General features: G+C 63.2%; 51 protein-coding genes, 1 tRNA gene and 2 pseudogenes (2 of these 54 running past the window's edge). 17 read left to right on the top strand and 37 right to left on the bottom strand.

All coding sequences use genetic code 11. The annotated features are described in order from the left end of the window. Both K2U94_RS06380 and K2U94_RS06375 read right to left on the bottom strand, forming a co-directional pair. A protein-coding gene (locus K2U94_RS06380; protein ID WP_243066405.1) for an SDR family NAD(P)-dependent oxidoreductase crosses the window boundary here: on the bottom strand, positions 1-571 show its 5' portion. 224 nt of this gene lie to the left of the window's left edge; only the first 571 of its 795 coding nucleotides appear in the window; its start codon is at positions 569-571; the stop codon falls past the left edge of the window. Positions 572-586: 15 nt separating this feature from the next. Further along, positions 587-1420: an alpha/beta fold hydrolase gene (locus K2U94_RS06375; protein WP_243066404.1), complete on the bottom strand. Its 834-nt coding sequence runs from the start codon at positions 1418-1420 to the stop codon at positions 587-589. Positions 1421-1537: 117 nt separating this feature from the next. On the opposite strand from K2U94_RS06375, the gene hpaI reads away from it, so the two are divergent. Further along, complete coding sequence (gene hpaI, locus K2U94_RS06370) at positions 1538-2341, top strand: 4-hydroxy-2-oxoheptanedioate aldolase (protein WP_243066403.1); 804 nt, start codon at positions 1538-1540, stop codon at positions 2339-2341. A 48-nt stretch (positions 2342-2389) separates the two neighbouring features. On the opposite strand, the gene K2U94_RS20630 is transcribed toward hpaI, so the two are convergent. From K2U94_RS20630 to K2U94_RS06350, 4 genes are all read right to left on the bottom strand, one after another. After that, positions 2390-3295, bottom strand: a complete 906-nt coding sequence (locus K2U94_RS20630) for a helix-turn-helix domain-containing protein (protein ID WP_243066402.1) — start codon at positions 3293-3295, stop codon at positions 2390-2392. A gap of 127 nt (positions 3296-3422) precedes the next feature. Next, the gene (locus K2U94_RS06360; protein ID WP_336606152.1) at positions 3423-4475 is read right to left on the bottom strand and encodes an alpha/beta fold hydrolase; all 1053 of its coding nucleotides are present in this window, start codon (positions 4473-4475) and stop codon (positions 3423-3425) included. 183 nt (positions 4476-4658) lie between these two features. Next, positions 4659-5723, bottom strand: coding sequence for an AraC family transcriptional regulator (locus tag K2U94_RS06355; protein WP_243066401.1), 1065 nt, complete (start codon positions 5721-5723; stop codon positions 4659-4661). A gap of 148 nt (positions 5724-5871) precedes the next feature. Next, positions 5872-6702 (bottom strand): transporter, encoded by an 831-nt coding sequence (locus K2U94_RS06350; RefSeq protein ID WP_243066400.1) that lies wholly within the window; start codon positions 6700-6702, stop codon positions 5872-5874. Between the two features lies 1 nt (position 6703). On the opposite strand from K2U94_RS06350, the gene K2U94_RS20515 reads away from it, so the two are divergent. From K2U94_RS20515 to K2U94_RS06340, 3 genes and pseudogenes are all read left to right on the top strand, one after another. Beyond that, on the top strand, positions 6704-6826 hold the full coding sequence (locus K2U94_RS20515; RefSeq protein WP_272884847.1) for a hypothetical protein: 123 nt from the start codon (positions 6704-6706) through the stop codon (positions 6824-6826). A 285-nt stretch (positions 6827-7111) separates the two neighbouring features. Next, positions 7112-8740, top strand: a pseudogene (locus tag K2U94_RS06345) (flavin-containing monooxygenase). A 112-nt stretch (positions 8741-8852) separates the two neighbouring features. Beyond that, entirely contained in the window at positions 8853-9344 is a 492-nt protein-coding gene (locus K2U94_RS06340) for a protoglobin domain-containing protein (protein ID WP_243066399.1), read from the top strand. On the opposite strand, the gene K2U94_RS06335 is transcribed toward K2U94_RS06340, so the two are convergent. From K2U94_RS06335 to K2U94_RS06305, 7 genes are all read right to left on the bottom strand, one after another. Further along, on the bottom strand, positions 9341-11107 hold the full coding sequence (locus K2U94_RS06335; protein ID WP_243066398.1) for a sigma 54-interacting transcriptional regulator: 1767 nt from the start codon (positions 11105-11107) through the stop codon (positions 9341-9343). The genes K2U94_RS06340 and K2U94_RS06335 overlap by 4 nt on opposite strands. A gap of 316 nt (positions 11108-11423) precedes the next feature. After that, entirely contained in the window at positions 11424-12419 is a 996-nt protein-coding gene (locus K2U94_RS06330) for a 2Fe-2S iron-sulfur cluster-binding protein (protein ID WP_243066397.1), read from the bottom strand. A 13-nt stretch (positions 12420-12432) separates the two neighbouring features. After that, positions 12433-13419 carry an aromatic/alkene monooxygenase hydroxylase subunit beta gene (locus K2U94_RS06325; protein WP_243066396.1) on the bottom strand — a complete coding sequence of 329 codons (987 nt, stop codon included), beginning with the start codon at positions 13417-13419 and terminating at the stop codon, positions 12433-12435. A gap of 105 nt (positions 13420-13524) precedes the next feature. Next, a complete protein-coding gene (locus K2U94_RS06320; protein ID WP_243066395.1) occupies positions 13525-13839 on the bottom strand; it encodes an MmoB/DmpM family protein in 315 nt (104 codons plus the stop codon). A gap of 16 nt (positions 13840-13855) precedes the next feature. Further along, positions 13856-14191: a monooxygenase system ferredoxin subunit gene (locus K2U94_RS06315; protein WP_243066394.1), complete on the bottom strand. Its 336-nt coding sequence runs from the start codon at positions 14189-14191 to the stop codon at positions 13856-13858. A gap of 18 nt (positions 14192-14209) precedes the next feature. Then, positions 14210-14470 carry a toluene-4-monooxygenase system B family protein gene (locus K2U94_RS06310; protein ID WP_243066393.1) on the bottom strand — a complete coding sequence of 87 codons (261 nt, stop codon included), beginning with the start codon at positions 14468-14470 and terminating at the stop codon, positions 14210-14212. A gap of 42 nt (positions 14471-14512) precedes the next feature. After that, positions 14513-16012 carry a ferritin family protein gene (locus K2U94_RS06305; RefSeq protein WP_243066392.1) on the bottom strand — a complete coding sequence of 500 codons (1500 nt, stop codon included), beginning with the start codon at positions 16010-16012 and terminating at the stop codon, positions 14513-14515. Between the two features lie 418 nt (positions 16013-16430). Here K2U94_RS06305 and K2U94_RS06300 point away from each other — a divergent pair, with 418 nt between their 5' ends. Beyond that, the gene (locus K2U94_RS06300) at positions 16431-17315 is read left to right on the top strand and encodes an alpha/beta hydrolase (protein WP_243066391.1); all 885 of its coding nucleotides are present in this window, start codon (positions 16431-16433) and stop codon (positions 17313-17315) included. 212 nt (positions 17316-17527) lie between these two features. On the opposite strand, the gene K2U94_RS06295 is transcribed toward K2U94_RS06300, so the two are convergent. From K2U94_RS06295 to K2U94_RS06230, 14 genes are all read right to left on the bottom strand, one after another. Further along, complete coding sequence (locus tag K2U94_RS06295; RefSeq protein WP_243066390.1) at positions 17528-17932, bottom strand: hypothetical protein; 405 nt, start codon at positions 17930-17932, stop codon at positions 17528-17530. Position 17933: 1 nt separating this feature from the next. Further along, positions 17934-18998, bottom strand: coding sequence for an NADH:ubiquinone reductase (Na(+)-transporting) subunit F (locus K2U94_RS06290; protein WP_243066389.1), 1065 nt, complete (start codon positions 18996-18998; stop codon positions 17934-17936). An 18-nt stretch (positions 18999-19016) separates the two neighbouring features. After that, positions 19017-19382 (bottom strand): phenol hydroxylase subunit P4, encoded by a 366-nt coding sequence (locus tag K2U94_RS06285; protein WP_243066388.1) that lies wholly within the window; start codon positions 19380-19382, stop codon positions 19017-19019. Between the two features lie 62 nt (positions 19383-19444). After that, positions 19445-20962 (bottom strand): aromatic/alkene/methane monooxygenase hydroxylase/oxygenase subunit alpha, encoded by a 1518-nt coding sequence (locus K2U94_RS06280; protein ID WP_243066387.1) that lies wholly within the window; start codon positions 20960-20962, stop codon positions 19445-19447. Between the two features lie 14 nt (positions 20963-20976). After that, the gene (locus K2U94_RS06275) at positions 20977-21249 is read right to left on the bottom strand and encodes an MmoB/DmpM family protein (RefSeq protein ID WP_243066386.1); all 273 of its coding nucleotides are present in this window, start codon (positions 21247-21249) and stop codon (positions 20977-20979) included. 14 nt (positions 21250-21263) lie between these two features. Next, positions 21264-22256 (bottom strand): aromatic/alkene monooxygenase hydroxylase subunit beta, encoded by a 993-nt coding sequence (locus K2U94_RS06270; protein ID WP_243066385.1) that lies wholly within the window; start codon positions 22254-22256, stop codon positions 21264-21266. Positions 22257-22280: 24 nt separating this feature from the next. Continuing rightward, positions 22281-22586 carry a phenol hydroxylase subunit gene (locus K2U94_RS06265; RefSeq protein WP_243066384.1) on the bottom strand — a complete coding sequence of 102 codons (306 nt, stop codon included), beginning with the start codon at positions 22584-22586 and terminating at the stop codon, positions 22281-22283. Between the two features lie 109 nt (positions 22587-22695). Continuing rightward, the gene (locus K2U94_RS06260; RefSeq protein ID WP_243066383.1) at positions 22696-23133 is read right to left on the bottom strand and encodes a tautomerase family protein; all 438 of its coding nucleotides are present in this window, start codon (positions 23131-23133) and stop codon (positions 22696-22698) included. Between the two features lie 23 nt (positions 23134-23156). After that, the gene (locus K2U94_RS06255; protein WP_243066382.1) at positions 23157-23918 is read right to left on the bottom strand and encodes an SDR family NAD(P)-dependent oxidoreductase; all 762 of its coding nucleotides are present in this window, start codon (positions 23916-23918) and stop codon (positions 23157-23159) included. A 1-nt stretch (position 23919) separates the two neighbouring features. Then, complete coding sequence (gene dmpH, locus K2U94_RS06250) at positions 23920-24708, bottom strand: 2-oxo-3-hexenedioate decarboxylase (RefSeq protein WP_243066381.1); 789 nt, start codon at positions 24706-24708, stop codon at positions 23920-23922. Between the two features lie 9 nt (positions 24709-24717). Next, complete coding sequence (gene dmpE, locus K2U94_RS06245) at positions 24718-25509, bottom strand: 2-oxopent-4-enoate hydratase (RefSeq protein WP_243066380.1); 792 nt, start codon at positions 25507-25509, stop codon at positions 24718-24720. Next, entirely contained in the window at positions 25490-26947 is a 1458-nt protein-coding gene (locus K2U94_RS06240; RefSeq protein WP_243066379.1) for a 2-hydroxymuconic semialdehyde dehydrogenase, read from the bottom strand. The genes dmpE and K2U94_RS06240 overlap by 20 nt, the downstream gene beginning before the upstream one ends. Before the next feature lie 111 nt (positions 26948-27058). After that, positions 27059-27988, bottom strand: coding sequence for a catechol 2,3-dioxygenase (locus K2U94_RS06235; protein ID WP_243066378.1), 930 nt, complete (start codon positions 27986-27988; stop codon positions 27059-27061). A 10-nt stretch (positions 27989-27998) separates the two neighbouring features. Continuing rightward, a complete protein-coding gene (locus K2U94_RS06230) occupies positions 27999-28382 on the bottom strand; it encodes a 2Fe-2S iron-sulfur cluster binding domain-containing protein (RefSeq protein ID WP_243066377.1) in 384 nt (127 codons plus the stop codon). Positions 28383-28569: 187 nt separating this feature from the next. On the opposite strand from K2U94_RS06230, the gene K2U94_RS06225 reads away from it, so the two are divergent. Beyond that, on the top strand, positions 28570-29469 hold the full coding sequence (locus K2U94_RS06225) for a LysR family transcriptional regulator (RefSeq protein WP_243066376.1): 900 nt from the start codon (positions 28570-28572) through the stop codon (positions 29467-29469). Between the two features lie 42 nt (positions 29470-29511). On the opposite strand, the gene dmpG is transcribed toward K2U94_RS06225, so the two are convergent. The 5 genes from dmpG to K2U94_RS06200 all read right to left on the bottom strand — a co-directional run bounded on the left by dmpG (position 29512) and on the right by K2U94_RS06200 (position 34950). Next, positions 29512-30567 (bottom strand): 4-hydroxy-2-oxovalerate aldolase, encoded by a 1056-nt coding sequence (gene dmpG / locus K2U94_RS06220; protein WP_243068814.1) that lies wholly within the window; start codon positions 30565-30567, stop codon positions 29512-29514. After that, a complete protein-coding gene (locus K2U94_RS06215; protein WP_243066375.1) occupies positions 30567-31481 on the bottom strand; it encodes an acetaldehyde dehydrogenase (acetylating) in 915 nt (304 codons plus the stop codon). The genes dmpG and K2U94_RS06215 overlap by 1 nt, the downstream gene beginning before the upstream one ends. 208 nt (positions 31482-31689) lie before the next feature. Beyond that, positions 31690-32562 carry a transporter family protein gene (locus K2U94_RS06210; protein ID WP_243066374.1) on the bottom strand — a complete coding sequence of 291 codons (873 nt, stop codon included), beginning with the start codon at positions 32560-32562 and terminating at the stop codon, positions 31690-31692. A gap of 262 nt (positions 32563-32824) precedes the next feature. Then, entirely contained in the window at positions 32825-33901 is a 1077-nt protein-coding gene (locus tag K2U94_RS06205) for an aromatic ring-hydroxylating oxygenase subunit alpha (protein WP_243066373.1), read from the bottom strand. Between the two features lie 68 nt (positions 33902-33969). Then, entirely contained in the window at positions 33970-34950 is a 981-nt protein-coding gene (locus tag K2U94_RS06200; RefSeq protein ID WP_243066372.1) for a PDR/VanB family oxidoreductase, read from the bottom strand. Positions 34951-35477: 527 nt separating this feature from the next. Between K2U94_RS06200 and K2U94_RS06195 the strand changes: the two genes are divergently transcribed. Then, positions 35478-37220: a sigma-54-dependent Fis family transcriptional regulator gene (locus K2U94_RS06195; protein WP_243066371.1), complete on the top strand. Its 1743-nt coding sequence runs from the start codon at positions 35478-35480 to the stop codon at positions 37218-37220. A gap of 281 nt (positions 37221-37501) precedes the next feature. On the opposite strand, the gene K2U94_RS06190 is transcribed toward K2U94_RS06195, so the two are convergent. Beyond that, a tRNA-Thr gene (locus tag K2U94_RS06190) sits at positions 37502-37576 on the bottom strand. Positions 37577-37733: 157 nt separating this feature from the next. Here K2U94_RS06190 and K2U94_RS06185 point away from each other — a divergent pair. Both K2U94_RS06185 and murA read left to right on the top strand, forming a co-directional pair. Next, positions 37734-37937: a hypothetical protein gene (locus K2U94_RS06185; protein WP_243066370.1), complete on the top strand. Its 204-nt coding sequence runs from the start codon at positions 37734-37736 to the stop codon at positions 37935-37937. A gap of 44 nt (positions 37938-37981) precedes the next feature. Further along, entirely contained in the window at positions 37982-39277 is a 1296-nt protein-coding gene (gene murA / locus K2U94_RS06180; RefSeq protein ID WP_243066369.1) for a UDP-N-acetylglucosamine 1-carboxyvinyltransferase, read from the top strand. Between the two features lie 96 nt (positions 39278-39373). Here the strand turns inward: murA and K2U94_RS06175 are convergent, their stop codons facing one another. Beyond that, complete coding sequence (locus K2U94_RS06175) at positions 39374-43870, bottom strand: SEL1-like repeat protein (RefSeq protein ID WP_243066368.1); 4497 nt, start codon at positions 43868-43870, stop codon at positions 39374-39376. Positions 43871-44130: 260 nt separating this feature from the next. Here K2U94_RS06175 and K2U94_RS06170 point away from each other — a divergent pair, with 260 nt between their 5' ends. From K2U94_RS06170 to rfbA, 6 genes are all read left to right on the top strand, one after another. Continuing rightward, positions 44131-44550 carry a MerR family transcriptional regulator gene (locus K2U94_RS06170; RefSeq protein ID WP_243066367.1) on the top strand — a complete coding sequence of 140 codons (420 nt, stop codon included), beginning with the start codon at positions 44131-44133 and terminating at the stop codon, positions 44548-44550. Positions 44551-44999: 449 nt separating this feature from the next. Beyond that, positions 45000-45644, top strand: a complete 645-nt coding sequence (locus tag K2U94_RS06165; protein WP_243066366.1) for a 2-hydroxychromene-2-carboxylate isomerase — start codon at positions 45000-45002, stop codon at positions 45642-45644. A 78-nt stretch (positions 45645-45722) separates the two neighbouring features. Continuing rightward, positions 45723-46790 carry a dTDP-glucose 4,6-dehydratase gene (rfbB, locus tag K2U94_RS06160; RefSeq protein ID WP_243066365.1) on the top strand — a complete coding sequence of 356 codons (1068 nt, stop codon included), beginning with the start codon at positions 45723-45725 and terminating at the stop codon, positions 46788-46790. A gap of 26 nt (positions 46791-46816) precedes the next feature. Continuing rightward, on the top strand, positions 46817-47380 hold the full coding sequence (rfbC, locus tag K2U94_RS06155) for a dTDP-4-dehydrorhamnose 3,5-epimerase (protein ID WP_243066364.1): 564 nt from the start codon (positions 46817-46819) through the stop codon (positions 47378-47380). Between the two features lie 8 nt (positions 47381-47388). Continuing rightward, positions 47389-48279 (top strand): dTDP-4-dehydrorhamnose reductase, encoded by an 891-nt coding sequence (gene rfbD, locus K2U94_RS06150; protein WP_243066363.1) that lies wholly within the window; start codon positions 47389-47391, stop codon positions 48277-48279. A 14-nt stretch (positions 48280-48293) separates the two neighbouring features. Beyond that, positions 48294-49163, top strand: coding sequence for a glucose-1-phosphate thymidylyltransferase RfbA (gene rfbA, locus K2U94_RS06145; RefSeq protein WP_243066362.1), 870 nt, complete (start codon positions 48294-48296; stop codon positions 49161-49163). Between the two features lie 19 nt (positions 49164-49182). Here the strand turns inward: rfbA and K2U94_RS06140 are convergent, their stop codons facing one another. From K2U94_RS06140 to K2U94_RS06130, 3 genes are read right to left on the bottom strand one after another with little or no spacing between them, the layout of a single operon-like run. Then, the gene (locus K2U94_RS06140) at positions 49183-51096 is read right to left on the bottom strand and encodes a tetratricopeptide repeat protein (RefSeq protein WP_243066361.1); all 1914 of its coding nucleotides are present in this window, start codon (positions 51094-51096) and stop codon (positions 49183-49185) included. Beyond that, positions 51093-52535 (bottom strand): HlyD family type I secretion periplasmic adaptor subunit, encoded by a 1443-nt coding sequence (locus K2U94_RS06135; protein ID WP_243066360.1) that lies wholly within the window; start codon positions 52533-52535, stop codon positions 51093-51095. The genes K2U94_RS06140 and K2U94_RS06135 overlap by 4 nt, the downstream gene beginning before the upstream one ends. After that, complete coding sequence (locus K2U94_RS06130) at positions 52432-54669, bottom strand: peptidase domain-containing ABC transporter (protein WP_243066359.1); 2238 nt, start codon at positions 54667-54669, stop codon at positions 52432-52434. Before K2U94_RS06130 ends, K2U94_RS06135 begins: the two co-directional genes overlap by 104 nt. 511 nt (positions 54670-55180) lie before the next feature. Between K2U94_RS06130 and rpsU the strand changes: the two are divergent. Further along, positions 55181-55399: pseudogene (gene rpsU / locus K2U94_RS06125) on the top strand (30S ribosomal protein S21); the annotation flags it as partial. Positions 55400-55692: 293 nt separating this feature from the next. Continuing rightward, positions 55693-56211, top strand: partial view of a tetratricopeptide repeat protein gene (locus tag K2U94_RS06120; protein WP_243066358.1) — the 5' portion only. It continues 336 nt past the right edge of the window; 519 of the gene's 855 nt are visible here — the first part of the coding sequence; the start codon lies at positions 55693-55695; its stop codon lies beyond the right edge, outside the window.

Below are 56211 nucleotides of genomic sequence, written 5' to 3'. Positions count from 1 at the left end.
CCTCGGACCGCGTCGGCCCCGGCAGAACGGAATTGACGGTGACGCCCGTCCCGGCGGTCAGTTCCGCGACGCCGCGCGACACCGCGAGCTGCGCGGTCTTGGTCATGCCGTAATGGACCATTTCCGCCGGCGTGTTGAGCCCGGATTCGCTCGAGATGAAAACGATGCGGCCCCAGTTCTTTTCCAGCATTTTCGGCAGATAGCGCCGCGACATGCGCACACCGCTGAGCACATTGGCCTCGAAGAAGCGCAGCCAGTCGGAATCGGGAATTTCGAGAAAGGGCTTGGGCTCGAAAATGCCGAGATTGTTGACCAGAATATCGGCGTCTTCGACCTGCGAGCCGAGGGATTCGACGCCTTCGGCTGTCACCAGATCGGCGGCGACGCCGCTCGCCTCGGCGCCGGGAACGTCCGCGCGCAACTTCTTCAACGCCTCTTCGACCCGGGCGGCGGCGCGGCCGTTGACGATCACGCGCGCGCCGGCCTGCGCCAGCCCTTTGGCGATGGCGTAGCCGATGCCGGACGTCGAGCCGGTGACGATGGCGGTCTTGCCGTGCAGATCAATCTTCATGTCGTTTCTCCTAGCTCAGGCCCTGGCTTCGGCAAAGAAATTGTCGAGCAGCTGCGCGAAGCGCGCCGCATGTTCGATCTGAACCCAATGGCCGCAACAGCTGAACACGTGAAGTTGCGAACGATCGATCCATTCCAGCAAGGTCAAGGAATTGGACAGCGGAATCACCTTGTCGTCGCGACCGTGGATGATCAGCGTTTCGTGCGGCACGGCGCGAATATCCGCCTCGCGGCTCGTCATCGCGTCGACCCAGCGCTGGCGCGGCGCGGGAAACATGGCCGAAAAGCTTTCCTGGAAGCCGGGCCTGATGCTGGCGCGGTAGCGCAGCTCCGCCAATTCGTCGTTCACCAGTTCCCGGCTATAGGCGAAAATGTCGAGCAGCTTTTTCATATTGTCGAGCGAGGGCTCATAGCCCCAGACCGCGTCAAGGCCGGCGCTGATCGGGAACGGCACGCCGACGCTGCCCATCAGCACCAGTCGCGCGACGCGATCTGGATGCTGGATCGCCAAGGCCAACGCAATGGCGCCGCCGAAGGAATTGCCGACGATATGCGCCTTTTCCAGGCCCAGGGCGTCGAGCAGTCCGATTGTCTGCTTGACCCAGGTCGCGATGTCATAAGTGATTCCGGCCGGCCTTTCGCTGAAGCCGAAGCCGACCATGTCGGGCGCGATCACCCGATAATTTTTGGCGAGTTCCGGCAAGGCGAGGCGCCAGTTCGCCCAGGCGCTCACGCCCGGGCCGGAGCCGTGGATAAACAGCACCGGGAAACCGGCGCCGAGATCGTGATAATTGGTGGTTATGCCTGCCGCTTTGATCGAAGAGGCGATCTCGGGATTGGCGCTATTCATGGCGTTCGCTCCGTTTTTTTTTCCCAAGCCTAGCCCATAATTTTATCGACACAACATAAAATATCGATATTTTTGCAAGCCTGACTTTGCCGTAAAATCAGCCCTTGGAATCGTCCGATGACAGAGGAAATCCTCGCCAATCCATTCAAATCCGCCCTGCAAAAAGGCGCGACCCAGATCGGCCTGTGGCTGGCCATGGCCGATCCCTATTCGGCCGAGATCTGCGCCGGTTCGGGCTTCGACTGGCTGCTGCTCGACGGCGAACATTCGCCGCTCGACCTGCGGACCATGCTGGCGCAATTGCAATCACTCGCACCCTATCCCACCCATGCGGTCGTGCGTCCGCCGACCGGCGATCCGGTGCTGATCAAGCAGATGCTGGACATCGGCGCGCAGAGCTTGCTGATTCCTATGGTGGAGACGCCGAAACAGGCGGAGATGCTGGTGCGCGCCACGCGCTATCCGCCTCGGGGCTTTCGCGGCGTCGGCGCGGGCATTGCGCGCGCCGCGCGCTGGGGGCGGCTCGAACATTATCTCGATCGCGCCAATGACGAGGTCTGCCTGCTGTTGCAGGTCGAGACACGCACGGGTCTGGAAAATCTCGAAGCCATCGCCGCCATCGAAGGCGTGGACGGCGTCTTTCTCGGCGCCGCCGACCTCTCCGCGTCGCTTGGCCATATCGGTCAGCCCCAGCATCCGGAAGTCGTCGCCGCGATGGAGAAGGCGATCCGGACGATCCTCGCGCATGGCAAGGCGCCCGGCCTGCTGGCGACCGACGAAGCCGTCGCCGCCGCCTATCTCAAACAGGGCGCGCGTTTCGTCGCCGTGGGCGTGGACGCGCTCCTGCTGGTGAAGGCGACGCAGGATCTCGCCCGCCGGTTCAAGGGCGGCCCGGCGACGGGCGGCGCGTCGCCCTACTGAGCTTCGAGACCATGCGCTTGCAGGGCCGCGCCTCGCTCGAGCGGATCTTCAGCCGGCGCTCATTCCGCCGCCGCCGAATTCCTTGCGGAAGGCGGCGGGCGTCCGGTCGCGGCTGCGCAGGAACAGACGGGTCAAATGCGCCTGATCGGCAAAGCCGCAGCTCGCCGAAATTTCCTTGATCGGCAATGAGGTGAGAGTCAGCAGCCTTTGCGCGCGCTCGAGCCGGCGCTCGATCACATAGGCATGGGGCGCCTTGCCCATCGCGCGCTTGAATTGCCGGGCGAAATTGCACGGCGTCAGATTCGCGAGATCGGCCAGGGACTTCAGATCGATCGCCTCGTCGAGATGGGCGTCGATGAATTCGTCGATCCGACGCCGTTGCAGAAGGTTGAGGCGACCGCCGGGACAGCCGCGCTCGGGCTTGATCGAAGCGAATTTGCGCAGCAGATGCACGATCATGCAGCGCGCCATGGTCTCGACATAGAGCGGGCCGCCGAGACCCTGCGCCTGCGCTTCGGCGGCGATCGCCTGAAGCGCGAAAGTGATGGCCGGGTCTTCGAGAAGCAGCACATCGGCGAGCGTCACTTCGGCGATCGGGCGCTCCATGACCTCGCTCGCCACCTCAACCACGAGCTCCTGCGAAAAATAGACGTGGGTGACGTCGATGGTCTCGCTCCAGAACCAGTGCGACTGCTCGGCGCGGGTGAGCAGCGAAACGGCGCCCGGAGCGCATGTGGCGTGGGACCATTGGCCGTCGAAACGCCGCTGCATCGGCGTGGCGCCGAGGCGATAGCCGACGATCATGAAATCGCGCATGGCCGGCACGATCACGTCCTGGCCAAGATAGTGATAGGTGCGGAGATAGACGTTTTTCCAGCCCAGACCATCGCTGGCGCAAAGCACGTCTCCGGGAACCCAATCGGGCAAGTCTTCCGGCGGCACGAGCGTACCCACGGTCATATCCTCCCTGCGCCCTGGTCGTTTTCGACTTTTCAGGCTTATGGCGATGCGGCGGCTTTTGCGCCGTCGCACCGGAACGAGGCTCGCATATGCGAGCCGAATGTCAAATTCGCGCGATCGCTCAGGCCGGCGTCGAGAGCAGTTCCGCCAGATGGGCGTCGACCTGACGCACATATTCCGCGTCCGTGCCGAACAGCCCGAGATGGCCGTCGATCGTCTTCAGCACCCGCAGTTCGGCGCCCGGAATGAGGTCCGCCTCGCGGGCGCAATCCGCCGGCGGAAAGAACATGTCGGACAGGATCGGCATGACGAAGGTCTTGGCCTTGATCCGCTTCAGGGCGGCGGCGAGATCGCCGCCGGTGTGGCGCGACACGTCGGCGCGCTGCCATTTCCACGCCAGGCACAGCAGGTCGTTCGGGTCCATCGGGCCGAAATAGCCGTTCATGAAGCCATCGACGAAAGCGTCGATCGTATCGAAACCGAGTGCCTTGGGGCGCTGCTGAACGTAGAATTCCGTACTCCAGCCCATGACGGCCCATAATTTGGCCTGGTTGCGCAGGCCGGCCGCGACGTCCGACGACGCGGAATAATCGCCGCCATTGAATTTGGGGTCGGACAGCATGGTGTCGCGGACAGCGTCGGCGAACAGGAAATCATGGTCGGTCGTCCTGGCTGTGCCCGCGATCGGCGCGGCGCGGCGCACCATATCGGGGAAAGCCACCGCCCATTCATAGGTCTGCTGCGCCCCCATCGAGCCGCCGGTGACCAGAACGAGACTGGAGATGCCGAATTTCTCGGTCAGCAGCCTGTGCTGGGCGCGGACGTCGTCGGCGATCCGCACCTTGGGGAAATTGGCCATGCTTTGAGGGCCATCGGTATTGTGCGGAGAGGTCGACAGGCCGTTGCCGATCTGGTTGACGATGATGATGAAATATTTGTCCGGGTCGAGCGCGCGGCCCTGGCCGACATAGACGTCGCTCATGATTTTCGACGTCCCGGAATACCAGGTGGTAATCAGGATCGCATTGTCCTTGGCGGCGTTGAGCGTCCCATAGGTCGCGACAGCCAGTTTGCAGTTCTTGATCGTTTCGCCCTCTTCCAGGGCGAAATCGCCGATGTCGTAAAGCTCGTAGGGGCCGTGGACATCCTGGCTGTAATAGGAATTGACGATCACTCTTTCCTCCCGGTCTTCGTGCGCGGCGCGCTTGATCGCGCCTTTTCCCCGGCGGTCCCCAAAGCCCTGTTTACGCGGGGCTGGCGGATCGCGAGCCGCAAGCAAGAAGTCAGCATTCCCGGAAAAGGGCCGCCGCCTCGCCGCGGCGGAAAATGTCCCAATTCGGCATAAGTTTGCGGAAGCTTAGCGCTGGCGCGCCCGGCCGAGCGTTTTCGAGGGCAATTCGCCGAACCGCCGCTGGTAGGCGCGGGCGAACATGCCGAAATTGACATAGCCCCAGGACGAGGCGATCGAGGCGACCGTATCGCCCGGGCCGGCGGCGAGCAAAGCGTTGCGCACGCCCTGGAGTCTCTGCTCGCGCAGGAAGGCGCCGGGCGTAGTGTCGCGGAAGCGCCGGAAGGCGTCTGACAAGGCCCGCACGCTCACCCCCGCCTCCCTGGCGATTTCGGCGATGGTCGGCGCCCTGGCGGCTTCGGCGCGGATGAAATTCTCGGCCCATTTGACATGGCGCGGCGCGGCGCCGCAGGGCTCGCGCGTCAGCAGGACATTGGCGTGGCCAGCCCAATTGCGAAGAAGTTCGACGCAGATCGCTTCTTCCAGATGCGCGCCGATCCGCCCGCTTTCGACCTTTTCCGGCGCCTCCGACATCAGCCGCGCCGCATATTCCAGCAGTGCGATCCAGCTCGAAGAGGCGCCGCCGAACTTCACCTTCTCCCGCCAAAGGCGGTCGTCAGGCGCGGCGTCGAACCAGCTCAGCGCGATTTCCGCCACCACGTCATGGGGAATGGTGAGATTGATCTGCAAATGGCCGCCGTCGCCTTCGAGCCAATAGTCGGTGCGGCTGCAATCGGCGACGAAACTCTCGCCGCACGCCGTGATCTCGCTATCGGTCGCGCCGACCGAATGTTTCAAATGGCCGCGCAAAGTCGTCAGGACGAGAATCTTGCCTTGGGCGGGATCGAATTTGTCGAGATAGATCGGCACGCCATAGCTGAACCGCGTCACCACGATCCGGTTGATATTGGCGGCGTACATGACCGATTTCGGGCGCACGTTTTTCCCGATCGGCGTGCAGCTATAAGGCATATAGAAGCGATTGGCGAAGTCCTGGACTTCCTCCCAATCGTCGGAACTCGTCTTGCAATGCTTCGTGATCGCCCTTCCCTGGGCGTCAAGAAGCAAAGCGCGGTTCAACGCCAGCATCAACCATCTCCCCATGGCGCAGCCGCTGACGTTCTTCGGCGTCATGATTGGCTTGCCTGCCTGGTCGCCCGGACGTTGTTGTTTCGTGGCCGGACCAGGCCGCCAAACGAATTTGATATGCGTCGCGGGCGCGGATGACAAGCCGCGCCCGCGACCGCCCGAGGCGGTCATCGCCTCGCCGACGCGCCGCAAATCAATATTTTGCGGCGATCTGCTGCTTGGGCGCAGTGGCGACCCAGATCGGAACGATGATATTCGCCCACAGCCGCGTATCCTTGCCGCCGTAATTGCACTCGGTGAGATCGGTGGTCAGCTTCAGCTGAAGATCGACCGGCCCGAAATTATAGCCGACCAGCCCGCCCATCGCGAACTGGCTCTGGCGGGCATAGCCGGCATAGGGGCTCGACAGATCGGTCGAGCCGAAACCGACGGCGCCGATCTCCCATTTGCCGAAAGTCCTGGTCGCGGTCAGGTCGTAGTTGAACCAGGACGGCGCATAGGAGCCGACCGTCGTCCCGTTCCGGCCCGTGCCGTAGATGAAGGTCGCGGAGAGATTCCAGCCCTCGTTGAGATAGGAAAAGGCCACGGCCTGCATGAAGGACGCGAAATCATAGGCGACGCCGATCTCCTGCAGCGGGCCGTTGACCGGCAGATGCACGCCCTCGTGGACGCCGAAAAAGAAATGGCCGCCAAGGTCCCATTTCAGGCTCATCTCGACGAGCGGATTGGCCCAGCCGGCCTTGTTCAAGCCGAAGGGACCGTCGACGGCGACCTGGGCGACCGGCGTCGCGGCGTCGAAGCCGAGCCGGCCGCCGAAAATGGTCCAGGGCGTGGACCACACGATCCAGGCCGGGGTGAGGACGCCGACATCGGTGGCGGGATGGGTGGCGCGCGCGCCCCAATTGGGCAGCGTCATGTCATAGACCCCTTCCGGCAGAGGGGCGCCAATCGCCAGGCCCGTGGTCGTTCCCGGTTGCAGTTCCGAACCTGCCCGGGCCGGCATGGCCGCGAGGGCTGATAGCAATGTGGACGCCAAGGCGGCCGTGGACGCTCGTCTGATCTTCACTTTTTCCTCCCCTGCCGCCGGCGACGCGTCGTTCGATTATCCCTCCGAGGATGTCGCGTCGTTCAAGGCGGGGCATAAGTGAATCATCGCCGGCGGCCGCCCGCCGCCCGCGAACGGCGGACAATGTCCCGGATCGGCAGATTTTGCGCGCGAAGGCAAAAGCTTGCGGGAGCCCTCGCTCAGACCGCCGCCGCAGGATCGTTCAAAGAATTGTCCGCGCCGTTCAATACCGCCGCCGGCGCTCCGCCTAATTTTCCCGACGCGGGTCCAATCAATCAAAGCGAAGCCGCCGCGCGCCCCGCCAAAAGATTGAACCAAGAGATCGAAAAATGACGCGCCGCGGCGTTCAGCTGGAGGAATTGAAATTATGAATGAAGCGGTTCGGAATATCGACGGGGCGACAAAGCTCGACGCGGCGATCATCGGCGCCGGCGTCGCCGGGCTCTACCAGATCTATCAATTGCGCAACATGGGGATGAAAGTCCGCGCCTTTGAGGCGGCGTCCGACGTCGGCGGCACCTGGTACTGGAACCGCTATCCTGGCGCGCGCTTCGATTCCGAAGCCTATATCTATCAATATCTTTTCTCGGAAGATCTCTACAAGGGCTGGAGCTGGAGCGAACGGTTCCCCGGCCAGCCGGAAATCGAACGCTGGATGCACTAGGTCACTGACAGCCTCGATCTGCGCAAGGACATCCAGTTCGACGCGCGTATCGTCAGCGCCCATTACAATGAAGACACGCGCCGCTGGATCATCCGCACCGAGGATGGCGAAACCATCGACGCCCAGTTCCTGATCACCTGTTGCGGCATGCTCTCGGCGCCGCTGAGCGAGCTGTTCCCGGGGCAGAGCAGTTTCAAGGGCCGCATCTTCCACACCGCTCGCTGGCCGCATGAGCCGATCGAACTGGAAGGCAAGAAGGTCGGCGTGATCGGCATCGGCGCCACCGGCATCCAGGTCATCCAGACCATCGCGTCCAAGGTGGGGGAGCTGACCGTCTTTGTGCGCACGCCGCAATATGTGCTGCCGATGAAGAATCCGAAATTCGGCGAGGCGGACGTCAAGGCCTACAAGGAGCGCTTCGACGAATTGAAGAACACCCTGCCCCACACTTTCACCGGCTTCGAATATGACTTCATGTACAAATGGGCCGACCTGACGCCGGCGCGGCGCCGGGACGTCATGGAGGAAATCTACCAGAACGGCTCGCTGAAACTCTGGCTCGCCTCTTTCGCCGAAATGTTCTTCGATCCCGAGGTGAGCGAGGAAATCTCGGAATTCGTGCGCGACAAGATGCGGGCGCGGCTCAAGGATCCCAAGCTGTGCGACCTGCTGATCCCCAAGGATTACGGCTTCGGAACCCATCGCGTGCCGCTGGAGACCAATTACCTCGAAGTCTATCACCGGCCGAATGTCAAAGCCGTCAGCGTGAAGGACAATCCGATCGTCGAGATCGTCCCGGAGGGCCTTAAGCTGGCGGACGGGACGGTGCACGAGCTGGATATGATCGTTATGGCCACCGGCTTCGACGCGGGCTCCGGCGCGCTCACCCGCATCGACATTCGCGGTCGCGGCGGACACACGCTGAAAGAGGATTGGGGCAAGGACATCCGCACCGCTTACGGCATGCAGGTCCACGGCTATCCCAACCTGTTCATGACCGGCGCGCCGCTCGCGCCTTCGGCCGCGCTCTGCAACATGACCACCTGCCTGCAGCAGCAGACCGAATGGATCGCCGACTGCATTCGCTACATGCGCGACAAGGGCGTGGCGGTGATCGAGCCGACGGCGGAGGTCGAAGAGCGCTGGGTGCGGCACCATGACGAAACGGCCAACGCCAATCTCATCTCCAAGACCAATTCCTGGTATGTCGGCTCCAACGTGCCGGGCAAGCCGCGCCGCGTCTTGTCCTATACCGGCGGCGTGGGAACCTATCGCCAGAAATGCAACGAGGTCGCCGAGAGCGGCTATGAAGGCTTCGCGATGACCGCGTGAAGTCGCTCGGAGGGGGCCCCGACGCCCTCCGAACGTTCCTCCCGGTCGCCAATTGGGTCGGGCGCGCAAAGCGCGCCCGACCCTTCGGCCTGCTGCGCGGAAACGCCGGACAATGAACGACCTGAAACGTCACATGGATCTGCTGGCGCGCGATCGCTCGGTCGAAGAGCGCCTCCTGACCTTCTGGCCGGTCGTCGAGCCCCGCCTGCCGACGATCGTCGCCCAACTCCAGAAATTCACGAGAAATATGGCGGCCGGAAACGGCGACGGCCAATGCGATTTCGAGCGGCTGAAGAGAGTCCAGTCGCGGCATTTCGCACGCCTGCTGTCCTGGCGCATCGACGACGATTATGTCGATGGCGTCCTCGCCATGCATTTCGGCTTCCAGAAAGCAGCGCTCGACACTCCGGCGATCACCGCGGTCTACAATGAACTGGCGCGGGCGCTGACGACCTATCTTGTCGAGACCTACCGCTGGACGCCCGGGACTCTGGCCTCGATCCAGAAGGCGGTGACGGCCGCCCTGTTCTTCGATCTTTCGATGCTGCTTTCGTTATGTCCCGCCGAGCGCTCAATCGCGTCGGCGCCGCGAGCAATCCTCTAGGCCTCGATCTTGTGCTTGCGCAGCCGATAGGCGAGCGTCGGCCGGCTGATGCTCAACAGGCGCGCGGCGAGCGAAAGATTGCCTTTCGCCTCGGCCAGAGCGAGCCGCAACATCCGCGCTTCGGTGTCGGCCAAAGCGGGCAGGCCGCCTTCCGGCGCCTCTCCGGGAAGGTGCGCCTCGGCCGCAGGCAGCAGCCCGCCATTGCGGCGCATGACGAAGGTGTTGGAGTGGAAATCCTCGCCATTGGTGAAGAGGTGGGAAATGTCGAGGGCGCCGCCGTCATCGGCGAGGATCACCGCCCGCTCGATGATATTCTCCATTTCGCGGACATTGCCGGGCCAGGAATAATTGATCATCGCATCGACCGCGCGCTCGCGGAAGCCGGTGACGGTCTTGCCGTGCTTCTTCGCGGTGCGCTGCATGAACCAGTTCATCAGCAGCGGAATGTCGTCGCGCCGGTCGCGCAAAGGCGGGACGCGAATCGGGAAGACGTTCAGCCGGTAATAGAGATCCTCGCGGAAGGTCCCCTCTTTCACCGCCTCGCACAGATTGACATTGGTCGCGGCGACGATTCGGACATCGACCTTGCGCACGCGCGTGTCGCCGACGCGTTCGATCTCGCCTTCCTGGAGGGCGCGCAGCAATTTGCCCTGCGCGGTGTAGCTCAGCGTCCCGATTTCGTCGAGGAAGAGCGTGCCGCCATCGGCGCGCTCAAGCCGTCCGGGGCGCGAGGCGACAGCGCCGGTATAGCCGCCTTTCTCGACGCCGAACAATTCAGATTCGACCAGTTGTTCGGGGATCGCGGCGCAATTGACCGCGATGAAGGGCGCCTTGGCTCTTTTGCTGAGGCGGTGCAAATTCTGCGAGAAAATCTCCTTGCCGACGCCGCTCTCGCCGAGGAAAAGCACCGTCGCATCGGTCGGCGCGACCTTTTTCACGAGATGGCAGACGGTGTTGAACCCGCCCGAAATGCCGACCATCCCGAATGTGTTCTCCTGGCTGGCGGCGGCGCGTGCCGCGACCCGGGCATGGGGCGCGGGACAATTCGGCGGCGCCGGCGTCCATTTGACGAAATCGCCGATCTGGAGGAAGCGCAGGTCTTCGCGGGCGTCATCGCCCCATTCCTCGACCGGGCGGCCGACCACGCGGCAACGGTCGTGGCCCATGGCCTTGCATTCGATCTCGCGCCACAGAATGGGACGTCCCATGAACCGGCTGGTGTAGCCGCAGGCATAGCCCACCAGCATCCAGCACGAGGGCTCCTCGCCTATGCCGTAACGGGCGACATGGGCCTCCGCCTCGGCGCAATCGATGAGGGCGAAATCGCCGAAATAATGACCGCTGCCGACGTCGATTTCGAGCGCCAACGGCTCGCAATGGACGATGCCTTCGAGCGAAACAAGTTGCGGCCCGGCGAGAAAATGGTTGTAGGAGCCGCAAGACGAACGCAGCTTTTTCGCCATCTCGGCGTCGCACGCGCCGGCCTGATAGCCGATGCGGGTAACGATGCCGCGCGCGGTTTCCGCGCCGAGGCTTTCGATCAGTTCCTGGCGCAAGGCGCCGAGCGAACTCACATGCATCAGCATCATGCGCTGGTCGTCAAGCCAGATGCGGCCCTGTTGCGGCGCGAAGCGCAGACGATTGGCGAGGTCGCGAATTTCCGGCACCCGGAATTCGCAGATTTCCGCGCCGCTTCCGGTCCCGACCAGACGCGGCGTCGTTTTCGCCGCCACGCGTTTGACAGGCGAAGGAATGGTTTGCACCCGACATCCTCCCCATGAGCGCATTCGCGGCGGCCGTTTGCGGCTTTGTCAAACCCGTCCCGCCCGCGCGCCGCCACCCGGCGGCGCCCGTCAGTCACGGATTGCGCCTCGATGCAAGAATTCTTGTTTCGCTTCCCCGCCGGCGGATTTTTTTTCTCGCGCAGCATTTTTTTTTCTTTTTAGCATCCGCACGGAACGCTGGCAAGAGAATGTCGATATTATACTATATTGCCGATTTTGATGCGTGTAATGCCTGCAAAACGACCAAAACCGGCGCGCGTCGCCGCACGCCGGCTGCTCCAGCAGTGATTGGAGCTCAGAGGAATTTGTCGTAGTGAATCTGCGCGTGAGGGACCTTCCAGCGCATGACCAGAAGGTCTTGCATGGCGTCGATCATCGGCGGCGGACCAGCGAAATAGAAATCGTATTTTTCCGGGGCCGCGCCGACTGTTTCAACCGCCTGATGCACGAAGCCGCGCGCCCCGTTCCAGCCGCTGTCAGCCGGCTCGGACGACAAAACCGGCGCGTAGGAGAGCGCGGCCAGTTCCTCGGCCTTGAATAGCGCCGGGCCGCAGAGGTCGCCGCGCGTTCGCGCGCCTTCGAACAGGAGGGCTTTCTTGCCGCCATGTTTGAGAGCGGCGCGCGCGACGGAGACGACCGGCCCAATGCCGGAGCCGCCGCCGACGCAGATGATTTCACGATCATTGTCGGGCCGGAAAAATGCGCCGCCATAGGGCGCGTCGAGCATGAGGGCGTCGCCCTCGCGCAGGGCGTCGAACATGGCGTTGCTGCCCGCTCCGCCTGAGACCCTGCGAATGACGAAGCGCCATTCGCCCTGCGCATTGGGAAGATTCGACATGGAAAAAGCGCGCGGACCTTCGACGCCGGGCGGGTGGAAAATGGCGTATTGCCCTGGCAGGAAGTCGGCGGGCGCTTCCGTCTCGAACAGAAATTCCGCCATGCCGGGCGCAATCTCCCGGCGCCGCGCTAACCGCGCCTCATGACGACGCGTCGCGACGGGCGGACGATATTCATCGGCGCAGCGCACCCGGATCACGCAATCCGACAAAGCCTGGGATTGGCAGGCGAGACGCCGGCCGCGTTTGCGTTCGCGCTCGGACAGTCCTGGCGCCTCAGGCCAGAGCGTCCGCATATCGCCGGAGGTCAGTTCGAACCGGCAGCTTCCGCAGCCGCCGACTCCGCATTCGTAGGGAAAGCCTGCGCCGGCGCGCAAGGCGCCGCGCAGGAGGGAGTCTTCGTCGGCGGCGACATCAAATGTGTCGCCGCCTTCGATCGCGATTTTATATTTCATCGGCCGTGGACCGTCACAGGCCATAGCTGCGCCGCAGCTCCGCGCAGGCCTCTTTGGCGGCCTGGGCCGCGCCGGGCGAGTCGGGCAGTTGCGCGCAATAAGCGTCGATCGCGGCGTCGCCGAGCGGCGCCCATTTCGCGACCCAATTGGCAAGAACCTCGGCATTGCCTTCGGTCTGCAAGGCCATCTTGACCAGTGCGCCGGTCCAGCGCCGGTGGCGGTCGGCGTCAACCAGCTGGGCGTCGGTGAGAAGGCCGAGCAGCGTGTCGCCATTGTGCCGGCCCGCCTGGCCGAGCGCGCGCAGCACCGCCTCCTCGACGGCCGGGCGAGCGATGAGATTGAGCGCAACGAAACTTTCGCCCCAGTCATAGGCGACGAGCGCCTTCTCGATCAGCTCGCGAAAACCCTGCCAGGCCGGATCGTTTTCCCAAATGGCGCGCTCGTTCGCGCCGAAGCCGAGGTCGTCAAAACTCTTCGCCAGCTCCCTGGTGCGATAGGCCGTGTGCGTGAGCCAGCGCAAGGTGTCGGCGGTCTGGTAGGTCGCGCAATTAGAAATGGTCGACGCCGGAGCCATCTGGCACAGATAGGCGGAGCCCATCTGCAAGGCATGGAACAGATAGCGGCCCGGCGCATAGAGCCGCGCCAGTTGCGACGCCCAGCCATGGTCGAGCATGGCGTCGTGGCCGCGCGCGGAAAACTGGTCGAACAGGCCGAAGACGTAATTTTCCTGGCCGTCCTGCAGCATGTTGTAGGTGCGATAGATGATCTCGTCCGGATCGCGGAAGGCGTTCCAGTCGGCGTGTTTCAAAGGGCTGGCGTTGCGGTTGGCCTTGAACCATTGCGCCATGTTGAAATTCGGATCGAGCTCGAAAGGCGCGTCCGGATTGTCGGTGGTGTAATGGAGGTTGGTCGAGACGATTTCATATTCGCTCGGCTTGCGGCGCCGTGCGGCGAGATGGCTCCAGGTCTTCAACGGCTGGAGAACGGCAGGCTGGTTCATTTTCACTCCCCTGATTTATAAGATCCAGACGCCAGGGGCGAAGCCCATGGCGTCCGCGCCGACGGGCGCGGCGGCGCCTCTGCTTGGGGAGCAGAGGCATCGAAATCAAAGCGTTTTTTCGTAATAGAAGCGGACGTGGTCGTCGGTCGTCTCGATGCGGCCGGCGAAGGAGCCGAGATTGACTTCGAGCTCGGCCATCTTGAACGGCCGCCCGAGCGCGCGCTCCAACGTTTCACGGCGCAGAATCAATTCGTTCTCCGTGTCGATGCGCACATAGGCGATCTTGTCGTCGACGCGGATTTCCTTGCCCGGATTGTCCTCTTCCGCGGCCTCGATCACGCCTGCCGTAATGGGGCTGGCGCGCAGGATCGGGCCGACGCGATTGTTGCGGTAGCCGTCAGCCACCTTGACGTTGCTCATGGATTTCCTCCCAGAATTATGTGTGCGCGAACAGGGGCGTGACGCCCTCGATTTCGAGCAATATGTCGTCGCCCTCGATCTTCACCGGATATTCGGCGAGACGACAGTCCGAAGGGTTGACCCCGGCGCCGGTCCTGGCGTCGAAGGTCCATTGATGGGCGCGGCACATGATGACCCGGCCGTCGAACTTGCCCTCGGACAGCGGAATGTCCTGATGCGGGCAAATGCCCTGGAAGGCGCGAATGTCGCCGCCCTCGGGCCAGACCAGAAGAATGACCCGGCCCGCGACATCGACTTCCGTCATGTCGCCTTCCCAGAGCTCGTCCAGTGTGCAGGCTTTCTGAAAGCTCATGTTCGGCTCTTTGGCGGCTCACGCGTCGGCGAAGATGAATTCGAGCGTTTCCATCGGCTTGATGTCCGTCTCATGCAGACGGGCCTCGCGCGGATAAAAGCTCTCGGCGCCTTGGCGGCGCACGCGGACCACCTTGTCGGGCCGCGGGGCCACGCGCCGGTTTATGGAATGATGGGCCGCGGCGGCCGCGACTTCATCCATCGTGTTTTCGGTGTCGACTGGAACCAGCAGCAGGACGAAGTCGTGCTGGAAATTGGAAACAATGGGGAACAGGGCCATGAACGGCTCCTCTGACGGAGATAACGATTTCTGGAGTCGATCTTATTCCGCGGCCTGCTTGTGCTGGCGGAAGGCCTCGACCCAGGCGTAATTATGCGCGTCGTCGCCGATCTCGCCAGGAGCGAGATTCATGTACATCAACGCGCCCATCAGGTCGGGCGGCTGGATCTTTCCGGCGAGGAAGCGATCGACCAGAGTCATATGGCCGCGATAGCGGACCGGGTCCTGTTCGAAGATCCAGCGGTCGATCTCGGAATTGAAGTGATAGAGCCGCCCCTCATATTCGAGCGGATAATCCTTCACGCTCCAGCCGTCGCCGGGAATGGCGCAGATCGGAATCTGGCTCATGTTGCAGACGATCGGCAGCGTCTCCGGCATGGTCAGTTCGGGTTTGCCGTTGAGCAGATTTTCGGTGATGACGTCCCAGGCCTTGCCGAAGCTGGCGTTCCAGCCGGGATATTTCTCCTCCAGCCATTCGCGGCATTCCGGCGTGACGCCGGCGGCGGGGTTCCACCACAGGGTCGGACGCCAGAACCACAGGCCCATCTGATAGGCGTGATGCTGGTAGTCGAATTCGGCGATCATCTTGTCCCAATACCAGGGCAGATCGAGGCCGAGGTCGATCAGTGAGCGCTCGAACTGGCCGACGATCCACTCCTGCATGAACTCCTTGAACGACTGCTTCCGGTGTTCGAGCGGCGTGTTGTAGTCCATCGACGGGCCGGTCAGGATGCAGAAGATGCGCCAGGCGCGGGCGATGGCGATGTCCACCAGTTTCTGCGCCTCGGCCTTGCGGCCATTGGCGATCAGGACTTGAAGCGCGGGCCCGCCGATCTGGGCGTGGCGCGATTCGTCGGTCTGGATCGAGGAGATCAGGCTGGCGAAAGTGAAATCGCCGGCTTCGGCGGCGTCGGCCGCGAGACCGAGGAACTGCATATTGGTGAAGCCGGTCTCGAAGGCGAAGGTCAGCATCACCGCGATTTCGGTGGCGCCGCGCGCCATGAACAGGTCGTCGAACGCATGCCGCGCCGCGATCGCCGCCCATTCATTGGAATGATAGGCCTTGTGCGCCCAGTCGAACTGGCGGTCCTTCGGGCAATATTCATGCGGGAAATAGAGCTGGATCTGGGCGTGGCGGTTCTCGTCCAGCATGCCGAACGTCGCCATGTTGCGCATGCCCGGCGCGCGGCCGAAGCGGCACATGCGCGCCTCCGCGCTCATCGCGGCATATTCGCCGAGCGCGATGGCGCCGTAATGCGATTTGAGAATGGAGCGCCAGCCCGGATCGGCGTTCTCGTAGATGCGGCTGCGCTCCAGCGCCGCCTTGACCGAATAGGCGCCGGCGTCCTTCTCGCGTTGAATGCGCACATATTCGGGATAGGAGGTCTTGTAGGGCTCGTCATAGACCTCCCACTTGTCCATCGGCACGCCCTGCGCGCCGGTCATGACGTCCGGAAAGAGCTCGGCCTCGGACACATATTGGGGCGTCCAGTTGGTGGACCGGGCAATGTCGTACCATTCGTGGCGCTCAAGCAAAGCCATGGCGTTTCCCTGTAACGATTGTGCTTAGCGACGCGCGCTTTTTCGCGCGGTTCGCCCGCTACCGGTCGCAATCCCGGCGCCACGCGCTTCGCCGATGGGAAATATTGCGGCGCACAAAGAAAATCTGGCGTTATTTCTATCAGTTGAAGCACGAAAATATTTTCTTCTTGCAGCGCGAAAGAACGCTGACGACCTTTGCCTCGACGCTATGATGAATCGAAACCGGCTCGGCTCGATGACGGATTTGATCAAATGATCAGGTCAAAGAAGTCGCGCCGCCGATTTGTCAAAACGCCTCGCGCCGCTGCAGGCCAAGGCGCGTTTTCTTTGATGGAACGCAACGCCCGGGAACCATCGCCGCCATTGTCTGTTGTGCTTCTGCTGGCGGAGCAGTTTGCAGATTGCGGGAGAAGCGGCGATGGCGCCAAACGAAATAGACGCCATTCGGGCCTTGTTGAGTTCCAAGCCGAGGCCTGTCGGCTGGGCGGCGCGGCGCGAGCGGCTTGATGAAGTGGGCTCGCTCTGGGCGCCCGCAAGCGACATCGCCTTTGAGCCCGCCGATATGAACGGCGCGCCCGGCGAATGGTCGATCGCGCCGGGTAGCGACGCTTCGCGCGTGCTGCTGTTCTTTCACGGCGGCGGCTATTGTTCCGGCTCCATTGTGAGCCATCGGCGGATGGTCACCGAGGCGGGACGGGCCGCCCGGGCGCGCACCCTTGCCGTGGGCTACCGGCTGGCGCCCGAGTATCCATTCCCGGCCGCCCTCGAAGATGGACTGAAGGCCTGGCGCTATCTGCGCGATCAGGGAATCGACGCGGATCGGATCGCCGTCGGCGGGGACAGTGCCGGCGGCGGACTGACGGTCGCGCTCATCAACCATTTGCGCGGCGCCGGCGAGGAGCCGCCTGCCTGCGCCTGGCTCGTTTCGCCCTGGACCGATCTCACCATGTCCGGCGCGACGCTCGAAACCAAGGACGCCGTGGATCCTCTTATCCACAAAGACTATCTCCGCGAGCTTGCCACAGCCTATCTCGCCGGCTCCGTGGATCCGAAGGACCCGCGCGTTTCGCCTCTTTACGCCGATTTGAGGGGCTTCCCGCCGGTGCTCATCCAGGTCGGAGCGGCCGAAACCCTCCTCGACGACGCCACGCGCTTCGCGGCCGCGGCCGGCGCCGCCAACGTTTCGACGACGCTCGAAATTTGGCCGCATATGATCCACGCATGGCCCATCTGGAACGCTCATCTGCAACCTGGCCGCGCGGCTCTGATCAACGCCGGCGGCTTCATCGCCCGCCATATTTGAAAAGAAACGTTCTCGACGCCGTCAGCCGCGCGCCGTCCTCGAATTCCTGAGCCCGATCGACCAAATCAGCTCCCATTTGCTTCGCCTTATCCGGCATATTCGCATCCTGGAATGACGCTTCTGGCTTCCATCTCGCGAGCATGGCCGGCCATGATTTCTTCAAACATTACGCAATGATCTGCCAAGCTCGCATGAGGCGCGCCGCCAAAGGGTCAGGATACGATTGAAAACGCGACTTTGACCCAATCGTCGATATTATCCAGCACGACCCCACGCTTGGTCATCGTCGCAAATCCGAGGTCGATCAATCGCGTTAATTTGCGACGCACCGTCTCTTTCGGCGCCTTCAACCGCTTTGCGACCTCTATGCATCTCACCGGCCGTACGGCGACGCCGATCATCGAAACACTCAGGCCCAGACGACCGAGCGTCAGAAGGATCAACAATTCATCCGCCGCAAGATCAAATTTCCGTTCAACATTTTCGACCCGGCGGAGAAATTTATCCACGTCCGCCAACAGGACACCCGCCCGCGGAGGCGACGCTGAAATCGCGTCGCGCGTCTGCCGCATAAGTAATTTGGGATCCGACGAAATCATTTTCCCGGCCTCCGCCATGTCACAGCCTCTTGAACACGGGGCTTTTGGGCTTCTCCGCGCAATCCTTGGCGGTGAAGAAGCGCTCGGTGAAAATGTGCTTTTCAAACAGGCGGCCCTGCATCAGGGTCGCGATGCATGCCTCGATCATCGGCGGCGGGCCGCAGAGATAGGCGGTCGAACCTTCGAACACGCCGCCGAAAATCCTCTTGGCGACATCGTGCACAAAGCCGCGGTCGCCGCGCCATTCGCTCGGTTCGGGCTCATGCGACAAAGCCGGCGCATAGTGGAAATTGTCGTGGCTTCGCGCCAGCGCCTCGAACTCGTCGCGGCCATAAAGATCGGCTTGCGCGCGCACGCCGTGGACGAGCGTGATCGGCTCGGCATAGCCCTCTTCGAGCAGGTCGAGGATCATCGATCGCGGGCTGGAGACGCCGGTGCCGCCGGCCAGGAACAGCAGCGGCCCGCCGCGCGATTTGCGCACGATGAAACGGCCCTGCGGCCCGGTGATCTTCAGCTTGTCGCCAAGCTGCAATCTCTCGTGGACATAGCCCGTCGCCTCGCCCCCCGGCACGCGGCGGATCTGCAATTCGACATGGCCGCTGTCGGAGGGGGGATTGGCGATGGAAAAGGCGCGCGAGGCCTCGATCCCCGGCAGGAAGACATTGACATATTGCCCGGCCTGGAAATCGATCGGGCCGTCCCGCAAGGCGAGGCGCACGCCTTTCACGTCATGGGTGAGGTCGTCCAGCGCGACCACTTCGCCGACGAAATCGCGCACCGGAATCCTGCGGGCGTCGGGATCGTCCTCGACATCGGCCTCGATGGCGACATCGCTTTTCAGCGTCGCGGTGCAGGCGAGGACGAAGCCCTCGTCGCGCTCGAAATCCATCAAGGCGAAGGGCGAGGCTTCGCCGTGATCGATCTCGCCGTCGAGCACCTGGGTCTTGCAGGTGCCGCACAGGCCATGTCCGCAGGCGTGCGGGAGATAGACGCCCGCACGCAGACAGGCGTCCAGTATGGTCTGCCCTTCCGCGACCTCGATCTCGTCGCCGATGGGTTCGATGGTGAGTTGGCGGACAATCATCGCTCGACGCCAAAGGCCTTAGTTCAGACTGCCATGATAGCCGTCCAGGCCGGGCGTCCAGAAGCGCACCAGCGACTTGTGTCCCATGCCGTGGTCGGCGATGGACTTGTCGAAATCGGGCGTCGCATTTTTGCCGTCGATTTTCCAGATCGCGTGCGACCAATCGATCTTCGCCCAATCCGGATGCGGTCCGTAGACGCCGCCGATAGCTTCCTTGATGGCGCCGAAGGGCGTCTGCGGCGGAAGCGGCAATGCGATCGCGGCGACGAATGATATATGATGCTCCCAATGGACATAGATCATCAGATTGCCGTGATAGAGCTCCGGCAGGTCCCGGTTTTCGGTATATTTCTCATAATCGGGCGTGATTGCTTTCAAAGCCATTGTTTCCTCCCGAGCGCCGGGCGACGTCCGCCGCAAGACCGGTCGCCGCCCCATATATCCCCTTAGCCGGCCTTGCTGACCGCCGTGTCCTGTTTCCAGGATTCCCAAAGCTTGTGATCTTCCGAGCCGACATATTCGGCGTTATCGACCCCAACCTTGATCTGGTACCAGTTCAGGACGTCCGGCACCGTCGGGCCGCCGCAATTGCCCTGGAAGATCTGCTGGATCGGGAGCCAGGCCTGAACATATTTCTCCGGCTCGTTGTCGAAGATGTCTTTGCAGCCGTCCGAGCAGAAATGATAGCGGTTGCCCTTGAACTGCGTTTCACGGAAGCAGCGCGTCGTGGGGTCGCCCGGCTCGGTGAAAGTCATGGGCAGCTGGCAGGTGTGGCAAAGTTGGAGCAGGCCATTGTAATAGAAGCGCTTGCCCTCTTTTTCCATCTGCGCCCACATTTCGAAGCGCGGCCGGTAATATTTGTCGAAAGTGTTGGGATATTTCTCCGACAGCCAGTCCATATGCTTGGCGTCCGGCATCCATGCGTGAAGGCCGGCGACGTGGCAAAGCTGGTAAAGCAGGCCATAGAGCTGATGACCGACATGTTCAGCGGCTTCGGTCGCCACCTCATGATATTTCGGCATTTTCAGGCCATAGCGGGCGAGATCCTGGAACAGGGCGCCGCCGGCTTCGGTGAAATAGATTTCCCAGGCTTCCTTCCAGGACATCACCGGCTTGGGCAGCATATAGTCCATCATCATGGCGACGAGGCCCAGCAGCCGGAAGCCGCGCCAGAACCATTTGTCGACCCATTTCTGCACGATCGGCAGATTGTCAGGGTGCTGTTCGAGCAGGAACTTGATGACTTCGATGCCGAGCGTCATGTGACGGCTTTCGTCGGACTGCGCCGAGAAGCCGAAGGTCACCGTGGACATGTCGCCATTATAGGCCGCGCCCGACATGAAGGGCACGAACAGAAGATTGGTCAGCACATATTCGAAGGCGAAGCCGATCGCGATCATATATTCGAACGGACCCGCCGACCGGGCGTCGTCGAAGAAGCTCTTCGGCACCGACAGATAGAAGACGCGGTCATGCATCGTCGGAAATTCCGACATGCCATTGAAAAACTTGTTGTAATGGCTGATGGTGTGGATCTGCGTCTGGACATGGCGCAGCTCATCGAGCGATTGCTGCTGCGCCGCGACGCGCGGGCCGACGCCGCGCAAATGACGGCCAATAAAGGCGAAGCCGCGATGCGACTGATATTCCTCCGGCGAAATGCCGGTGAGGAAGAGTTTCAGGACGTTCATATAACGCCCATCGGAAATGCCGGTCTGGCCGTTGTTCTGGGCGAAGGCGTCGAGCACCGCATAGAGCTTGCGCTCTTTCTCCGCCTGGAATTTCCAATAGGCGTCCATGGTCAGACGGAACGGGTCTTCCCAGGCCGACCAGTCCTTGATCTTGATGCCCTCGAACTGGTCGTAGGGGAAAACCTTGTCGATCGGCTGGTAGCTGGTTTCCCAGTCCAGCCCGCGCGTCATATGGGCGTAGCGCTGCTTGAGGCCGAGTTTTTTGGCGGTCATCGTTTCCTCCCGGATCAGTGTTTCCAGCTCACGGAAAATTGGTCGTCGTCCTCGTCGAGATGGCCGGCCATCGAGATGAGCACGAGGTGGATTTCCTGCGGGTCCCATTCGCGCCCGAGGCGCTCCTCGACCGAGGCGCGCTTGACGACGAGCGCGCCCTCGCAGTCGAGCTTCACGGCGCCGGGCATGTTGAGGACGCGCACGCCGGGATTGTCGGCGATGATCGCCTCGATGATCGGGCGGGCTTCGTCATTGTGGTAAAGGGTGAGAGACGCGAGTTGCGACATTGTTCTTCTTCCTCTCAGAGCGTCAGGCCGAGGTTTTTCGCGCGCGCCTTGACGGCGTCGCCGGCCGCTTCGGCAAGCGCGCCATTGTCGCCGAGCATCGCCGCCGAAAGCGGCTTGGCCGCCTCGACCGCGCGCGAAATCCACTCCGCCGCCCATTGCGAAACCAGCGCCTTGTTCTCCGGGCTTTCGGCGGCGACCGTCTTGATGACGCTGTCGCTCCACTTGCTTTCGTCGGCGCGCCAGTCGCTCATGAATTCGGTCAGCATGGCGACCGTGATCGGCGCGTCCTTCCAGGCGGCGTCGGACATTTTGTAGACGAGGTCGAAGACGACGCCGTTGATCGCGAGGGTCTGGGCGACGAAGAGCTGGAAGAAATCGCGCTCGACAAGCGAGTCCTCGATCAGCTTGCGCACGCCCTGCCAGGCGGGATCGTTGATCCAGACTTCCTTGGCCATGTCGAGGCTCACGCCGGTCTGGCCGTCGAGCAGGAGGCCGATGCGGCTGACGATCTGGGCCATGCCGAGATGATCGCCGGCGGAGAAAATGCAGGGCGCGGTCACCGCCGCGCCATAGCCGCGCTGGGCGATCTCGGTCATGTTCATATTGGCGCCCCAATGCAGGTGGCGCAAAGGCAGGAGAAAAGTCTCGATCTGCTTGCGCGCCTCGGGCGAAATCTTCTCGATGAGGCCGCGCTCCTCGGCGAAGACGAAGGCGCGCTCGGCCGACTGGTTCATATTGGCGCGCGAAATATTATAGGTGGCGTAATAGAACTGCCTAGGATCGAGCGGCTTGTACCAGTCCTCCATGACGACCGCGGTCTTGCGCGTGTCGTAAACCCAATATTCCGGCTCCCACAAAGGCTTGTAATGAAAATTCGCGGTCGCCTGAACGTCGAGCGTCGCCTCCTGATAGCGCGTCGCCGGCTTGTCGGCGCCCAGCCGCCGGGCGACATGGCCAAACGTCTGACGCTTCGGCTCCATGTCTATCGTCTTGATCTGAACCGTCATTGCATTCCTCCCTAAGTCCTTGTTTTATTCTTGCCTTGGACGGAGCAATCCGGGCTGTTTTTCCCGCCATGCCAGACGTTCGATGTCCGATGCTGTTTGCACGTCTGACGGCGGCAGGATCTCCGCCATTTGCTCGCGACAGAATTCGTGAAAGGCGTCCAGCGGCAGGATCAGTTCGACGGAGAGAAGGCCGTCGTCCAGAAAGAACTCGAATTCGACGAAGCGGCCGAGCCGGACGCCAAGGATCCGCGCAAAGGCCCCGCCTTGCGTCTTTCGCCCGCAGAAAGACTCGCGCCCCGGCGCGCCCGCGCCGGCGTCTGGAGCCGCCATGACTTCCGTCCCCGATTATTATTATGGAAAAGACGTTAGATCGCCTCTTCCAACGTGAAAAATACTATCTTGGAGGCTCTTTCATACCTCGCTGGTATCATTCCGCCGGTCAGGCCGTGGCCCGCAAACGCGCGGCGATTTCGTCCGCCCGCAGGATGCTGTAAGGAACGCCGCCAATGCCCCAATAATCCGGCTGCGCCTGGACCAGATGGACGCGGACGCGCGACCTGTCCGATTGCAGCGCCTCGGCGATTGCGGCGCTGACCTCCTCGATCACGGCGTGATATTGCGCGAGCGGTCGGCCTTCCATCAAAACCATTTCGACGAAGGGCATTTCGACCGAGTTGCGATCCTGGGCGGTGAGGGCCTCGCTCGCCGGACGGCCTTCGATGCCCCAGAGCTCCGGATCGATCTCGGTGACCCAGACCATGAATCTTTCTTTTGGAGCGTTGAGGACCCGGCTCATCGCCTCGGTGACCTTGGCGATGATTGTACGCAGCACGACGCGGCTGTGACCTTTCAGCAGATGAATGTGAGCAACCGGCATCGAAACCCCCTGTTGTGCAAATGCTATGGCAAGCCGCGGCGTCGGCCGGAATCGAGCATCAGCGTCGAACCGGTCATTGCGTCCGCTTCCGGATCAAGGAGCATGGTCACCGCCCAGGCGACCTGCTCTGGCGTGGTGAAGGCGCCGAGCGAGGATTCGGCCTGCATGTCGGCGAGCACGTCGTCCACGGTTCGGCCGGCCTTTTCCGCCCGGGGCGCCGCCACCTTGCGCAGACGCTCCGTGTCCGCGGGCCCCGGCGCGATGACATGGCTCGTCACGCGGCGCGGTCCATAGGCCAGACTCAACTGGCGGGACAGGGCGATCAAAGCTGCGTTGCCGACGCTCGCCGAGGTCGCATAAGCGGTCGGTTCGAGACCATAATGGCCGCCAATTCCGATCAGACGCGCGCCGCCGGCCAGCCGGGCATCGGCCGCCCGGGCCAGGCGAAGGAAGCCGCCCGCCTTGATGTTCACCGCTTCGGCGAGCGCGCCGGGAGCGGCGTCGAGAACGCCGCCCGCGAAAGGAAGGCCGGGAGCGTGGACAATCGCGCGAACCGGCCCGTCCAGCGCCGCCGCGATCGTCGCGATGGAGCTGTCGAGGCCGATGTCGGCGGCGCAGGGCCGGACGTTGGCGATGTCGTGCGCCACCATCTCCAGTTCTTCGAGCCGCCGTCCTATGGCGATCACGGTCAGGCCGCGCGCCGCAAGGCTTGCGACAATGACCTTGCCGAAACCGCCGCTCGCGCCGGTCACCACCGCCAGTTCGTCGTCGAAGCGCGTCGTCATATCAAGCGAAACCCACGGAAACCGAGCCCAGATTCTGGGCGCGCAATTGAACGAAATCGCCCGCCGCGACGGATACCGCTTCCGTCGCGCCGCCCGTCATAACCAGGGCGCCCGCCGGCAGGCCCTCGCCGCGCCGGGCGAGCAGATTGACGACCATTGCGACGGCCGCCGCCGGATGACCGAGCACCGCCGCGCCGGCGCCAAACGCGAAAGGCGCGCCGTTCTTTTCCAGGACGAGCCCGATCGTGCGAAGGTCGAGGTCTTCGAGCGGCCGGCATCGGCCGCCGAGCACAAAGCGTGAGGACGAGGAATTATCGGCGACCACGCTCGGGAAATCGAATTTGAAATTCTCATAACGGCTGTCGATCACTTCCAGCGCCGGCAGGACGAAATCGGTCGCGGCCAAAACCGCGCCAATGTGGCAACCCGGGCCTTCGAGCGGCTTGTCGAGCACGAAAGCGATCTCGGGCTCGACGCGCGGATGGATCAATTGCTCGATCGGAATCCGCGCGCCGTCGTTGACCGCGAAATAATCAGCAAGAAAGCCATACGAGGGCCGATCGACGCCGACCTGCTTCATCTTCGCCCGGGAAGTCAGGCCGGCCTTGATCCCGACGATCCTGACGCCGCGCGCTTCCTTGCGCCGACGAATCGCGTGCTGGATCGCATAGCCGTCGTCTTCCGTGATTCCGGGATGTTGCAGGGAAATCTGCGGCACGGCGCGCGCGTCCAGCTCAGCCGTTTCGAGATATTCCGCGAGGGCGCCGACCGCATCCTTATCAAGAGCCATGGCCGAACCTCACGTGAAACGGACCGAGCACTCGCCCAGGCCCCCGATGGAAACGCGCAAATGATCGCCAGCGGAAACGGAAACAAGCGTCGCCAGCGAGCCGGACAGGATGACCTCGCCCGCCAGCAGCGGAATGCCCAAACGGCCAAGTGTATTGGCGAGCCAGGCGACCGCGCTGGCCGGATGGCCGAGGGCCGCGGCGCCGGCGCCGGTCGCGGCCACATCGCCGTTCCTTTCAAGGACCATCCCGCACAATTCGAGATCGACCTTTTTCGGATCGCGCGCCGTTCCGCCAAGCGCGAACACCCCACAGGAGGCGTTGTCCGCGACGGTGTCGACAATCCCGATCTTCCAGTCGTCGATGCGGCTGTCGACGATCTCGAAACACGGCATGACGCATTCGGTCGCGGCGATGACGTCAGCCATTGTCACGCCTGGCCCGCGCAGATCGCGCTTCAGCATGAAGGCGATTTCGCCTTCGGCCTTGGGCTGGATCAGCCGGCTCATCGGAATCGTCTCGCCCTCGTTATAGATCATGTCGGAGAGCAGAAGACCGAAATCCGGCTGATCGACCTTGAGGAGGTTCTGAACCGCCGCCGAGGTCGCGCCGACTTTCTTGCCTACGACTTTCTGGCCGGCGGCGATGCGATGCGACAGCATACGTTCCTGAATGCGATAGGCGTGTTCGATCGTCAGGCCGTGGCCGCGCCCCGAAAGCGGCGCAATGGTTCGGCGCGCCACGAGCGCCTGGTGCAGTTCGTCGCCGAGCGCCGCGATGAGATCAGAGTTTGACACAGACATTTTTCAGCTCGGTGTAGAATTCGAGAGAATGGACCCCGCCCTCGCGGCCGATTCCGGAATTTTTCATGCCGCCGAAGGCCGTGCGCAGATCGCGCAGGAACCAGGAATTGACCCAGACGACGCCGGCCTCGACTTCCGCCGCGACGCGGTGCGCGCGGGCGAGATCGCGCGTCCAGATGGCGCTGGAGAGGCCGTATTGCGTGGCGTTGGCGCGTTCAATCGCCTCTTCCTCCGTGTCGAAAGGCGATATGTGGCAGCACGGGCCAAAGATTTCGTCGTTCCAGACTGAGGCCGTGTCGGGCAGGCCGGTCCAGATGGTCGGCTGGACCCAGGCGCCCTTGTTCAGCTCTCCCGGCATTTCCAGCGCGCGCCCGCCGATCACGACATTGGCGCCCTCTTCGACCGCCTTGCGGTAATAGGACAGAACCTTTTCACGATGTTCCAGGGAAATCAGCGGGCCCATGGCCGCCCCGGGGTCGTCCGGCGGGCCGATCTTCAGCTTGCCGACCGCGTCCTTCAGGGCGGCGACAAAAGTATCGAAGAACGGGCGCTCGACGAGGACGCGCTCCGTGCCCAGGCAGACCTGGCCGGTGTTCAGGAAGCACGACCGCATCGTTCCTTCGACCGCCTTGTCGAGATCGGCGTCGGCGAAAATGATCGCGGTGTTCTTGCCGCCCATTTCCAGCGAGACCGGACGGGCGCCGTCCGCCGCGGCCTTCATGATCGCCGCGCCGGTGCGCGTTTCGCCGGTGAAGGTGATGGCGGAAATTCCCGGGTGGGTGGTGACGAATTCGCCCGCTGAACCCGGACCGAAGCCGTGCACCACATTGTAGACGCCCGCCGGAATGCCGACCGTGTTCATCGCCTCGCCAAGCAAGGCGGCGGTTTGCGGCGTTTCTTCCGACGGCTTCACGACGACGGCGTCGCCGCAGGCCAGTGCGGGGCCGACCTTCCAGGTCATCAACAGCAGCGGCGCGTTCCACGGACAGACGACGCCGACGACGCCGACGGGACGGCGCAGCGCATAATTGATCGCGCCGGCGCCGTCCGGCGTCGCCATTTCGAAGAACTCGCTCGGGACATTTTTGACGACGTCGGCGAAAATCTTGAAATTGGCGGCGCCACGCGCGCACATGTGACGCGCGGTGGCGAGCGGCATGCCGGTATCCGAACTTTCCGCGGCGACGAAATCATCGAAGCGCCGCGTCATTTCATCGGCGAGCGCATAGAGCAGATCGACACGATCTTCGAGCTTGAGTTTTTTCCATGGCCCTTTCACGGCGCGCCGACCGGCCGCGACCGCCCGGTCCACATCCGCGCGGCCGGCTTCGGCGACCTCGCCGATCACGCGATTGTCCAATGGGGAGCGCTTCGCGAAGGTTTTCCCTTCGGCGCCATCGACGAATGCGCCGTCGATGAAATTCCTGATCTGCAGCATTGACGGAAAGCTTTGCTCTACGGGAAACAAGAAGGATGGCGTCCGGCGCATGAGCGCCGGACGCTTTCGCACAAAGCCCGGATCCGTGGGAGGCGAATTCCGGGAGCGAAATCAGCTGAAAACCGTGAGGAAGGATTCGTGCAGCTTACGCTGCGCATAATCGAGGCCTTCCGGCAGATGTTGGATCGGCCAGGTCAGCGGATGCATGTCGGGATAGGAGATATAGCCGCCGGCGAAAGTCTCGAAGCGGTTGCCGGAACGGTCGAAGGCGTAGATCGTCGCGCCGCGCGTGATGCCGTGGCGGGTCGGACCGATATCGACGGGCACGTCGTTCATCGACATGATGTCGGCCGCGCGCAGCACCTTTTCCCAAGTCTCGATCCAATAGGAGACATGGTGCAGCTTGCCGTTTTCCGGCGCGCGCACGAAGGCGATGTCATGGGTTTTGTTGGAGCAGGACAGCCAAACCGCGATCTGGGTCTTGCCGTCTTCGGCAATGACGTCTTCGGTCAGATAGAAGCCCAGCACATTGACGAAAATGTCGCGCGCGCCGTCGAGATCGATCCCGCCCAGCAAGGCGTGATCCATCCGGGTCGGGGCGATGCCTGTTTCCGCCTGTTTGTTCCAGGGCGCCGGATTGCTGTAGCCGAGGCCGTTGCCGACATCCTTTTTCTCGGCAAAAAGTTCGATCATATGACCGTTCGGAATCTCGAAGCTTACGCGCTCGCCGGTGTTGAGCATCTCGCCCGCCGGGATTCTATTGGTAGCGACGCCATAGGCGTTGAGATCCTTTTCGAGCTTGTCGAGCGTCGCCAGGCTGTCGACCTTGAAGGCGAAAAGATCGATGCCGGCGCGATCGGCCTGACGCAGGACGAGGCTATGGTGATCGCGTTCGTCCCAGGCCTTGAAATAAACCCGGCCGTAAGAGTCGCGCCCCATTTCGACGAGACCAAGCACGTCGCGATAGAACTTGACGTCCTCTTCGAGATTCAGCGCGCGCAACTGCGCGTGTCCAGGCCGCAAAACGCCGTTGATAGCCATTGTTCACTCCCTATTGTTGATGTTCCGTCTTGGCTGGCGACGGCCGTTCAAGCGCTTTGCGCATCTTGCCAAGAACCCGCAAGATCATGTTCTCCGTCGGCGCGATGCAGCAGGCGAGCACGCGGCCCGCGTCAAGATCATCGTCGGAGACATATTCGCGGCTCATCGGCCGGCATTGCCGCCACGATCCTTGTAGGATCTCGATCTTGCAGACCGAGCAGCCGCCGCTGCGGCAGCCCACGGGGACGCCACGCTTGCCGAGGCGGCGCATGCTTTCAAGAATGCTGTGACGCGAATCGTTGAGAAATGTTTCGCCCGTCTCGGCAATCGTCACCGACACGGACGCGCTGCCGTTTGCGGCGTCGCGGGCGCCGCGCTCCCCGTTCGTCTCCATCCTTCCCCTCGGCCATTTTGGCATTCGTTAGGTTGGAGGATGGACCATTCCCGCGCTGAAAAAAAATACTTTTCCAGTCGCAACACGATACCCAAATCGTATGACTGGCGGATTTGCGGGAGGCCTCTTGCCAAGGTCCACCATTTGCGCTCCGTTGCCTTCAAGAAAAACGCTGCGGGAGGAAAGGATGGAATTACGCCATCTGCGCTATTTCTGCGCGGTCGCAAAAGAGCTGAATATCGGAAGGGCCGCGGCGACGCTCAACATTTCGCAACCGCCGCTCACCCGCCAGATCCAGCAGCTCGAAGACGACCTCGGCGCGCAATTGTTCAAGCGTTCGGTCAAAGGGATGGAGCTCACCGACGCCGGCCGCACGTTCTATGCTGAGGCGAAGAATATCCTGGCGCTCGTCGAACTCGCTTCCGAACGCGCGCGCCGCGCCGCGCAAGGTCTCATTGGCCGCCTCGACGTCGGCATTTTCGGTTCAGGGATGTTCGATGTCGTCCCACGCGTTCTGCTGCGCTTCCGTCAGTCCTTTCCCGACGTGAATATCGTGCTGCACACGCTGGACAAATTGGAGCAGGTCGAGGCGCTGCGCGAACGGCGGATCACGATCGGGTTCAACCGCGTCGTGCCGAAATATCCCGGCGTAGCGTCACAGGTGGTCATGTGGGAGCGGCTGATGGTCGGGCTCCACGAATCCAATCCGCTGGCGGGCCGCAAGGCCTTGGCCCTGCGCGAGCTGGCGGATCAGTCCTTCGTGCTGTTTCCGAGCGTCGCCAGGCCGAATTTCAGCGATTTCATCGTCAATCAATGCCAGAAGCACGGCTTTACGCCGCGGGTCGAACAGATCGTCGGCGACGCTGTCACAGGCGTGGCGCTGGTCGCGTCCGGCTTCGGCACCTGCATCGTGCCGGAATCGGTCTTGGCTTTTCAGGCTTCCGGGGTTGTCTTTCTGCCGCTTGAGGAATCGCCGCCGCTCATGCTGGACGTCAGCTGTCTTTATCGCGAATACGACGATTCCGTCATTCTGCGCGAACTCCTGCAGATCATCGCGGAATTCCGGGAGGGCTCCGCGACGAAGTGAGGGCGCCGGGACGAAGTGAGCGCCCCGGCGCCCTCGCGCGCCTCACGCGGCGTTCTTCGACGCCGCGCCGCGCTCTTTCGCCATGGTCAAGGCGGTGTCCTCGATCATGTCCTCCTGGCCGCCAATCATCTTCTTGCGTCCAAGCTCGACCAGAATGTCGCGCGCGGGAACCCCGGTGCGCTCCGCCGCCCGCTTGGCGTGCAGCAGGAAGGTCGAATAGACGCCGGCGAACCCGAGCGTGAGAGAATCGCGATCGATCCGCACCTGATGATCCATCATCGGGACGACGATATCCTCGGCCACATCCATCAACCGGAAAAGATCGCATCCCGTCTCGATCCCCATTCGGTCGCAGACGGCGACGAAAACTTCCAGCGGCGTGTTGCCGGCGCCCGCGCCGAGTCCCGCGGAGGAAACGTCGATCCGCGTCGCGCCCATTTCGACGGCGGCGAGCGAATTGGCGATCCCCATGCCGAGATTATGATGACCATGGAAGCCGATTTCGGTCTCGGGCTTCAGCGCGTCGCGCAGCCGGGCGATGCGCGCGCGCACGTCTTCGGGCAGCATGTAGCCGGCGGAATCCGTGACATAGACGATATTGGCGCCATAGGATTCCATCAAAAGGCCCTGCTCGACGATGCCCTCCGGCGTGTTGAGGTGCGACATCATCAGGAAGCCGGCGGTGTCCATCCCGAGCTTGCGGCCAAAGGCGATATGCTGGCGCGCCGTGTCGGCCTCGGTGCAATGGGTGGCGCAATGGACCGCCCGCGCGCCGCAATCATAAGCTGATTGCAATTCCTGCATCGTGCCGAGGCCGGGAATGAGCAGCACCGACACTTTGGCCTGTTTCAGCTTCGGCGCGACCGCGGAAATATAGTCTTCATTGCTGTGCGGCGCGCGGCCGTGCTGCAACGAATTTCCGCCAAGGCCCGCGCCATGCGTGACCTGAAGGAGCGGCACGCCCGCGGCGTCGAGCCCGGTCGCGACCGCCGCCATCTGCGCGACGCTGATCTGCTCGCGCTTGGCGTGCATGCCGTCGCGCAAAGTCATGTCGTGAACGACGATCTTGCGTCCCTTGAGGGAATTTTCGTGGCTCATCATGCGGCCCTCTTCGGTTCGAGACGGATCTTGCCGGAGAGGATTTCCTCGGCGAACATTTCGGCGGTGCGGGTCGCGGCCGCAGTCATGATGTCGAGATTGCCGGCGTATTTCGGCAGATAATCGCCAAGGCCCGCGACCTCCATGAACACCGCAACGCGATGGCCGTCATAGATCGGGCCGTTCACCAGGCGATAGCCCGGGACATATTTCTGCACTTCGCCGATCATGGCGAGAATGGAGTCCGTCAGCTCCGCCTGTTTCGGCGCTTCGTCCGTGAGGCAATAGATGGTGTTGCGCATGATCATCGGCGGCTCGGCCGGATTGATGATGGCGATCGCCTTGCCCTTGCGCGCGCCGCCGATGCGTTCGATGGCGCCCGAGGTCGTGTAGGTGAATTCGTCGAGATTGGCGCGCGTGCCTGGGCCCACGGATTTCGACGACAGGCTGGCGATGATCTCGGCATATTCGACGGCCTGAACGCGCGAAACGGCGTTGACGATCGGAATGGTTGCCTGTCCGGCGCAGGAGATCATGTTGACGTTCATTTCGAGCTTGGCGGCGTGCTCCGCCAGATTGACCGGCGGCACGCACAAAGGCCCGATCGCGGCCGGCGTCAGATCGATCATCAGCACGCCCAGCTCGTTGAGCTTGCGGCTGTTTTCCGCATGGACATAGGCGCTGGTGGCGTCGAAGGCGATCTGCACGCCATCTTCGGCGACATGAGGCAGCAGGCCGTCGACGCCCTCGGCGGTCGTCTTCAGTCCGAGATCGCGCGCGCGCGCGAGACCCTCCGAAGCGGGGTCGACGCCGACCATCCACACCGGTTCAAGCACCGAGCTGCGACGCAATTTATAGATCAGATCGGTCCCGATATTGCCGGAGCCGATCAGCGCGCATTTGACTTTGTTCATGACGCCCGTACCTCGAAACGTTTCCTCGATCCGCACCAGAGGAGCGAGCGGCGAAATTATTGAAACGGCGGACAGCCATCCAATACCGTTTGACGAACCTTTCGATACCTGCCGGGTATTTCGGAATTCTGGAGGTCCATTCGCCGTCGCCAGGGCGCCCAAACGGAGAACGGCGCGGATGGAGCCGCGCCGTTCTCGTTCAATCGATTCAATATTTGGCGACAACCGGGGCCGGCGGCGCGGCGACCCAAAGCGGGATGGTGATATTGGCCCATCCCCGGGTATCGTAGCCGCCGTAATTTTGCTCCATGACGTCGCGCGTCAATTTGAACTGGAAGTTCAGGACACCGAAATTGTAGCCGACAAGGCCGCCGAGCGCGATCTGGCTCTGCTTCGCATAGCCGGGAACCGGCGCGTCGAGGTCCGCCGAACCGAAGCCGACGAAACCGACCTCGAATTTGCCGAATGTCTTCGTCGCCGTGAGGTCGAGGTTGAACCAGTTGGGAGCATAGGAACCGGGCTCACTGTAGATGTCGCCGGACCGGCCAGTGCCGTAAATCGCTGTCGCCGAAAGATCCCAGCCGTCCTTCAGATAGCTCAGCGCGCCAAGGGCCTGGAACATGGCGAAATCGCGCGGAATGCCAAGTATGCTTAGTTCGTCTTTCACCGGCAGATAAACGCCGGTCTGAAAGCCGCCGAAAAAGCCGTTGCCGAGATTCCATTTAAACTGAACGTCGACGATCGGATTGGCGAAACCGCCCCGGTTCAGGACGTTGTGGACATTGACATTGGCCATCGGCGAGGCTGCGTCGAGCACGATATGGGCGCCGAGAATTGTCCAGGGCGTCGACCAGATGAGCCATGCCGGGACGATCGCGCCGACATTCTGCCCGGGATTCGCGTCGCGGTAGCCATAGTTCGGGAGCTGGACGATATAGACGCCTTCCGGCGGCGCCGCGCCGAGCGGAATGCCGGTCGTAATGCCGGGCTGGATACCCGAATTCGCGAAGGACGCCGTCGTCGCCGCGCAAAGCGAAAGGCAACCGCACGCCATCGCCGCCAAGCTTTTCTTCAAAGACATTCTCCCCCTCCAGAATTTGATATTTGGGCGCCTCGATCGGCATTTGCCGTGAGTGTCGGACCGGCGCGATGGCCGCCGCGGCGCTATGTGCGATGGGTAACAAAGGCGTCGCGGTGTTTTTGGGTTGCAGCGCCCAAATTAGGTCGCCCAAGCAATTGCCTAGAGCTGTTGTGAATTTGTCACATCGGTCGTGCGCCGCGGCATGGCCGAGCGGGGCGCGCGGCCCCGCTCGGGAGCGCCGCACGTCGCGCAACGCCAAGGCTCAGTCCGCGTTTTCCTCCGCGATCAGCTTCTTCACGATTCGCCGGACCTTGACGGGGGCCGCGTCGCTGGAAATGAGCACCGGATTGAGGCTCAGAAAATCGCTGGTCTCCATCGCCTGACCGGCCGCCTCGATCAGCGGAAAATCCTCGTTGACGAAGGCGTCGTGCATCGCCTTGATTTTGAAGGCGTTGAATTCGGCGTCATGTTCGAGATGGTTGCGTCGGGTCGCAAACCAGTAATGAGTCGCGGTTTCGGTTTCCGGCGTCGTGACATGCAAGTCGTATTGTCCCACGCAATGATCGAGACCGAGCGGGACGTCATCCTGCGTCGCGCCAATCGTGAGCTGGATATTGGCCGGCCGCGACCAGTTGACCTCGACGAAATGCCGCGCTTCGACGTCCGGCTCGGGCAGAAAATTGGCGAGAATGCCGATCGGCGGCGTCTGTTTCCATTCCCAGCGCGCGCCAATTGTGTCGTCGCCCTCTTTCAATTGCGGAATGAGAGGCGAAAGCTGGCCGCGCGTCGTGATGATCTCGCCATGCACATGGTCGACGTGACTCAGGTCCATCACATTGTCGATGATCATTTCGTAATGGGCTTTCAGATACATGTAGGTGTAGCCGACGCCTGTGGGCGGACCGGCTTCAAGCGGGCCGTAGTCCAACAGCAGAGAATGGTCGGGCTCCTCGTCCGCCAACCAGATCCAGATGAAACCGTGTTTTTCCACCAGCGGAAAAGAGCGAACCTGCGCCGCCCTGGGAATGGCGCCCGTCCCGTGCGGGCTGCGCGTGCATTTGCCCGCAGCGTTGAATTCCAGCGCATGATAGGGGCAGACGATGTCGTCGCCGTTGCGCTTGCCGGCGCTCAGTTGCACGAAGCGATGCGGGCAACGGTCGTGCAGCGCGACAGGCGCGCCATCCTGCTTGCGGTACAGCAGCACGGGGATATCGAGAAGCCGGCGGTGAAACAAGGCCTCCGGCCCCACGTCGGCGGAAAGCGCCGCCACGTACCAGGCGCGCTTCATGAAGTGGCTTTTCGCCTTCGTCTGCGGCATGTCCTTCACATGGGTGTTCATCAATTCCTCCTCGTTTGAAACGGCGTTTTCGAACGCCTTTCGCGCATCGGACTCGTCGCGCCCGAATTCTAGAAATCCAGCACCAGCTCCTCAGTCAGCGCCCGCGAACAACAGGGCATGAAAAGGGTGTTGGCCTCGCGCTCGGCCTTGGTCTGGAAATGATCGCGGTGGTCGGGCGCGCCCTTCAGCACAGGCAAGGCGCAAGTTCCGCAGACGCCCTGCTCGCAGCTCATCGGGAACTCGACTCCCGCGTCGATCATCGCCTCGGCCGCCGTCTTGCCCGCGGGCACGAAAACGCGCTTCCCGCTGCGCGCAAGCAGAATTGAAAAGGGCCTGTCGCCTTCGGTCGGCGCCGCAACGGCCGCGAAATATTCGTAATGCAGACGGCCTTCGCTCCACCCCGCCGACCGCGCCGCCGACAGCACGTAATCCATGAATCCATTCGGTCCGCACACATAGAGTCCGGCGCCGGCGGGCGCCCTCTCGAAGATCTCTCGCGCGTTGAAAATCTGGTCGGGCGCGCCGTCGTCGAAGTGAAGCCGAACGCTCGCCCCGTAAGGCGCGCGCCGAAGGCGGTCGAGAAAAGCGGCGCGCGACGGGGAACGTGCGCAAAAATGAAACTCGAAGCCGCGGCCTTCCGCGCGCAATTGCTCGGCCATCGCGAGGAGGGGCGTGACGCCGACGCCGCCAGCGACAAGCAGCGCATGAGGCTCGTCGTGGAGCGGGAAATAATTGCGCGGCGGACGAATGCGCAGACGCGCGCCCAGATGCAAATCGGCGTGGGCGCACAGGGACCCGCCCCGGCCGCTCGCCTCTCGCAGAATGGCGATTTCATAAGCCGCGCCCTGCCCCGGCGCGTTGCAGAGCGAATAGCAGCGCTGCATTCCGTTCGGCAACTCGATTTCGATATGGGCCCCGGCGGAAAATGGCGGCAAATCCCGTCCCGACGCTTCCTTAAAAACGAAATGAGCGATGTCCTGCGCCGCCGCATGACGCTCGGCCACTTCGACAAAAAGCCAAGCCTCCGGCGCGCCACCGACACGTTCCATCCGATCCTCCCGATTTCGCGTCTTTGTGCGCGATCATTCTGTTTCGCGACTTCCGCTCACCGCGAGCGGGTCAATGCGATTTTGTATTGTCGAAGCAAGATAAGATGTTCATATGAATAAAAAAGTACTTTTTACATATAAACGCGATACCTTTGCGCTATTATGCGTATTTTTTCATAGAAAAACCCTTCGAAAGCGAAGTCCGCCTTCGAATTACGTATTGCCTGGGACGTAAAATACGTTTAGCCTTCCGCCAATAGCAGTGCCGGACGCGACAGAGAACGCCATCGACGCTTGCGCCGACCGCGAACCCCCGCCTCCAAATGACTCGATCGCTCATAGCCTCCCTGCGTCGCCGGGCGGTTTAAGACGCATTCTTGTTTCTCGAGCGCCGCCGCGCGCCGGATTGGAAGCGCAAACGTCGTGCCAGGAGAGAAAACAGCGAAATCGCAATGAAATCAGGCTCGACTCTCGGCCACGCGAAAATTATCAATTCATAAAAAGAAGAAATCCGGGGAGGTTGTGCGTTGCACAATGCTGAAAAGAACAATTCCTGGCGTCCCGCGCGCACGGCTTCGGCTGTTCAGCAACTCCGTCGCCTTTTGCGGTTCCGGCAGGACGAAGGCCAGATCTGGCTGGGCGAGCATCGCATGGTTTTGCTGCACGCCGAGCATTTGCGCGGGCTGCGCGCCGAATTGATCGCGACGCTTGGCTCCAGGCGCACGCAAGGCATTCTGTTCCGTATGGGTTTCGCCTCGGGAAGGTCCGACGCCGCCCTCGTCCGCAGCTTGCTGCCGGAGGCGGATATCGAGACGCTGCTTCATCTCGGACCGGAAATGCACGGGCTGCAGGGCGTCGTCGTCGGCAGCGTCGACAAGATCGAATTCGACGTCGCGAAGGGGCATTTTTTCTGCGACGGCTCCTGGCGAAAGAGTTGGGAAAGCGAAAGCCAGCTCGAACAATTCGGCGAGACGTTCGAAAGCGCCTGCTTCAGCCAGACGGGTTATGCATCCGGCTACGCCACGGCGCTGCTTGGCGAGCTGATCGTCTTCAAGGAAATCGCCTGCATGAGCTGCGGCGCGCCGGTCTGCCGCATCGTCGGACGGCCCGCGGCGGCCTGGGGGGAAGACGACCCCTTCGTAAAACTGCTGGAGCCGCACAATGTCGGCGCGGAACTGATCGAGCTTCGCGAACAGGTCGCGGAGCTTTCGAAGCAGTTGAATGTCCGGCGCGAGCAAGGCGAATTGATCGGGGCCTCGAAAAAATTCTGCGACACGCTTCGGCTCCTGGCCAAGGCCGCGCCTTCGACCGTCACCATTCTGCTCACGGGGGAAACGGGCGTCGGCAAAGAGGCTTTCGCGCGCTGGGTTCACACCAACAGCAGCCGCGCCAAAGGTCCGTTTGTCGCGGTCAATTGCGGCGCGATTCCTGAAGAGCTTCTTGAATCGGAATTGTTTGGCGCCGAGGCCGGCGCCTATACGGGGTCGAAAACCGCCAGGCCTGGCCGGTTCGAGCGCGCCGACGGCGGCACGATTCTGCTCGACGAATTGGGCGAATTGTCTCCAGCCGCCCAGGTCAAGCTGCTTCGCGTCCTGCAGACCGGCGAAGTCGAAAGGCTCGGCGGCGTCAAGACTCGCCTCGTGGACGTCAGAATCATCGCGGCGACCAACGCGAATCTTCAGGAGGCCGTCGCCGAACGCCGCTTCCGTTCGGACCTCTTCTATCGGCTGAACACTTTTCCGGTCCATGTCGCGCCGTTGCGCGAGCGGCGCGCGGACATCCTGCCGCTGGTCGATTTCTTCCTGGCCAAGGCGCAGGCGAAACACGGAAAATCGGTTTCGGGCCTGTCCGACATGGCCGCCAATTCGCTTGTCGGCCATGACTGGCCAGGCAATGTGCGCGAACTTGAAAACCTGATCGAACGCGGCGTTCTCCTCGCGCCGGAGGGAGGAGAGATCGGCGTCGAACATCTTGGCCTGACGCCGGCGACCTCGCATCGCGACGCCATATTCGATCAGGATGGCCTTCTATGCGAGGCCGCGGCGTCCGATGGAGATTGCGTCGACATCGCTTTAACGCAAATGAAAAGCCTGGATGCGCTGGAGAAAACCCTGATCGAGAGATCCCTGACGAAATCCCGAGGCAATGTCGCCGCAGCGGCGCGAATGCTTGGCCTTTCCCGCGCGCAGCTCGATTATCGCATCAAGGCGAACGGGATTTGCATCGCGCGAGAATCGCAGACCGCCGGCAAAGCCCGATCGAAAAATTGAACGGAGCGCCGCGATCGGCGATATCCGGCGCTGCGTGATTCCAATCTTTAACCATTCCTGTGGCCGCAGCACGACGTTCAGCCCCGCGTATGCGGGGAACACCGCCCATCGCGGTATTGATGCCCTCGATCCTTGCCCGCCATGATGACGCCCTTTCATGCTGCGTCTCAACGCTTATTTTGGACGGGAAACCGTTCCGAGCTTTGTAACGCCGTTTGTGACGCCGAAGCGAGCGCAAACGACCGCATATCTTGGGCTTTTACAGATTTCAATCGTGTAGCTGGTGCTGCGAGAGAGGATTGAACTCTCGACCTCTCCCTTACCAAGGGAGTGCTCTACCACTGAGCTACCGCAGCTGATTTGCATGCCGGCGCGACCGCCCGACCAAGCGGGCGGTTTCTGCCATAGCCCAACCGCCATGGCAAGCGCCAGATTGCGGCCGGGAGCGCATTTTGTCGCAAATCCGTCGAGAAGGCTTGTTCGCCGCGCCGTTCGCGCTTAGAACCGCCCGACATGCAGGACAAGTCCACGGAACGGGAAGACAAGGCTGGGTCCGGGAGCGCGCCGCAAGAGGCTCCTCCCGCGCCTTCCTCGGCCAAGCTCGCGGAAAAGCAGCGGCTTGCCGAGGCCTTGCGCGCGAATCTGCGGCGGCGCAAGGAGCAGACCCGCCAGCGCAGGACCGGCGCCAATGATGACGCCGGGTCGCGCGACTCATAGACCAGGGACCAAAGCCGGCTTTCGCCGCGCCACAGCGAGGAGCAATGGATCGCATCAGAATCGTCGGCGGCAATCCGCTGAATGGCGTCATTCCGATTTCCGGGGCCAAGAATGCGGCGCTGCCGCTGATGATCGCCTCGCTGCTGACGGATCGCACGGTCACGCTCGAAAATCTGCCGCGCCTGGCCGACGTGAGCCTGCTCGTCCGCATCCTGTCGAACCATGGCGTCGATTATTCCATCGACGGCCGCCGACACGGCGAGGACCCGGACTCCGGCCAGACGGTCCATATGACGGCGCGCGAGATCGTGGACACCACCGCGCCCTACGAGCTGGTGTCGCGCATGCGCGCGAGTTTCTGGGTGCTGGCGCCGTTGCTTGCGCGCTGCGGCCAGGCGCGGGTGTCGCTCCCCGGCGGCTGCGCCATCGGCACCCGCCCGGTCGATCTCCTGCTGATGGCGATGGAGCGCCTTGGCGCCGAAATCGACATCGACGCCGGCTATGTCGTCGCCAGGGCGCCCGGCGGCCTGCGCGGCGCCGAAATCGTCTTTCCGAAGGTCACGGTCGGCGGCACCCATATCGCCCTGATGGCCGCTTCCCTCGCCCGGGGAACGACGGTCATCCATAACGCGGCGCGCGAGCCGGAAGTTGGCGATCTCGCCGACCTGCTGGTGAAAATGGGCGCCAAGGTCAAGGGCGCCGGCTCCCCGGTCATCGAGGTGGAAGGCGTGGCCCGGCTCGGCGGCGCCAAGCATCGCGTGCTGCCGGACCGCATCGAGGCCGGCACTTACGCCATGGCGACCGCCATGACCGGCGGCGACGTCTTGCTCGAGGGCGCCCGCGCCGAGCATCTCCAGGCCGCGCTCGACGCCCTGATCGAGGCGGGCGCCCATGTCGAGGACACGCCCCAGGGTTTGCGCGTTTCGCGCAACGGCAATGGGTTGCAGGCGGTCGATATCGCGACCGCGCCATTCCCGGGCTTCCCGACCGACCTTCAGGCGCAGTTCATGGCTCTGATGACCCACGCCAGCGGCGTCTCGCGCATCACCGAAACGATTTTCGAAAACCGATTCATGCATGTGCAGGAACTGGCGCGCCTGGGCGCGCATATCCGGCTCGAAGGCGATACGGCGATCGTCGAGGGCGTGCCGGCGCTGAAGGGGGCGCCGGTGATGGCGACCGATCTGCGCGCCTCGGTCTCGCTGGTCATCGCGGCCCTGGCCGCCGAGGGCGAGAGCATGATCCAGCGCGTCTATCATCTCGACCGCGGCTTTGAGGCGCTGGAGCGCAAATTGAGCCGCTGCGGCGCCGACATCACCCGCATTTCCTCGGGCGGCTGACGCCCGCCGCGAGCGCATGATCCCGAAAGGCGGAAACCGCCTTTCGGAAAGCCTCATCGCTCAAACAAGGAATTCGTGACGGCATGCCGTCACGAATCAGATCCGGCGCACCGCCGAGGATTTGCGGGACGCCGAAGCCGACGCGTCCGGCGCGGCGGCGGGCGGGTTGTTCACCGCGGCCGACGGCGTCTTGGCATGGAAGGAGGCGACCTGCTTCTTGGCCTGTTGCAGCGCGGCGGCGTTCAGCCGCTCGCCGAGCTCGTCGCGCTTTTTGGCCGCGCCCTGGTCGCCCTGCATGGCCGCGATGGCGAACCATACGTAGCTCTGGCCGAGATCCTGCGGCACGCCCATGCCGCGCGCATAAAGAATGGCGAGGTTGAACTGACTGTCGCGCACGCCATATTCGGCGGCGCGGCGGAACCATTGCGCCGCGGCGGCGTAATCGGGCTTGCCGTCCACTCCCTCGGCGAGCACGACGCCAAGATTGTGCATGGCGCGAACATGGCCCTGGTTCGCGGCCTTTTCGTAATAGAAGGCGGCCTTTTTCGGGTCGCGGGCCGCGGCTATGCCTTTCTCGTAAATGGCGCCCAGGCGATATTGCGCCTGCGGCAGGCCTTTTGCCGCCGCCTTCTCGAACCAGCCGACGGCGGCGGCCTGATCCTGTTGAACGCCGCGGCCTTCGGCGAGGCGGATCGCGAAATCATATTGCGCGGCCGCGTCGCCCTTCTCGGCGCGCTCTTTCTGGGCGAGAGCCCGCGCGCCGGCCTCGACGGCGGCGATCGTATTGGGGCCCGAGCCGATGGAGCCGGTCGCGAGCGGATCGGGGAGGCTCGCGCCGTTTTCGGATTTCGGCGCGACGACATTGCCAGGCAGAACCGGAGCGCTATTGAGCGGCGCCGTTGGCGAGGCCGCCGGGGCCGCCGGAGACGCCGGTGCGGCGGGCGCGGCTTCGCCCGTTTTTTCGGCCGGAGGGACCGGCGCCGGCGCGCGACCGGCGTCATGCGTCTTTTCGGCGCCAGCCGCCGAGACCGCCTGCATGGGCGGCGCGGGCGTGTCGAACAGGCGATAAGCCTCATAGGCGCCGAGCGAAAGCACGGAAACCGCGGTGAGCAGCACCGCCGGCAGGCGGCGGCTCGCGGCTTTCTCGCCCGCCGCGAGCGGGCGAACGAAACGAGCTCTGGCGGCGGCCTTCGGCGCTGTTGCGGCGGCCTTCGGCGGCATGGTGGAGGCCTTCGGCGGCGTGGCGGCGGCGAGACGCCTTCTCGTGTCCTTTTCCTGGTTTTCAGCCGATTCGGCGGCCACGCGCGCGGCGAGCGCGCGGCGGGCGATGTCGATATAGCTCGATTGCCCCGACTTCGCATCCGGCCTGTTTGCCGACCTTGGCTCATCGAGGCCGAGGTCGGGCTCGTGGTCGTCCATTTCCGCCGCGCGCGGGAGCTGCGCGGCCCGCCCGGCCTTGGCCTCGCCCGGACGGCCCGCGCCCGGCTCCATCAGGAAGTCGTCGGGATCGACGGCGACCCTTTCGACGTCCGCGGCGGCCGGCGCGCGCGCGGCAGCCTCGGCGGCGCCGCGGGCGTCGATCACGTCCTCCTCGAGCATGGCGAGGCGATCGACCACCTTTTCGAGCGTCTCATGGACCGCGGAAAGCGTCTGCTGGGCGCGCCGATCCGACGCTTCGGTCTTTTCGCGCAGGTCGGTGATCTCGCGGGCGTTGCGATCCTCACGCTCGGGGTCGCGCAGCGAGTCCAGGCGGTCGGACAATTCCTCGATCGCGCGATGGAGACGGCGCTCCGCTTCGGAATCGCCCTGCTCCAGCCGATGCGAAATTTCGGCGATCCGGCATTCGAGGGCCTCCATCGCGCCGGGGCCAATTTGCGGCGCGGGCTCGGCGCTCAGCTTTTCGGACAGCGAGCGCAACAAAGGCTCCAGCGATTGCGCCGGCGCCTGGTCGAGCGGCGCGTTTTGGGCGTCGTCGAGCCGCGCCGCCAGGGTTTCCTGCAGGAAATCGAGGCGACGGGCCAGATCGTCGAAGCGCGCGTCGTCAACCGGCGTTTGCGGCTGCGCGCGATCGAAACCGGCGCGGTCGATGCGCATGGCGAGATCGTTCAGGCGCGACTCGATTTCACCCCAGGGCAGCGCAACCTGAGCGGCGCCGGCCTCCCGGGTCTGGCGCGCGACTTCTTCCAGCCGCACGCCCAGCGCGCCGACCTGATTCTCCAGCCGCTCGATCGGCGCGATCTTGTCGATCGCCTCCGCAAGCATCGCGCGGATCTGCTCCGACTGGTCATAGACCTGGAGAAAATCGGCGCGGTCGGCGCCGCCGTCGTGGCGCAAATTTTCGATCTTGTCCTCGACCTCGCGCAACTGGCGGGAGACGCCGTCGAAATTGGCCGAGGCGCCGGCTTCGGTCAGCGCCCGCCGCACGTCGGCGGCGAGCGATTCGATCGGCGCCAGCACCGCCTCGCGGATGCCTTCTTCGCGCGAGCGTTCGATGCGTCCGGTGAGCGCCCGCACCGCATTTTCGAGCGAAGCCACCTGGCTGCGCGGCGCGAGATCGGCGAGCGCCCGGCTCATCGCCGAGACCTGTTCGCCCAGGGCGTCGATTTCGGCGGAGGAGGTCGGCTCGGGGCGGATCGCGGCGGCGCGTATCATCGCGTCGCGCGCCTCATCCACCCGCGCGGCCAGTTCGCGCGTCGCTTGTTCGATCGCGGCGGCGGCGGCGCGCGGCGCGCCCGCCGCGAGATCGCGTCCCATCGCCATGACCTGCGCGGTCAAGGCCTCGATCTGGGCGGAGGGCGCCGGCTCGCCGCGCGTCTCGACGGCGCGGACCATGGCGTCGCGCGCTTCTTCGAGCCGCGCGGTCCATTCGCGCGCCGCCTCCTGCACCGCGGCTGCGGCGGCGCGCGGCGCGGCGTCCGAAAGTTGACGGCCGAGCGCCGCAACCTGCGCGGTCAAAGCCTCGATCTGGGCGGAGGGCGCGGGGTCGCGCCGGGCCTCCGCCGCTTGGATCATCGCGTCGCGCGAGGCGTCCACCCGATCCGCCAGGTCGCGCATCGCCTTTTCAAGCCCCGCTGCCGCGGCGCGCGGCGGCGCTTCGGCGACGTCCCGGCTCAGGGCCGCAATATCGCGGCGCAGTTCCTCCAGACCGTTCAGGCCGGCCGCCTGCGGCGCAGCCAGAGCGACGTCGACGCGACGGGACAATTCGCGGGCGAATTGCTCCAGTTCGGCGCGGGAATGGGCGCCGGAGGCGGCGAACTCCTGGCGCATCGTCTCGATCCGGTCGGAGAGGACGCTGATGCCGTTCTGGAGGCGATCGATTTGGTTCTTGTCCGGCGACGGCGTCGCACCTTTGGCGGCGGTGTCGAATTTGCGCGCCAGAGCCTCGAAGCGCTCGTCAAGCAGCGTCGCGAGCTGGGGCGCGGGAGGACGCGTCGTCCGCGCGCCCGATTCGAGATCGCGCTGGCGGGCGGCGATTTCGCCGATCGCCCCGGCGACCCCGCCCTTGAGCGCGGACCCGGCCGCTTGCGGCGCGGCGGGAGCCGGCGCCGGGCGGTCAAGCCGCGCCATCAGGGTGTCGAACCTCTTTTCGAGGCGGGTGAATTGCTCGTCGCGCCCCGCGCCGGGAGGGGCCGCCTCGACCTTGTCGAGTCGCATGAGAATCGCGCCGAGGCGCCCGTCGAGCCGGCGCAAATGGGAATCGTCGGCGCTCTCTTCCGACTGGCGGGACATCGCCTCGATTCGCGACTCCAGCCGCTCCAGCGCGCCGCGCAGGGGTTTGTCATCGGCAGGGCGCTCCTTGCGCGCCAGCCGCGTTTCTATTTCGCCGAGGCGGTCGTGCACCGAGGCGATCATGCCCCGCAAAGGTTTGATCGCTTCCTTGTCGCCGCGATTGAGCCAATGTTCGATCTCGGCGAGACGCGCGTCGACCTGCGCCAGGGCGCCGGCGCGCTCGTCCTCGGAAGCCTCGATCATTTGGGCGACATTGGCAATCGCCCGCGCGGCGCGCGATTCGACCCTGCCCGCCTGCTCCTCGAAGGCGGCAACCGCCTGTTCGAGCAGCGCCTCGGCGTCGGCGCTTTCGCGGCCCAGCCGTCCCGGGCGGATTTCATCCGCCTCCCGGGGCCGGAAAGCCTCACCGGACGGGACGCGCCCGGCCCGCCGCTCGGGCGCGGCGCGGCGTCGCGGCGCCCGATTGCGAGCGGTCTCTTCCATCCCGTCCGCGTCGTCCGCCTCGGGCGCGGCGCCCTCGCCACCCCGGCTAGACGGGGCGCGGGTTTCCTGACGCGCCGCTTGACTTGGTTCCAGGCGATGCTCTTGCCGGCTTTCTTGTCGTCCGGCCTCGCCCCGGCGACGCTGCGGCGTCGCGTCCTCGCGGGCTTCGCGGCTCAGCCGCGCGAGCTGGGCGGCGACAGCCTCGAGCCGCTCGTCGGCGTCAAACGCCTGCGCGTCGGCGCCAATCTCGGCGGCGCGGTCGGCAATCGCCCTGTTCATCCATTCCCCGAGCGAAACCCCGTCCCGCCGCGCGGCTTCCTTGGCGGCGTCGCGCACGTCGAAATCCACGCCCTTGATGCTCCAGGGAGCCGCTTTGCTCATTTTTCGATCCTGCCTCGTCAGCGCACTCAAAGCCCTCGCCTTGCGAACGGCCGGGGCCGCGGAGCCTCAGGCGTTCAGCGAAGCGCTGCGGCCTCGCGTTAACTTTCCGGTTTTACGGTAAACAACCCGTTAACTCTGGACGATTTTGAAACACACACGTCAAAGTTGCATAAATCCGATTGCAAGTTGTGCTTACCCAGGTTACAACCCTTACGCGTGTCGCGTTTCGATTCTCTCTTGCTTTTCGGGACCTTCGTAAAATGAAAGCCTCCGCCCAACGCATCGATCCCGCCTCCCAACCGGATCTGTCGCTCGCCGAAATGCTGACGATCGGCGAAATCGCGCGCATCTATGGCGTCACCCTCCGGGCCCTCCGCTTTTACGAGCAGCGCGGACTCCTCAAGCCGGTCCGCCGCGGCGGCGCGCGCTTCTACGATTCGACCCAGAAAGCGCGGCTTCAGCTCATTCTCAAAGGCAAGCATCTCGGCTTCACGCTTACCGAAATCGCCGATCTGCTGGATTCCGACGGCAGCGCCGCCAAACCGGTCAACGATTTCGCCCTGGACGAAAAAATGGTGCTTTCCCAGCTTCGCCATCTTGAGGAGCGCCGCGCCGATCTCGATCAGGCGATCGACGAATTGCGGGCGACGCATCGCCGCCTCGTCGGCATGGCAGGCTGATCCCGCCGCGACCTTTGGCGACTGCTCGCCAGAGTTGTGGCCGCGCGGCTGGCGCCTTGGCAAAACGCGACCGAATCATGGCGAAACTTAATCGAATATTGACGCGCCACGCCCGGCTCGCGCTCGCAGGAGCTTCACTATTGGGGGGGAGCCTGTCAGGCGAGCGCCAGGCAAGATGTCCGCCATGCGGACGAGGCCGCCGCGCCGCCAAAAATCGCCGCCTGAAGAGGCGCCATGACCGCCCCTAATTTCCACCACCTTGACGGACGTGATCTGCCCCTCAGGAGCCGGTCCGGATAACCGCCGACCTGTCGCCCCGCCGCAGACACAGCGGCGCGGCCCCCAATCTTCCCATCTTATTGGTTAATTTCGCTCCTCGCGCGGAAAGGCAAAAGGCGCGCGCCTTGTCGTCGTGATTGTGTTAGCAAGGGGCATGCGCCGAGCGCCAATTGCCGACCTTTCGCGAGAACGCCGTGGCCCGCCACCTTGCCGTCTATTTTTCGCTGCTCAGTCCGTGGGCCTATATCGGCCATGCCGAATTGCAGGGACTGGCCGCCAAACATGATCTGCGCCTCGACTATCGGCCGGTCGCGCTGTCCCAGGTCTTTCCCGAATCGGGCGGCCTGCCGCTCGCCAAGCGGCACCCGATGCGGCAGAATTACCGGATCGTGGAATTGCAGCGCTGGCGCGAAAAGCGCGGCCTGAATTTCCATCTCCATCCGCAGTTCTGGCCATTCGACCCCGCCCCCGGCGACCGCATCGTCTGCGCCATGACGCTTGCCGGAGTCGATCCTGCAAAATTCATGGCCGCCGCTTTCGCCGGCGTGTTCGAGCGCCAGCGCGACCTCGCCGACGCCGGAACCCTGGCGCAGATTCTCGAAGAATCCGGTTATGAGCCGATCTGGCTGCAGCGGGGAGAAAGCGGGGCGGCGGAAACATGCTACCAGCGCAATCTGGCGCTCGCCCTGGAAGACGGCGTGTACGGTTCGCCATCCTATGTGCTCGATGGCGAACTGTTCTGGGGCCAGGACCGCCTGGACCTGCTCGACGACGCGCTCACCAGCGGCCGCGCGCCCTTCCGGCCCGACGCCTGAACCGGCCGGAACGAATTTCCACTTTCCTCCCGCGACGCAAAATTATAGGACTGTCGCGGTTCATCGAGAGGCGTTTTCGTGACTTCAAAGCGTATATTGGTCACTGGCGGCGCGGGTTTCATCGGTTCGGCGGTGGCGCGGCGCATCATCCAGCAGACGCCCCATGCGCTGCTCGTGTTCGACAAGCTCACTTACGCCGGCAATCTCGCCTCGCTCGCGCCCGTCGCCGGCGACCCGCGCTACCATTTCACGCGCGGCGACATTTGCGACGCCAAGGCGGTGCGCGCGGCCTTCGACTCCTTCCAGCCCGACTGGGTGATGCATCTCGCCGCCGAAAGCCATGTCGATCGCTCGATCGACGGCCCGGGCGAATTCATCCAGACCAATCTGGTCGGGACCTATGTCATGCTGCAGGAAGCGCTGCATTACTGGCGCGGCCTCAAGGGCGACGCCGCGAAGAATTTCCGTTTCCATCACATTTCGACCGATGAGGTTTTCGGCACGCTTGGCGACGACGGCCTGTTCCACGAAGACACGCCCTACGCGCCGAATTCGCCCTATTCGGCCTCCAAGGCCGGCTCCGACCATCTGGTGCGCGCCTGGACCCATACCTATGGCCTGCCGACGGTCGCGACCAATTGCTCGAACAATTACGGGCCCTATCACTTCCCCGAAAAGCTGATTCCGCTGATGATCCTCAACGCGCTGGAAGGCAAGCCCCTGCCCGTCTATGGCGCGGGCGAGAACATCCGCGACTGGCTCTTCGTCGAGGACCATGCTGAAGCCTTGCTTACCGTGGTCGAGCATGGCCGCGTCGGCGAAAGCTACAATATCGGCGGCGTCAACGAGCGGAAGAATATCGACGTCGTTCACGCCATTTGCGACCTGATGGACGAACTGGCGCCCGACAAGAGCGTCGGGCCGCGCCGAAAGCTCATCGCCTTCGTCCAGGACCGTCCCGGCCACGACCTGCGCTACGCCATCGACTGCGCCAAGATCGGGCGCGAACTCGGCTGGCGGCCCCGCGAAACTTTTGAGACCGGCCTGCGCAAGACGGTGCAATGGTATCTCGACAACCAGGCCTGGTGGGGCGACATCCGCTCCGGCCGCTATCGCGGCGAAAGGCTCGGCTCCCTGGCCAGTTGAAGTAAGCCCTCCAAAGGAAGCCCCTCATGAGCGCGATCACGGTCGAGGCGACCGCCATTCCCGACGTCAAGATCATCACGCCGAAGAAATTCGGCGATCACCGGGGCTTCTTCTCCGAAGTCTACAATCGAAAGGCCTTCGAGGAGGGCGGAATCGCGCTGGATTTCGTCCAGGACAATCATTCCCTTTCCGCCCATGTCGGCACCTTGCGCGGCCTGCATTTCCAATCGGCGCCCTTCGCCCAGGACAAGCTGGTGCGCGTCCCGCGCGGCCGCATCCTCGACGTCGCGGTGGATATCAGGAAAAGATCGCCGACTTTCGGACAGCATGTCGCGGTGGAATTGTCGGCCGAAAACTGGCGGCAATTGCTCGTGCCGATCGGTTTCGCCCATGGTTTCGTGACGCTCGATCCCGATACCGAGGTAATGTACAAGGTGACCAGTTATTATTCGGCGGCGAACGATTTCGGTCTTGCCTGGGACGATCCCGACCTCGGCGTCGCCTGGCCATTGCCGCCGGGCGGCGCGGTTCTGTCCGACAAGGACCGCAAGCACCCGCGCCTGCGCGACCTCCCCAAAATATTCGACTGAGCGACATCATGCGCCTGATCGTCACCGGAACGCAGGGACAGGTCGTGCGCGCCCTGCAGGAGCGCGGCCCAGCCCAGGGCGTCGAAATTGTCGCCGTCGGGCGTCCCGAATTCGATCTCGCCGATCCCGCAAGCGTCGCGCGCGCCCTTGGCGGCGTGGAAGGCGACGCGATCATAAACGCCGCCGCCTACACCGCCGTCGACAAGGCCGAGACCGAAGAAGAACTCGCGACCCGGATCAATGGCGCCGGAGCCGGCGCGGTCGCTCGTTTCGCCGCCGCGCGCGGTCTGCCGCTTCTTCACATTTCAACCGATTACGTTTTCGACGGCGCGCTCGACCGGCCCTGGCGCGAAGACGATTCGACCGGCCCGATCGGCGCCTATGGCCGCTCCAAACTCGCCGGCGAACAGGCGGTCGCCGCGGCGGACCCTCGCGCGACGATCCTGCGCACGGCCTGGGTCTATGCCCCCTTCGGCGCTAATTTCGTGCGCACCATGTTGCGCCTGGGCGAAACGCGGGAGGAAGTCTCGGTGGTAGCCGACCAGCGCGGGGCGCCGACGGCGGCGCTCGACATCGCCGACGCCTTGATCGCAATCGCCCGCCGCCGCCTTGCGGAGCCGACCAATCCTGCTTTTTCCGGCATCTTCCATATGTCAGGCTCCGGCGAAGCGAGCTGGGCCGATTTCGCGGAAGAAATTTTCGCCGAGGCCGAGCGCCATGGCCGCAAGCCGGTTCGCGTGCGCCGCATCGCGACCGCCGACTATCCGACGCCGGCGCGCCGGCCGGCCAATTCGCGCCTCGACAATTCCAAGCTGGCTAAGGTCTTCGGCGTCGCCCTGCCCGATTGGCGCCTTTCCGCCCGCGCCTGCGTCGCGCGTCTCCTGCAAAATCCCCTTTGAAACGGAAAAGTTCGATGAAAGGCATCATTCTCGCCGGCGGCAGCGGCACCCGCCTGCATCCGATGACTCAAGTCATTTCGAAGCAGCTCTTGCCGATCTATGACAAGCCGATGATCTATTATCCGCTGACCACTTTGATGCTGGCCGGCATTCAGGAGATTCTGATCATCTCCACACCTCAGGACCTGCCGCTTTTCCAACGCCTGCTCGGCGACGGCGCGCAATGGGGCATCCAATTGAGCTATGCCGAACAGCCGCGGCCTGAAGGTCTTGCCCAAGCCTATCACATCGGCGCGAATTTCGTCGCCGGCGAGAAATCGGCGCTGATCCTCGGGGACAATCTCTTTTACGGACACGGCCTTGCAGCAATGCTCCGCAATGCCTCGTCGGTCGGGCGCGGGGCGACGGTCTTCGCCTATCACGTCCACGATCCCGAGCGTTACGGCGTGGTGGAATTCGATTCCAACGGCCGGGCGATTTCGATCGAGGAAAAGCCCAAGGCGCCGCGCTCGAGCTGGGCGGTGACCGGCCTCTATTTCTATGACGGGCGCGCCGCCGAATTCGCCGCCGATTTGAAACCATCCGCGCGCGGCGAATTGGAGATCACCGATCTCAATCTCGAATATCTGAAGCGCGGCGAATTGCGGGTCGAGAAAATGGGGCGCGGCTTCGCCTGGCTCGACACCGGCACGCCGGATTCCCTGCTCGAAGCCGCGGAATTCATGCGCACCCTGGAAAAGCGCACCGGCTTTCGGGTCGCCTGTCCCGAAGAAATCGCCTTCATCTCAGGATGGATTTCCGAGCGGCAACTCCAGGCGCTCGCGGAGCCGCTCAAGAAGAGCGGCTATGGCGCCTATCTCGGGCAACTCGTCAAACGAATCTGAGGACGATTTTGCGTCGGCGTCATCCGTTCGACGCCGGCGCCGCTTTCGGAGCGTTTGCCGCCGGAACCACCTCCGATTGCCGGATCAGTTCCTCGCCACGCGCCGCGTCGGCTTCCACGCCCATGCCCTTCACCAGCATCACGCCGAGATTGTACATGGCCATTTTGTGCTCGTTGGCCGCGGCCATCTCGTACCAGCGCACCGCCACTTCCAGGTCCTGCTCCACCCCGCGCGCCATGCAATAGAATACGCCGAGCTGGAATTGGGCGGGGGCGAAGCCGCCCTCCGCCGCGCGCCGGAACCATTCGACCGCCTGGGAAAGCTGAGCCGCCGTTGTCTGGCCGGAGGACAGCAAGGTGCCCACGATGTGTTGAGCGACGACATTGCCCGTCTCGGCCGCAGTCAGATAATGCCGCATCGCTTGGTCGGGCCGAACCACCGCCTGGTCGAACTGGCCCGAGTAGAGATGGCCGAGTTGAAGCGAGGCTTCGGGAAAGCCGGAGTTGGCCGCATCGAGCAGCAGTTTTTCCGCCTGCCCCAGATCGCGCGGGCCATGGTTTGACGAAAGGTAAATCATGGCGAGATGGGTTTTCGCCGTCCGGTCGCCGGCATCGGAGGCCTCCTGCAAAAGGTTCATGGCGCGCCCGACATCCGGAGTTCCGGAAGTTCCCTTCATATGGAGTTCAGCCAGCTTGACCTTGGCCTCGGGCACACCGTTTTCGGCGGCGAATTCGAGCCAGCGCACGCCTTCAGCAACATCCTTGGGGAGCCCCGTGCCGGAGCTCAAAAACACGCCTGCATTATAGGCGGCGACCTCGTGTCCCTGCTCCGCCGCTTTCAGGAACCAGCGCGCCGCCTCGCCGAGATTGACATTGATGCCGATGCCTTCGGCGGCGAAGCGGCCGATGGTGAATTGCGCCTGAACATCGCCCTTCTCCGCCGCGGCCTGATACCAGTTCGCGGCTTCACGCAGGTCCGGGACCACCAGGCCGCCCTGGCTGTAAAAGGCGGCCAGCGCCTGAATCGCCGGTAGATGGCCCGCCTTCGCCGCCCGGCGCAGGAAGGTTTCGGCCCGATCGATATTGACAGGTCCGCCTTCGCCATTGAAACGCATGCGTCCGTACATATAGGCCGCATAAACGTCGCCGCCCTCCGCTGCGCGACCCATGTAATAAGCGGCGCGCTCGAGATCCTGCTCCCGCCCCTGCCCGGTAAGATAAACCGTAGCGATCGCGACCTGCGCGCGCACGTGACCCAAGTCGGCCGATTTCTGATACCAGTCGGCGCCCTGCGCAAGGTCCTGCTCGACGCCAAGCCCGCGATAATGGATGTCGCCCAGGCCGAACTGGCTTGAGGCCTGATCCTGGTCCGCCGACATCAGAAAATATTGTCGCGCCCGCGCGAAATCCTTTTCCGCGCCTATACCCTCAAGAAAGATCACGCCAAGAAGGGCGCTGGCTTCCGGCAGTCCCTGTTGCGCCGCCTGCTCCAGCCAGACGACGGCTTCGGCGGTGTCTTTTTCGATCTTTGGAGTCGCGGCGAAAAGCGCATTGGATGTCGCCGCGGCGGCCGCCTCATCCCGAACGGTCCGCTCCCATTTTTCCGAGGGGCTAACGGGAGCCGCGCCGAACAGCATGATGCGCCCAAGCCGCAACTGGGATTCGGCATGCCCGCGTTCGGCCGCGAATTTGTACCACGCGGCCGCCCGGGCCGGATTGCGATGAACTGCGCCATAACCGTGTTGATAGAGATCGGCAAGGCGAAAGGCGCTCTCCGCATCGTCGACGTCGACGCCGCGCATCCATAGGCGGATCGCCGTGTGGAAGGATTTTTCTTCGAAAGCGCGTTGGGCGCGGGCGCGCAACCTGCCAACCGTCGGCCGGTCGACCAACGGCAAAACCGGCCGCAATATTCGGCGCGCGACTCTTCTCATGGCTCGCGCATCGCCTCGCCCCAGCCGCGCAACACGCCGTCGAGCAGGTACATGGCGGCCGACCGGCGTCCCACCTTAATGTCGGCGGCAAGGGTCATGCCCGGCATCAGGCGAAAATTCTTGGGCACACCATGAAAATTCATCTTATCGATGCTGACGCCGACCTTGTAATAGGGATCGGTTGGCTGACCGGTCTGATCATTGTTCCAGAACGCGCCCTCGGAAATCCACTTGACCGTGCCTTCAGCGGTCCCATGTTCGGTATAATCGAAGGCGTCGACCTTGAGCGTAACCGGATCGCCGATGCGGATGAACCCGACGTCGCGCGTAGACACTTCTATATTTGCGATCTCCGGCTCATCCAAGGGCATTGCGGTAATGAATTTGTCGCCCGGCTGCAACACCGAGCCGACCGACAATTTGGCGATCGTCAGGATGATCGAATCATCGGCCGCGACCAGCTTCACCAAATCCTGGTGCCGTTTAGCCTTTTCCAGGGACGCGATGGCCTGATCCCGGTTGTTCTGTGACGTCACGAGATCCTGACTGGCGGTAGCGCGCCATTGCTGGATGAAGGCGTCCCTGTTGGCCTTGGTGGTGTCGAGCTGGGCAGCCGATTCCTTGAGCGAATTGGCAAGGTTCTCGACCGTGCGCTGCATTTCGATATTGCTGTCCTTCGACTCCAGTTCGTTCAACAGCGACCCCGCTCCCGACTTGAGAAGCTTCGAGCGCATGCCCTCGATTCGTTCCGCAATGTCGGACCGTTGGCCATATCGGGCAATATCGTTCTTGGTCTTGGCGACGGTCGCTTCCGTTTGCCTGATCTGATCGTCGAAGCTCTTGATCTGGGCCTGATACTGCGCCTGGCGATCGAGGAAGAGTTTTTGCTGCAACTGATTGTAATGACGCTGATAGGGGTCATCATTGCCGGTAAAGACGGGAGCTTTTCCCGCGAGTTCCGCCTGGTCCCGGACAATCTCCGCGTTCAGGCTGGCCACTTGTTGCCGAAGCTGGGTCACGTCGGCCGCTGCGAAAGTTGAATCGAGGGTCGCGAGGACTTCCCCCTTCTTCACCCGCATGCCTTCACGAACATTTATGCTCCGAATGATCGACTGGTCGAAGGCCTGATAAACCTGCGGCGGAGTCACCAGATCGATCTGACCCTGGGTGCTTTGGATGACGCGGTCGATTTTTCCGATCCACAGGATCAGGCCAAAAAGGACCACGAACCCGGCCAGGACATGAGACGTCGTCATGGCGGAGCGCGGCAGCGGCGCTTCGCGGATTGCGGCTACATCCGATTGAAAGCTTCGAATGACGGATTGGGCGGGGGCTTTAGTGGACACCGCGCGTTCCCCTCGAATTGCCGATGACCGCCGCCCGCTCGATATGGCCGTTCTGCTGATGCCAGAGACCGGCGTAGATTTCGCACCGTTCAAGCAATTCCTGATGGGTTCCCATGTCCAGGAACTTGCCGCGCTCCAGGACGAGAATGGCGTCCGAATGAACAAGCGAGGACAGGCGGTGGGAAATGGCGATTACCGTGCGCCCATGAGCGATCTTCCTGATGCTGGCGTTGACGATCGCCTCGCTGTCTGGATCGAGCGCGCTGGTCGCCTCGTCGAGAATGAGGATGCGCGGATCGACGATCAGGGCGCGCGCGATCGCCAGACGCTGGCGCTGGCCGCCGGAAAGATTCGGCGAGCCTTCGTAGATCACCGTGTCATAGCCGCGCGGCAGGCGGTCGATGAATTCTTCCGCGCCGGCGAGACGCGCGGCGCGGACGACGTCGTCGAAAGTCGCATCCGCCTTGGCCACCGCGATATTTTCGCGAATGGTGCCGCTGAAGAGGAAGTTTTCCTGCAGGACGATGCCGAGACTGCGACGTAAGTGCGCAATATTATATTCGCGAACGTCCACACCGTCGATCTTGATCAGCCCTTCGTAATCGGAATGCAATCTTTGCAGCAGGCGGGTCACCGTGGTCTTGCCCGATCCGCTTCGCCCGACCACGCCCAGGGTCGTCCCGACCGGCACGTCGAAACTGACGCCATCGAGCGCCGGCGTCAGCCCGCCGGGATAGAAAAAGCGCACATTGCTGAATTCGACCTGACCCTCCAGAGTCTTCCGCACGCCCGCCTCCCCGTGGCCTTCCTCCTTCTTGCGGTTGACGAGCCCCCTCACGCATTCGACCGCGGCGCGCGCTTCGTCCGCCTGGGTGACCAATCCCGCCATTTGCATCAACGGCCCGGCGACACGCTGCGAAAGCATGAGGAAGGCGAACAGCGAGCCCATCATGTAACCACTATTCGTGCTGGTCACCGCAATATAGACGCCGACGGCGAACGAGCCGGTGACGGCCAGACGTTCAAACGGCAAGACGCCGGTTCTGGCGACCGCGCTGACCCAGGACAGATTATCGCGCGCCTTGGCGCAGCGCGCGACATGCACGTCCCACATCTTCCGCTGACGGCTTTCGAGCGCCAGCGACTTGACGGTCCGGATGCCCGCGAGCGTCTGATAAAGAAACGAGGCCCTGTCCGTTTCGACCCTGATCACGGCGCCCGTCGCTTTGCGAACATGCGGCAGCATGCCGAGAAGCCAAAGCACGATCATCACGCAGAAGGCGAGCACGATCGCGGTCAGCGTTGGGCTGAACACGAACATCACAGGCAGGAAAATGAGCAGCACCAGCGAGTCGAGCACCACCCCGAACACCTGCCCGGTCAAGAATTCGCGGATCTTCCAGATTTCGTTGACATCATGCATTGTTTGGCCGATCTGGGTCCGCTCGTAATAATCGACCGGCAATTGGATCAATCGTTCGAACATATATTCGGCCAGACGCGTATCGACGCGCGACGCCAGGAACAACAGAAGGTAACTACGTAAATAAGTGAAGGCGGCCTCGAAGACAATGATCACGCCCATGCCGAGAGTCAGGACCGTGAAAGTGCCCATCGATTTGTAATAGAGCACCTTGCTGCTGACCAATCGCCAGAAGATGATCGGCGCCAGGGCGAAAATACTTAACACAAACGCCGAAAGCGCAATGTCGCGAACGAGTTTCCGTTCCCGCAGGATCAAGGTCCCGATCAGCCCCATGCCGAACGGCTTTTCCTCATCCATCAAATCATAATTGCGGCGCACCAGCACGACGTCGCCCGACCAGGCCTCCTGGAACTGCAGCCAGTCGAGCGTCAGCAAAGCATCCGCCGCGGCGTTCGGGTCACGCAAAGTTACGCTTTGAGGCGCTTCTTCATGAGTTGCATTCATGGCGACGAGGACCATGCTGGCGCCGGTCTTGAGCCGCACGATCGCGGGCAATGCCTTTTCCAGATGGGAAAGACCGTCCCAGTCGAGACGAATGGCCTTGGCCTTCATCCCGGCGTGGCGCGCGCAATGCACGAGATGCGCATAATCGACCTCGGCGCTCTCGAGCGCACTGTCCTGAATAAGTTGCGGCACGGTGAGCTGCAGGCCCTGCATCGCGCCGACGATCACCAGACATTCGAGCGCGGAAGAATCGACGCGCTCCGATGTCGCTGGGGCTGATGAAATCGTTAAGGTCATGCTGGCTCCAGATCGCAGGCCGAAAAGGCCACGCTTTTTAGCTTACCATAGGTTTTGCTGCAAGGCGGTAAAAATAAGCAACCACGTCTTGGCACGCCATGCGTTCAGAATAATTCATAAAAATTAAGCTAAACCTACATCATTCTTATCCATTTGCTCTGCCTACCCTAATTTCGCCAAGCCTCGACCGGCAATCGTCAAAACAACTTTTTGTCACTAAAATTCCAGGAGCCGATTCTATACAGCAAAGAACGCTTCGAATTGGATCTACAATTCGGAAGGCCCGCCCATTGTCGGGACTGCGTCTCTTGGCCGTCTTTCAGCCTGTTCGCGGCCGCCCCATCCCCGGGGCGTAGCGGGAACCATCTGGACAGGCGCCATGCTTTCTGTTATCGGAAATCCAACGGTCCGGCGCTCCGCAAGCGCAAGAAATTCTTTTCCTATACGGCTAATCTGGCCGGCGCCAAGACGGCGTCGCGCCGAGGGCGCCCTTCAAACACAGGAATCAGGCGTGCAAGTTCTCGTTCGCGACAATAATGTCGATCAGGCCCTCAAGGCGCTCAAAAAGAAGATGCAGCGCGAGGGCATTTTCCGCGAAATGAAGCTGCGCGGCCATTATGAAAAGCCGTCCGAGAAGCGCGCGCGCGAACAGGCCGAAGCCGTGCGCCGCGCCCGCAAACTCGCCCGCAAGAAAATGCAGCGCGAAGGCCTGCTGCCGATGAAGGGCAAGGTCGCGGCGCGCTGACGCCGCCGCGACCAGTCCTCGCGGCGGACAAACGAGCGCCTTTGACAGGAGCGCCTTTGAATGGAGCGCCCTTCGCGTCACGCGATGGGCGTTCGCGGTTTTTCCCAGGGCTTTGAGCCTTCGGCGACCGGAGCCCCTCGGCACAGCTGCGCGGGTAAGGAAATCTACACTATGCGAGGCTAGCTTTCGCCTCGCCCATCCCCGCGCCGTAACATCGAACAGGCGCCGGCCGCGCGGGGAGCCCGACGGAACAGAGGCGGAGCCGGATTGAGATCGACATGGCTAAGATCGACAGGGCGGGTCATCGCAAATATTTGATCATGGTCGCGCTCGCGGCTCTGGCTGCGCCCCTCGCAGGCTGCGACTCCGTCCCCGGCGGCAGCCGAGGCCCCGGCTATGCGGAAATATCGAACGCCGATCCCAAGGCGGTCGAGGCGAATATCGCATCGCTCAACGCCGTCGTCGCGGCTCACCCCGACGACCCCGAGGCCTATAACACCCGCGGCGTCGCCTACGCCAAGATCGGCCGCTACAACGACGCCATCTCCGATTTCACGCAAGCCGTGAAACTCGACCCGCGTCACGCCTCCGCCTATACCAACCGCGCGCTGGCCGAGCGCCAGGTCGGCGACAATTCCGCGGCGATGCGGGACTTCACGAACGCGATCCAGTCCAACCCGAATCATGCGCCGGCCTATCTCGGCCGCGCCAACCTCGAGCGCGCGCAGGGCCAACTCGACCCCGCGCTGAGCGATCTCGACCAGGCGATCCGCCTCAATCCGGAAAGCGCGCAGGCC

It is taken from the genome of Candidatus Rhodoblastus alkanivorans (assembly GCF_022760755.1).
GTDB classification, from domain to species: Bacteria; Pseudomonadota; Alphaproteobacteria; order Rhizobiales; family Beijerinckiaceae; genus Rhodoblastus; species Rhodoblastus alkanivorans.
The sequence above is the reverse complement of the archived record's forward strand: the minus strand, read 5'-3'. Positions and strand labels throughout refer to the sequence as shown.

Bases quoted from the DNA above. Each gene is read 5' to 3' on its own strand.
- K2U94_RS06175 (WP_243066368.1), bottom strand. From the start codon at position 43,870: ATGAGCAAAGCGGCTCCCTGGAGCATCAAGGGCGTGGATTTCGACGTG.
- K2U94_RS06290 (WP_243066389.1), bottom strand. From the start codon at position 18,998: ATGATTGTCCGCCAACTCACCATCGAACCCATCGGCGACGAGATCGAG.
- K2U94_RS06280 (WP_243066387.1), bottom strand. From the start codon at position 20,962: ATGACCGCCAAAAAACTCGGCCTCAAGCAGCGCTACGCCCATATGACG.
- rfbA (WP_243066362.1), top strand. From the start codon at position 48,294: ATGAAAGGCATCATTCTCGCCGGCGGCAGCGGCACCCGCCTGCATCCG.
- K2U94_RS06130 (WP_243066359.1), bottom strand. From the start codon at position 54,669: ATGACCTTAACGATTTCATCAGCCCCAGCGACATCGGAGCGCGTCGAT.
- K2U94_RS06225 (WP_243066376.1), top strand. From the start codon at position 28,570: ATGGAATTACGCCATCTGCGCTATTTCTGCGCGGTCGCAAAAGAGCTG.
- dmpE (WP_243066380.1), bottom strand. From the start codon at position 25,509: ATGTCTGTGTCAAACTCTGATCTCATCGCGGCGCTCGGCGACGAACTG.
- K2U94_RS06340 (WP_243066399.1), top strand. From the start codon at position 8,853: ATGAACGACCTGAAACGTCACATGGATCTGCTGGCGCGCGATCGCTCG.
- K2U94_RS06230 (WP_243066377.1), bottom strand. From the start codon at position 28,382: ATGGAGACGAACGGGGAGCGCGGCGCCCGCGACGCCGCAAACGGCAGC.
- murA (WP_243066369.1), top strand. From the start codon at position 37,982: ATGGATCGCATCAGAATCGTCGGCGGCAATCCGCTGAATGGCGTCATT.
- hpaI (WP_243066403.1), top strand. From the start codon at position 1,538: ATGACAGAGGAAATCCTCGCCAATCCATTCAAATCCGCCCTGCAAAAA.
- K2U94_RS06260 (WP_243066383.1), bottom strand. From the start codon at position 23,133: ATGCCGGTTGCTCACATTCATCTGCTGAAAGGTCACAGCCGCGTCGTG.
- K2U94_RS06325 (WP_243066396.1), bottom strand. From the start codon at position 13,419: ATGAACCAGCCTGCCGTTCTCCAGCCGTTGAAGACCTGGAGCCATCTC.
- K2U94_RS06295 (WP_243066390.1), bottom strand. From the start codon at position 17,932: ATGGCGGAGGCCGGGAAAATGATTTCGTCGGATCCCAAATTACTTATG.
- K2U94_RS06255 (WP_243066382.1), bottom strand. From the start codon at position 23,918: ATGACGACGCGCTTCGACGACGAACTGGCGGTGGTGACCGGCGCGAGC.
- rfbD (WP_243066363.1), top strand. From the start codon at position 47,389: ATGCGCCTGATCGTCACCGGAACGCAGGGACAGGTCGTGCGCGCCCTG.
- K2U94_RS06315 (WP_243066394.1), bottom strand. From the start codon at position 14,191: ATGAGCTTTCAGAAAGCCTGCACACTGGACGAGCTCTGGGAAGGCGAC.
- K2U94_RS06305 (WP_243066392.1), bottom strand. From the start codon at position 16,012: ATGGCTTTGCTTGAGCGCCACGAATGGTACGACATTGCCCGGTCCACC.
- K2U94_RS06235 (WP_243066378.1), bottom strand. From the start codon at position 27,988: ATGGCTATCAACGGCGTTTTGCGGCCTGGACACGCGCAGTTGCGCGCG.
- K2U94_RS06320 (WP_243066395.1), bottom strand. From the start codon at position 13,839: ATGAGCAACGTCAAGGTGGCTGACGGCTACCGCAACAATCGCGTCGGC.
- rfbC (WP_243066364.1), top strand. From the start codon at position 46,817: ATGAGCGCGATCACGGTCGAGGCGACCGCCATTCCCGACGTCAAGATC.
- dmpG (WP_243068814.1), bottom strand. From the start codon at position 30,567: ATGAGCCACGAAAATTCCCTCAAGGGACGCAAGATCGTCGTTCACGAC.
- K2U94_RS06205 (WP_243066373.1), bottom strand. From the start codon at position 33,901: ATGAACACCCATGTGAAGGACATGCCGCAGACGAAGGCGAAAAGCCAC.
- K2U94_RS06270 (WP_243066385.1), bottom strand. From the start codon at position 22,256: ATGACGGTTCAGATCAAGACGATAGACATGGAGCCGAAGCGTCAGACG.
- K2U94_RS06140 (WP_243066361.1), bottom strand. From the start codon at position 51,096: ATGAGAAGAGTCGCGCGCCGAATATTGCGGCCGGTTTTGCCGTTGGTC.
- K2U94_RS06300 (WP_243066391.1), top strand. From the start codon at position 16,431: ATGGCGCCAAACGAAATAGACGCCATTCGGGCCTTGTTGAGTTCCAAG.
- K2U94_RS06310 (WP_243066393.1), bottom strand. From the start codon at position 14,470: ATGGCCCTGTTCCCCATTGTTTCCAATTTCCAGCACGACTTCGTCCTG.
- K2U94_RS06215 (WP_243066375.1), bottom strand. From the start codon at position 31,481: ATGAACAAAGTCAAATGCGCGCTGATCGGCTCCGGCAATATCGGGACC.
- K2U94_RS06330 (WP_243066397.1), bottom strand. From the start codon at position 12,419: ATGAAATATAAAATCGCGATCGAAGGCGGCGACACATTTGATGTCGCC.
- K2U94_RS06170 (WP_243066367.1), top strand. From the start codon at position 44,131: ATGAAAGCCTCCGCCCAACGCATCGATCCCGCCTCCCAACCGGATCTG.
- K2U94_RS06375 (WP_243066404.1), bottom strand. From the start codon at position 1,420: ATGAATAGCGCCAATCCCGAGATCGCCTCTTCGATCAAAGCGGCAGGC.
- K2U94_RS06285 (WP_243066388.1), bottom strand. From the start codon at position 19,382: ATGGCTTTGAAAGCAATCACGCCCGATTATGAGAAATATACCGAAAAC.
- dmpH (WP_243066381.1), bottom strand. From the start codon at position 24,708: ATGGCTCTTGATAAGGATGCGGTCGGCGCCCTCGCGGAATATCTCGAA.
- K2U94_RS06355 (WP_243066401.1), bottom strand. From the start codon at position 5,723: ATGACGCCGAAGAACGTCAGCGGCTGCGCCATGGGGAGATGGTTGATG.
- K2U94_RS06200 (WP_243066372.1), bottom strand. From the start codon at position 34,950: ATGGAACGTGTCGGTGGCGCGCCGGAGGCTTGGCTTTTTGTCGAAGTG.
- K2U94_RS06240 (WP_243066379.1), bottom strand. From the start codon at position 26,947: ATGCTGCAGATCAGGAATTTCATCGACGGCGCATTCGTCGATGGCGCC.
- K2U94_RS06275 (WP_243066386.1), bottom strand. From the start codon at position 21,249: ATGTCGCAACTCGCGTCTCTCACCCTTTACCACAATGACGAAGCCCGC.
- K2U94_RS06185 (WP_243066370.1), top strand. From the start codon at position 37,734: ATGCAGGACAAGTCCACGGAACGGGAAGACAAGGCTGGGTCCGGGAGC.
- K2U94_RS06210 (WP_243066374.1), bottom strand. From the start codon at position 32,562: ATGTCTTTGAAGAAAAGCTTGGCGGCGATGGCGTGCGGTTGCCTTTCG.
- K2U94_RS06265 (WP_243066384.1), bottom strand. From the start codon at position 22,586: ATGGCGGCTCCAGACGCCGGCGCGGGCGCGCCGGGGCGCGAGTCTTTC.